The sequence below is a fragment of the Xanthomonas prunicola genome (assembly GCF_002846205.1).
GTDB lineage: Bacteria > Pseudomonadota > Gammaproteobacteria > Xanthomonadales > Xanthomonadaceae > Xanthomonas > Xanthomonas prunicola.
The window spans coordinates 167,113-223,319 of record NZ_PHKV01000002.1 but is presented as its reverse complement, the minus strand read 5'-3'; the positions used below and the strand labels follow the sequence as shown (position 1 = coordinate 223,319).

Genomic DNA, 56,207 nt, shown 5'->3' with positions numbered 1-56,207 from the left:
GGCTGCTTTCGGCGGAGATGTTTGCTCCCGGAATCAGGCCGCCAGTCTCCACCGTCGGCACCTGCGTGCTGCAGCTGCCCAACTTGGCCGGCCCGCTGTTCAAGGTCCATCCGATATCGGCAAACAGCGCCGGGGTCAGGTCGACGTTGACGTGCGCCTGCACTTCCGGTGTGTCGAACGGTTCCATCAATGCATTCGGCTGCAGATCGGTATCGAAATGCGAGAACGTCGAGCCGCCGGCCACCACGCTGGGCGAATACAGACGCGTGCGGCCTGCGCTGTCGGTGCCCTGCAGCAACTCCGGATCTTCGTACAGCGCCGCGACCACGGAGGCAGTCTTCAGGCGCGCGCCATCGGCCTGCGAGACCATGATCGCGGGGATGGTGATGTCGGTGATCGGCGGTGCCGCATTGCCCATCGTCTGCACACCCGCCGCGTTGTTGGCGACGATCACGCCCACTGCGCCGTTGAGCTGGGCATTCTTCACCTTGATCGCGAACGCGCAGGTGCCGCGGTCGATCAGCGCGACCTTGCCGGCGACATCGGCCGCATTGACGAACGGAGTTTCGCAGCCATCGCTGGCCGATGCAGCCGCCACGCCATCGTTGACCGTCACCACCGAGCGTGCCGGGAAATTGGCCGCCGTGGCCAGTGGCCCGAAGCTGGCAAAGCCCACTTCGAACTTACCCGCAGCGCTGGCCGGTGCGGTCACACGCAGCAGCGTGCGCGGATCCAGAATCAACGCCGCCTCGCGGTTCACGCGCGTCCCAGCCCATACCGTGCGGCCGGGCGTGCGCATTGCTTCGGCGCGCAGGGCGTTGGTCATGGTCGGGTCGTCGAAGCGCTTGTTCTGGACGTTGTCGTAGGCCTGCGAGGTGTAGACGTCGGTCAAACCGCTGCCCGAACCCAGCACGCCGGTGGTCTTGTTGAGGAAGCCCGCGGCGCCCAGGCCGTGGCCGATCTCGTGCATCACCACGTTGAGAAAGTTGATCTGACCTGCAGGCGTCTTGCCGTCCAGACCCAGGTACCAACCCGAACCGGCCAGGCAATCGTCCTTGCCCAGGTCGCCATTGAACTGCGAAAACACGTCGGCCGGATCGGACGGATCCGGCACCAGATCCTGCCCGGCGATCGCATCGCCCAGCGCGGACGGGTACAGCGTATCGGGCTTGGCGCCGGGGAAATTGTTGACGATCCAGTTCGGGCCGGCCTGGCCCAGCGTGCCGCCGGTGGCAGTACAGGTCAGTCGTGCGAACGAGGCATACACCTTGATCTCGACATTGCTCTGCAGCACCGCGCCCCACAGGTCCATGGCGTACTGGTACGCGATACGGCGTTGCTCACCGATCGAGCGCCCCGGATTGCCGCCCAGTGGCGCGGCAGCGGTCGGATCGTTCAGGCCGACCACGGTGCCGGCATCGCCATTGATCAGCGTGACATTGGCCGCCGCTGCATGCAGCGGTGCCAGTGCGGCGGCCACGGCCAGCGACAACAGCAACAAGGGCTTATTCATGCGGCAGCGCTCCGTGCTCGGCGTGGGCGGGTTGGGCGGTATCGGCGTCTTCGCTGTGTTCGATGACGATGCTTCCGTCGGCCTGGCGGGTTGCCGTCAACGAACTCATTTGGGTGGCCGGCAGCTTGCGCGCCACGGTGCCGTTGGGCAGGCGACGCTCGGTCGCGCGAGCGGCCGCTTCGGTCTGCGGAACCGACGTGCGTGCGGCGCTGCTGCGGGCTGCGGAGTTAGACGCGGCGGCCTGCTGATCCAGTGCCGCGCTCTCGGCGTCGGTCAGCGGGCGCAACTTGCCGGTGGTGGGATCGATACCGACCTTGGAGCTGCTGGTGGCTGTCTCCTGCGCTGCGGCGATCGCCGGCAGGCACACGACACACAACACACCGGACAGCATCCATCCGGGCTTGCGAAAGCTCATCATCGTTGGGGTTTCCTTGGGTCCAACAGGGAGAAAAAACGCCGTGCTGACACCGGCGCTCGGGAGAATCCTTCCATTTCAGTCTGTTCATGACTGAATCATGAATCCGTGACTCGTGTCAATCTTTTGACACATTGGACGACGAATGCGAAATGGCGGCCTGAAAAAGTCATTGACGGGATCGTGGACTGGGGATTTCTTGGGCGCGGCACTCCTGAGGCGTCCGGAACCCGTCAGATTCCGGCCACGGCCACGGCCACGGCCACGGTGCGTCGCTGGGTGCGTGCGTTGCTGTCCCAGCCAAGCTGCCGAGTTCTTCAGATGGCCGATGTCCCGGCAGTAACCGGCCGCACTCCTTCTCTCGCGCCGGGAGAAGAGGCCCCGAAGGAGTGGATGAGGGCATGAGCGCAGCTTCCGGTGGCGTGCCCACCCGCTGGTTTCCCTGGTGTCGTCATCCAACCTGCGACTGCGCGTAGGCGGTTAGCGCTCGGCATCCGGAGATGCCACTCGTACACTTGCCGCGCTCAGCGCCGCCAGACACCAGTTGCCGGCGGCGCCTTACACATCCGCCAACCCTGCACCAGGCCACCATGCACGCCGTCATCTACCACAACCCCGGCTGCGGGACGTCCCGCAACACCCTTGCGCTGATTCGCCATACCGGCGTCGAACCGCAGATCGTCGACTACCTGCAGCACCCACCAAGCCGCGAGACCCTGCAGTCGCTTATCGCCGCTGCCGGCATCACGGTCCGCGAGGCCATCCGCCAGAAGGGCACGCCATATCTGGACCTGGGACTTGACGATCCCGCCCTGGACGACACTGCACTGTTGAGCGCAATGCTCGCGCACCCAATCCTGATCAACCGCCCATTCGTACGGACCCCGCTCGGCACGCGCTTGTGCCGTCCTTCCGAATTGGTACTCGACCTGTTGCCGCCAGCCACGCACGGCTTCGTCAAGGAAGACGGCGAGCGTTTGCTCGACGAAACCGGGCAACGCATCCGCCGCTGACATGTTCAATTGGCGCGCGCAGCCGGCCTTGCGTCGTCACGCTGGCTGCAACGTTGCCGATTGGACGCAGTGCGCCCATCCATACAGTCATGAGCTGCTGCACACGCGCTGCTGCATGCGCAACACGCTCTGAGAGCGGCTGACGAGGCGGACTGTACTCACCGCCAAACGATGCGGCCGTTGCTCGGAGTCGGCATGCGCGAGTGTCGGCATCTGCCACGCTAAACTGCAGTTTTCCTGCGCGCCGTTCACACCCGGCTGACGATTGCTCGCTACGTGTTGTCAGCCACTCTAAACTCCATGTCACGATCTTCAGGAGCACAGGCATGATTCGCGAAATTATCCGCATGGGCGACAAACGCTTGCTGCGTGTGGCGCCACCGGTCACCAACCTGGGCAGCGCCGAGTTGCACGCGTTGGTCTCCGATATGTTCGAGACCATGGACGCTGCGCGTGGCGTCGGTCTGGCAGCGCCGCAGATCGCGGTGGATCTGCAATTGATGGTGTTCGGTTTCGAAGCCAGCGAGCGCTATCCCGAAGCACCCGCAGTACCGCGCACGGCTCTGGCCAATGCACAGATCGAACCGCTATCGGAAGAGATGGAAAATGGTTGGGAAGGCTGCCTGTCGATCCCTGGCCTGCGCGCAGTGATTCCACGCTATCGCTACATTCGTTACCGCGGCGTTGCACCCGATGGCAGCCCGATCGAGCATGAGGCCGAAGGCTTCCACGCACGGGTGGTGCAACACGAATACGATCACCTGGTCGGTCGCCTGTATCCCTCGCGCATCGAAAACTTCGACACATTCGGTTTCGATGACGTGTTGTCGTACGACCTGTAATGCATCTCGTGAGCCATACATTGCAGTCTGGCTGCTGCAATGTCCTGCGGCTCTCTCTGCGCCTGGCGAAGCAATTCCTGTAAGGCGGCTACGTGCGCCCGCAAACAGGAGACGCGGTACCCCTCGTTCTTCAGGAAAGCCAGTAGAAAATTTCGTGGCGCGGTGAGGGTGTTGCGCCCTTGATGCCCCGGATCATTGCGCTTACCTGCAGTGCGTTACATCCCATGATTTAGATGCGCATATACCGTCTGTCGATGCTGGACGAATGCATGTCCAGCGCGCCTCCCGGCATGCAGCGGGCATGTGCGCAGGGAGTGCGCATGCAGGAACCATTCGCTACGGGTTCGCCTCGAGATACATCGAGACAGGCGCCGCTCGGGACGATAGGCCCATCGCCCGGCGCCCAGTCGCCGACTACAAAATAAAAAAAAAGGCGCCTTTCGGCGCCTTTTTTTAACTGCGACTACTTACTTCAGCGCCTTGAAGCGCAGGCGCTTGGGACCTGCGTCATCGCCCATGCGGCGGCGCTTGTCTTCTTCGTACTCGCGGTAGTTGCCCTGGAAGAACTCCACGTGCGAGTCGCCTTCGAAGGCGAGGATGTGCGTGGCGATACGGTCCAGGAACCAGCGGTCATGCGAAATCACGAAGGTGTTGCCCGGGAATTCCAGCAACGCATCTTCCAGCGCACGCAGCGTTTCGATGTCCAGGTCGTTGGACGGTTCGTCGAGCAGCAGCACGTTACCGCCCTGCAGCAGGGTCTTGGCCATGTGCAGACGACCGCGCTCACCACCGGACAGCGAACCCACCATTTTCTGCTGGTCCTGGCCCTTGAAGTTGAAGCGGCCGATGTAGGCGCGCGACTGGATCTCGATGCCGTTGATGTTGAGGATGTCCAGGCCGCCAGCGATTTCCTGGAAGACGTTGTGGTTGCCTTCCAACGCGTCGCGGCTCTGGTCCACATAGGACAGCTGCACGGTGGGGCCGACCACGATCTCGCCGGAGTCCGGCTTTTCCTGGCCGGTGATCATCTTGAAGAGCGTCGACTTACCGGCACCGTTGGGGCCGATGATGCCGACGATGGCGCCGGGCGGCACGATCATCGACAGGTTGTCGATCAACAGACGGTCGCCGAACTTCTTGGACACGTTCTTGAACTCCATCACCGCGTTACCCAGGCGCTCGCCCGGCGGGATGAAGATCTCGTTGGTTTCGTTGCGCTTCTGATAATCGACCGACTGCAGCTCTTCCAGGCGCGCCAGACGCGCCTTGCCCTTGGTGCGGCCACCCTTGGCGTTCTGCCGCGACCATTCCAGTTCCTTCTGGATCGCCTTCTGGCGTGACTTTTCCTGGTTGTCTTCCTGCTTGAGGCGCTCGTCCTTCTGGGTCAGCCAGTCGGTGTAGTTACCCTTCCACGGAATGCCGCGGCCGCGGTCCAGTTCCAGGATCCACTCGGCAGCGTTGTCGAGGAAGTAGCGATCATGCGTGACTGCCACCACGGTGCCGGTGTAGCGCGCCAGGAACTGTTCCAGCCATTCCACCGATTCGGCGTCCAGGTGGTTGGTCGGTTCGTCGAGCAGCAGCATGTCCGGCTTCTGCAGCAGCAGGCGGCACAGCGCGACGCGACGCTTTTCGCCACCGGAGAGCTTGCCGACAATCGCCTCCCACGGCGGCAGGCGCAGTGCATCGGCGGCCACATCCAGCTGGTTTTCCAGCGTATGTGCATCGCCGGCGGCCAGGATCGCTTCCAGGCGTTCCTGTTCTTTAGCCAGCGCGTCGAAATCGGCGCCTTCTTCGGCATAGGCCAGATACACCGCATCCAGCGCGGCCTGGGCCTGCAGTACGTCGCCCACACCTTCTTCCACCGCTTCGCGCACGGTGTGCTCGGGGTTGAGCTGCGGTTCCTGTGCCAGGTAGCCGACCTTGATGCCGGCCTGCGGGCGGGCTTCGCCCTCGAAGTCGGTGTCCACACCGGCCATGATCTTCAGCACCGTGGACTTGCCCGCTCCGTTCAGGCCCAGCAGGCCGATCTTGGCGCCTGGGAAGAAGCTCAGCGAGATGTCCTTGATGATCTGCCGCTTGGGCGGGACCACCTTGCTGACGCGGTTCATGGTGTAAATGTATTGCGACATGGGTGCTCCGGGGACGCAGGCAGCCCGCCGGCCAAGGCCGGGGGCGGCGGAAAAGGGATTGCGTCAATTATACGGGCAAGTGACTTGGCCCGCGGCGGCACGTCAGCAGCTAAACGGCACCTTACTTCCTACCTGAATAGGCTTTTTCGTAATCGATTCCAGCAAGAATGCATTAAGGCGGCCAGCCTCTTAATGAAATTACGACACCGCGAACAGGAACTGTCATGAACCGCAAACGCATCGTTACCGTTGTGCTTTCCTCCATCCTGGCGCTGGGTGCCTTTGCACCGGCTGCGTTTGCCGGGGATTGGGACCGCGACCACGATCGCCGCGACCATGGCCGGGATCATCGCCGCGACTGGCGCGACGATGGCCGTGACGATCGCCGCGAGTGGCGTCAGGACCGTCGCTACTACAGCAACGGCTACCGTGAGGGCTATCGCGACGCCCGTTATCAAGACCGTCGTTACGACCGCAATCGGGTCTATGTGTATGACCGCCCTGCGTACTATCGCGCCGGCCCGCCGCCGCGTCCGTACTGGGCCCGTGGCCAGCGGTATCACGGGCCGGTCTATGTGGTGAACGATTACGACCGCTACGACCTGCGTCGCCCGCCATACGGCTACCGCTGGCAGCGCGACGACCGCGGCAATCTGCTGTTGGTCGCCATCGCTACCGGCATCATTGCCGACCTGGTGCTCAACAACTAAGTCGGCACTGCCGCCAGGTCGTACCTGGCCGCTACCGGGCAACCAAGCCGGTCATCACACAAAGGCGCACCTTCGGGTGCGCCTTTCTCATGCGCGCAATGCGGGCGTACATGCCACGCCGGCTACGCGATTGGTCACCCGTGCGGCAAGGGGCTTACAATCGGCGACCCTACTGGCAATAGCTGCCCCGGAGCTTCGAATGTTCTCGCGCGATGTCCGACTGGAAACCTACGACCCCGAACTGGCCAAGGCCATCGCTGCTGAAGCCAGCCGCCAGGAGGATCACGTCGAGCTGATCGCCAGCGAGAACTACTGCAGCCCGCTGGTGATGGAAGCCCAGGGCAGCCAGCTGACCAACAAGTACGCCGAAGGCTATCCGGGCAAGCGCTACTACGGTGGCTGCGAGTTCGTCGATATTGCCGAACAGCTTGCGATCGAGCGCATCAAGCAGGTATTTGATGCCGACTACGCGAATGTGCAGCCGCACAGCGGTTCGCAGGCCAATCAGGCGGTGTATCTGGCGCTGCTGCAGCCGGGCGACACCATTCTGGGCATGAGCCTGGCGCACGGCGGTCACCTGACCCACGGCGCCAAGGTCAACGTCTCCGGCAAGCTGTTCAACGCAGTGCAGTACGGCGTCAACGAGCAGGGCCTGATCGATTACGACGAAGTGCAGCGCCTGGCGACCGAGCACAAGCCGAAAATGGTGGTGGCCGGTTTCTCGGCGTACTCGCAGAAGATCGACTGGGCCCGCTTCCGCGCCATTGCCGACAGCGTCGGTGCGTATCTGTTCGTGGACATGGCGCACGTGGCCGGCCTGGTCGCCGCCGGTGTGTACCCCAGCCCGCTGGAGCATGCGCACGTGGTCACCTCGACCACGCACAAGACCCTGCGCGGCCCGCGCGGCGGCATCATCGTCGCCAAGGGTGCCAGCGAAGAGCTGCAGAAGAAGCTGCAGTCGATCGTGTTCCCCGGCATCCAGGGCGGCCCGCTGATGCACGTGATCGCCGCCAAGGCGGTCGCGTTCAAGGAGGCGCTGGAGCCGGCGTTCAAGACCTACCAGCAACAAGTGGTCAAAAATGCTCAGGCGATGGCCAACACGCTGATCGCGCGCGGTTACAAGATCGTCTCCGGGGGCACCGAAAACCATCTGATGCTGGTGGACATGATCGGCCGTGACGTCTCCGGCAAGGATGCAGAAGCCGCGCTGGGCAAGGCGCACATCACTGTCAACAAGAACGCGGTACCCAACGATCCGCGATCGCCGTTCGTCACCTCGGGCCTGCGCCTGGGCACCCCGGCGATCACCACGCGTGGTTACAAGGAGCAAGACAGTATCGATCTGGCCAACTGGATCGCCGACGTGCTCGATGCCCCAACCGACGAAGCCGTGCTGGCGAAGGTACGCGACGCAGTGACCACGCAGTGCAAGCGTTATCCGGTCTACGGCTGAGCGTCGCAACCTCATGGAGTTGATCGCACGCAGGTTGGGCGCAACGTCGAAGTACGACCGCCTTGCCTGTGTGCGTACCGACGGTTCGCGCTGCGCAGTGGATCTGCCGCGGCAGGGCATCCTGCCGCATGACCTTATCCATCTGTGGGTGGAAAGCCGGCTTGGCCTGAGCGACGGCTTTATCGGCCTGGTCGCCAAGGGAGCGGATATCGACTTCGCCGGCAAGGAGCTGCACCGGCATGTAGATCCGGCGCTGCAGATGCAAGCCGGGCAGGCCGAGTCTGTGGTCGAGGCACTGCAATCGCAGTTGTGGTCCGGGCAGTTCGACGCGGCCATGTTCCATTACGGGCTGTCCCAGGCGTGCAGCATGCGTGGCGTGATGCCACCGGAGCTTGAAGGCATCGCGCCGGAAGAGGACCTGTTCGTACCGCTCACACGGTTGGGTGCTGCCTGGAATGCGATGGCAGCCGGGATGGAATGGCGGCTCGCGTTTCCCTGGCAGCCCGGAATGTTGGAAGGACACCCCTAATGCATTGCCCCTTCTGCCAGCACAACGACACCCGTGTGATCGATTCGCGTGTGTCCGAAGACGGCACGACGATTCGTCGACGCCGTGAGTGCGAGGCGTGCGGCGAGCGTTTCAGTACCCTGGAAACGATCGAATTGAAGTTGCCCACCGTGGTGAAGAGCGATGGTGGGCGCGAAGCGTTCGATGCACGCAAGCTGCGCACCAGTTTCGACCGCGCGCTGCAGAAGCGGCCGGTGGCCGAGGAACAAATCGAAGCGGCGGTCCGCGCGGTAGTGCATCAGCTGCGCATGTCCGGCGAACGCGAAGTGGGCTCGCTGCGGGTGGGCGAATACGTGATGGTGGAGCTGCGCAAGCTCGATCATGTGGGCTATGTGCGCTTTGCCTCGGTGTATCGCAGCTTCCAGGACGTGGCCGACTTTCGCGAAGAAATCGAAAAGCTCGAACGCGAACTGCCGGTCGGCAGCGAACAATTGCCGTTGCTGGAAGCGGCACTGGAACGCGCCGGCAAACCCGGCAAGCGGTGAGCGCCATGCGCATCGCCTGCGTGGCGGAAACGCCGGATTATCTGCCTGCGATTGCACAGGCGCATCTGCAGGCCTTCGGCACGCTGCTGCCGGAATGGAACTTCGATGAGGCGCTGAGCGAATTGCGTAGCCATACGCGCGATGGCGTCATCCCGACGACCTGGGTGGCGCTGGATCAGACCCAGTGGCTGGGCTCGGTGAGCCTGCTCGAAAACGACGACGCGCGCATTCGGCAATGGTCGCCCTGGTTGGCGTCGTTGTACGTGCAGCCGCAGGCGCGCGGGCAGGGGATCGGCGAGGCGCTGGTGGCGCACTGCGTGCAGGCCGCCGCGTGCCTGGGCGTGCCGTTGCTGTACCTGTATTGCCAGCTGGCATTGGTGCCGTTTTATCAGCGGTTGGGGTGGCAGATGCATACCGAATTCTTGCTGGGCCCGATGCAAATCGTGGTGATGTGCATCGCGCCGGGAGCAGTCACGCAATGAGTGAGATCGCGGCGGCCGCGAGTGCCGACGACCACCGCTGGATGGCGCAGGCGTTGCGTTTGGCCGAGCGCGGCGCCTACACCACCCGTCCCAATCCGATGGTGGGCTGCGTGATCGTGCGCGATGGCGTGTGCGTGGGCGAAGGCTTTCATCAACGTGCGGGTGGCCCGCATGCCGAAGTGTTCGCGCTGCGTGCGGCCGGTGAGTTGGCGCGCGGCGGCACTGCGTATGTGACCTTGGAGCCATGCGCGCATTACGGGCGTACGCCACCGTGTGCGTTGGCGTTGATCGATGCAGGCGTAAAGCGTGTGGTCGCAGCGATGGCCGACCCGTTTCCGCAGGTCAATGGCGGTGGTTTTGCGCTATTGCGCGACGCTGGAATTGAGGTGCTGAGCGGGGTGATGCACGCCCAGGCGCGCACGCTCAATCAGGGATTTCTATCGCGCGTGGAGCGCGGCCGGCCGTGGCTAAGGCTCAAGCTCGGCGCCAGTCTGGACGGGCGCACCGCGTTGGCCAGCGGCGAATCTAAATGGATTACCGGTGCCGATGCACGTGCAGACGTACAGCGCTGGCGTGCGCGGGCCGGCGCGATTTTGACCGGTGCTGGCACGGTGTTGGCCGACGATCCGTCGATGACGGTGCGGCTGGGCGATGACACGCCCTTCGTGCTGCCGTTGCGGGTCGTACTGGATGCGCGCTTGCGCACCTTGGAGTGCGGGAACATTCGTCAGGGCGATGCGCCGACGCTTTACCTGCATGGCAATGCGGTGCAAGCGCCATCGCTGCAGAATGCCGAGTTCGTCGGGATACCATTGCGGGAAGGGCGTTTCGATCCGGGAGCGGTGCTGGCGCTGCTGGCCGAGCGCGGGATCAACGAGGTACATGCAGAAGCCGGCGCAACGCTGAGCGGCGCGCTACTGCACGCCGGCCTGGTCGACGAACTGCTGGTCTACATGGCACCGGTGCTGCTGGGCGATACCGCCAGACCGCTACTGGCCGGGCTTGGCATCGACACCATGGCGCAACGTCGCACCCTGCATCTGGCCGATGTGCGCCAGCTTGGCCAGGATTTGCGCCTGCGCTATCTGCCTGGGGTCGTCGAATGAATGCTGGCTCTGGCGCAGGATAACGTTGCAGGATGCTGTTTCCTGTAGTGCACGTGTTCTGCAAGCGTTGAAGCGTTGGGGTAGCGTTGCCGGATGCGTGGCCTGCTTGGGACAGGCCAGGTCCGAAGGAGGCTAGCGATGCAGGCGACGGTTGAACACACTGCCGACCAACATGTGCTCTCAGGCCTGCTCGGACGAAACTCACCTTTCTTCATGCATCGGATTTCTCACTATGACCACGGTCACTGCACAAGCCTGGCAGTTTGCGGAAGGGCAGGTCTGGGAGTACCGCAACAGGGCCGAGGAGCCGGGTTCGACGCTGCTGATCAACAGGATCGAGGTCGAACCGAACATTGGCGAGGTGTTCCATATCAGCGTCCGCGACGTGCGGGTAAAGAACGCGCGTGCTCCCGATGCCGTCTCGACGGAGTTGCCGCATTTTCCTGTGTCCAGAACGACACTCGAAAGCTCCGTGACCACGCTGGTGGGACATGCCCCGGCGAATCCGGAGTATCTTGAGGGCTACACAACATGGCGTGCGGCCTTTGAAGACGGCGACGCTGGCGTCTTCACACTCCCAGTGCGTGAGATCGTCGATGTCATCGAAACCACGATCAATCAATAGCAGGATGCGGTGTCGTAGGAGGATCGAATGCGTTCTCCGGTTTCTGGACGTTGCTTGGCGCGAATGGCAGCAAGCGTGCGTGCGATGTTGCACGCTCTAGAAACGCGGCTTCCACCGCCCATTCTACTGATGGTGCTTGCAGCAGTGGTGTGGCGATTGCCGGGGGCTTTTTCCTCGCGGGTCTGCATTCCATTGGTGTGCCGTGCCTCGTGCTTGGCCTTGCGATCAATGCGTGGTCGAAAGTCATGTTTCGGTCTGCGCGTACCACGGTCAATCCACTGCACCCGGAGCGATCCTCTGCCTTGGTGACATCCGGGCTGTATCGGTATTCGCGTAACCCGATGTATCTGGGCTATGCCCTGGCATTGCTGGGCTGGGTCATATGCCGCGGGCAGCCGCTTGGCCTGCTCGCAGTGGCGCTGTTTATCGGCTACGTCACGGTGTTTCAGATACTGCCCGAGGAACGCTGGCTGTCGGCACGCTTCCAGGCCGACTATGCGCTGTACAGCGCAGCGGTGCGTCGCTGGCTCTGAATCCGCGTCACGCACGTCGATCACTGGTGCGCTTGACCTGGCGCCCTGCGATTTTGCCGTGTGTTCCTGTCGGCATTGGACATGGCAGGTGCGGCCGCCGCTGGAGTGTCGTGGAGCGCTTCAGCCGCAGACCTGATGTGTGGAGTTTCGCCTGCGCGCATGGCCCACGCTGCGAACGGTGCGCAAACGGAGTCTCGATCTGACGGTAGGGTATCGGTGCCCAGTTGCCTGGTTGAAGCGTTTTGCGGTCAGGTCGGGCTGATCGCGCCAGCGGTGGCCGGACATAAAAAAGGCTCCGCAAGCGGAGCCTTTCTTGTCGCTGCAGCGTGCCGATCAGAAGCTCGCGCGCACGCCGACGCGGTACTGATTAGCGTTGTCGATGAATTGGGCTTCGCCAACCAGGCCCCAGGTCTGGGTGAAGTTCACCTGGCCACCCAGGGTGCCAACGAACTCGCCCTTGTCCACGTCGCTGCCGTCGATGTAGCCGGCCTTGACCCATGCTTCGGTACGCGGCGAGGGCTTGCCGCGCAGGCCCAGATTGGCCCAACCCAGGGTAGTGGAGTCGGAGCTGCTGCCCAGCGAACGGCCGCGCTGGCGCAGGTCTGCATCGACCTTGGTGCGCAGCGCGCTGATGTCGGCGATGAACTCCACGCGCTCGGTCATTTCCTGGCGGTAGCCGATGCCCACGTTGGCCTGCGTCAGGGTGCCGTCGATCGTGAAGCCGCTGCCGAGGTTGTAGTCCTTGGTGGCGCGCTGGTAGCCGGCGAAGACATAGACCGGTTGGGCGATCTGCCAGGAACCGCGCAGATAGCCGCCGTTGATGCCCTCGTTGTCGTCATTGACGTTGAAGTCGGTACGGTTCCAACCGCCTTCGACGTAGTTGTAGCTCAGACCTTCAGCAGAGGCGGCAACCGGTGCTGCAGCCAGCAGGGCGGCCAGAATCAGGGTGTTACGCATTGGATGGTTCTCTCCGAATTGATGTCCGTGTCTCCGCCCCGTTGCGAGGTGGAAAAGAACGACGTCTCCCGTCGCGGCGCGAAATTTAACAGATATTTCACACGGATTGCTATGGGGAATTTCCCGACACGACACAGCGTCCTGTCAGCCTTAGCTAACGCTCAGCCATGGCGCCTGGACGCGCTGTTAAACTTCATCGGCCGGTTCGCCGGCACTTACGAACGTCTTCAGGGCGGGGTGCGATTCCCCACCGGCGGTAGGCATGCGTACGCATGTGAGCCCGCGAGCGCTTCGTCGTGATGGTTGGCACTGCAGGTGCCGGGCATCGCGCGAAGGTCAGCAGATCCGGTCCGATACCGGAGCCGACGGTATAGTCCGGATGAAAGAAGACGGCCAACGCGCAGCCCTTGCGGCTGCGCGCGCGCCTGTTTGCTTTGCCTTGCGGCGTTTTTCGCTCAACTTCTGCGAGAAACGACTATGTCTTTGCATCACCTGTCGCGTTGCATCGCGACCCTCCACTGCGCCAAGCCACCCCGAGCGTTGCTGCACAAGGGGGCGCACTGATGTTCACCGGAATCATTGAAGGCGTGGGCCGTCTGGCGGCGCGCCAGCCGCAGGGCGGCGATGTGCGGTTTACCTTTGCCGTCGGCAACTTGCCGTTCGAGGCGGTGCAGCTCGGCGAAAGCATTGCCGTCAACGGTGTCTGCCTGACCGTGATTGCGTTCGATGCAGCTAGCTTCCAGGCCGATGCCTCCACCGAAACCCTGTCGCTGACCACATTGGGCGCCTTGTCCGAAGGCGCGGCGATCAATCTGGAACGTGCGATGCGCCCGACCGATCGCCTCGGCGGGCATCTGGTCAGTGGCCACGTCGATGGCCTGGGTCAGGTGCAATCGGTGCACGACGATGCGCGTGCGCAGCGTTGGCGGTTTGCCGCACCGCCGTCGGTGTTGCGCTATGTCGCCAAGAAGGGCTCGATCTGTGTGGACGGCGTCAGCCTCACCGTCAATGAAGTAGATCAAGACGGTTTCGAGGTTGCGTTGATTCCGCATACCGTGACCAACACCGCGTTTGCGCAGACGGCAGTGGGTGCGGCGGTGAATCTAGAAATCGATCTGGTGGCGCGCTATGTCGAACGCCTGCTCGGCACGCGGGGTGCGGCATGAATTTCGCGCCCGTTCCCGAGCTGATCGAAGAGTTGCGTGCCGGCCGCATGGTGGTGATCGTCGACGACGAAGACCGCGAAAACGAAGGCGATCTGATCATGGCCGCCGAGTTGGTCAAGCCGTCGGACATCAATTTCATGGTGACCCACGCGCGTGGGCTGGTGTGCCTGTCGTTGACCCGCGAGCGCTGTGCCCAGCTCGGTCTTGCGCCGATGGTGCGCAACAACACCGCGCAGTTCCAGACCAACTTCACCGTCAGCATCGAGGCGGCCGAAGGCGTGACCACCGGCATTTCCGCTTACGACCGCGCGCATACCGTGCGCACTGCGGTGCGGCCGGATGCCAAACCGCAGGATCTGAGCCAGCCGGGGCATATTTTCCCGCTGATTTCGCAGCCCGGTGGCGTGCTGACCCGTGCGGGTCACACCGAAGCGGCCAGCGATCTGCCGATGCTGGCCGGGCTGGAACCGGCCGGCGTGCTGGTGGAAGTGCTCAACCCGGACGGCAGCATGGCGCGCCGCCCGCAGTTGGAAGTGTTCGCGCGCGAGCACGGGCTGAAGATGGGCTCGATCGCCGATCTGATCGCGTATCGGCTGGCCAACGAGCACACCGTCGAGCGCGTGGACGAGCGCGATATCACCACCGAGTTCGGCCCGTTCACGCTGGTGACCTACCGCGACCGCATCGCGCACGACCTGCATTTTGCATTGGTGCGCGGCAGCGCCGATCCGCACACACCCACCCTGGTGCGTGTGCAGGTGGAAAATCCGCTGGCCGATTTGCTGCACTGGCAGCGCGATGATTTCGGCGTGGCGGCCACCGATGCCTTGCGTGCAATTGCCGCCGAAGGACAGGGCGTCATGGTGGTGCTGTCGGCCCCGCGCGACAGCGAATCGCTGTTGGCACGGCTGCGTCAGCAGCCCGAGACGGCCGCCAACGCCAAGGACGTGAGTCAGTGGCGGCGGAATGGCGCCGGCGCGCAGATCCTGGCCGAACTCGGCCTGGGCAAGCTGCGCGTGCTGGGGACCCCGCGGCGTCAGGTGGGGTTGGCCGGGTTCGGGCTGGAGGTGGTGGAGTATCTGGAATGCCACGCCGGCGAAGGCATGCGTTCGGTGCCGCCGTCTGCCGTGCCCTGAAATGGCTGTGAGCCGTTACCGCAGTCACCTGCCCCGTGCCGATGGTTGTGCCCCGGTGCCGGTGCTGACGCGTGGCTGATCGCGCGCAGCCGTCTGCGGTTGCGGCTTACGTGCCGCAACCGCAATAGCCGGACCGAGACCACCGGTTCCAGGCGCAGGCGGTGTCCGCTGGTGGTGCAGTGGACTGACGCTCTTGCACGTTGGCGTTCAAGCGCATGGCCGGGTCTGCTTTGGTGGACCCGGCGTGCACGCGTCGGCCGGGCCTGGCCCCGGCAGCTGTTAAACTTCCTGCCCCCTCGAGTTGCCGACCCGCATGACCCACTACGAAGGCGATCTTCGCCCCACCACCGCGCGCTTTGCGATCATCGCCAGCCGCTGGAATGCCCGTATCACCGACGTGCTGGTTGCCGGCGCGCGCCAGAGCCTGGCCGGCAACGGCATCGGCGAGGACGCCATCGACGTGATCCGTGTGCCCGGCGCCTGGGAAATTCCGATCGCCGCCAACCGGGTGGCGCAGTCCGGCCAGCACGGCGCGATCATTGCGCTGGGCTGCGTGATCCGTGGCGATACCCGCCATTACGAACACGTGGCCGACCTGTGCGCCGAAGGCTTGATGAGCGTGCAGCTGCAGACCGGCGTGCCGGTGCTCAACGGCGTGCTGGCGGTCGAACGCGTGGAAGATGCCGAAGCACGTGCCGGTGGCAGCCATGGCAATAAGGGCGAGGAATGCGCGCTTGCCGCGCTGGAACTGGTGAATTTGATGGAGTTGTTGCCATGAGCAAGCCCGGTGGGCACCCGCGCCACGGCCGTCGCGACGGCATCGACCCGGTGCTGCGTTCGCGCGCACGTCGGCGTGCCTTGCAGGCGGTGTATGCCTGGCAGATCTCGGGCGGCTTTGCCAAGCAGGTGATCGGCCAGTTCGCTCACGAGCAGGCGCACGAAGTGGCCGACCTGGCGTACTTCGAAAGTCTGGTGGAAGGCGTGCTCACCCATCGCGCCGAACTGGATACCGCGTTGACGCCGTATCTGGATCGCGGCGTGGAAGAGGTCGATGCGATCGAACGCGCAGTGCTGCGTTTGGCCGCCTATGAATTGCTGTACCGCCAGGACGTGCCGTACCGCGTGGTGATCAACGAAGCGATCGAAACCGCCAAGCGCTTCGGCTCCGAACACGGGCACACCTATGTCAACGGCGTGCTGGATCGCGCTGCGGTGGAGTGGCGCAAGGTCGAGTCGGGCGCCAGCGGCGCTAGCGGCGCCTGAGGCGCCGCGGGATTGGAGAGTCGGGAATGGGGAATCGTAAGAGCACCATCTCCGATATCTCCTGAGCGCTTTTGCGATTCCCGATTCCCTTCTCCCGATTCCCGCCCACATGCCCGAATTCGATCTAATTGCCCGCTTGCGCGCGCGCATCGCGGCGCGTGCCGATGTGCCGTTGGGCATTGGCGACGATGCGGCGTTGCTGCAGCCGCCGGCCGGTGAGCAGTTGGCGATCACCGCCGATACGCTCAATGCCGGCGTGCATTTTCCGCACGAGACGCGCGCCGACGATCTGGGCTGGAAGACGCTGGCAGTCAATCTCTCCGATCTGGCAGCCATGGGCGCGCAACCGCGTTGGTGCACCTTGTCGTTGTCGCTGCCGCACGACGATGCGGCGTGGGTGGATGGATTCGCCGACGGCTTCTTCGCGCTGGCCGATGCACACGACATTGTGCTGGTCGGTGGCGACACCACGCGCGGGCCGCTCTCGTGCGCGGTGACGGCAATCGGTAGCGTGCCGCCGGGTGCAGCGTTGCGGCGCGACGGCGCGCGCGTTGGCGATGACGTGTGGGTCACCGGTGCGCCAGGTGAGGCTGCCGCCGCGTTGGTGCTGTGGCAGGCCGGCCAGCTGGATGTGACCTGCGCGGCGGCCGACCCGTTGCACGAGCAGTGGCGTCGCCGCTTGCTGCGTCCGCAACCACGCGTACAGGCCGGGCTGCGTTTGCGCGGGCTTGCGCACGCCTGCGTGGACATCTCCGACGGGCTGTTGGCCGATCTGGGGCATCTGTGCGAGCGCAGCGGCGTGGGCGCGCAACTGGCGCTTGCCGCATTGCCGGCGATGCCGCGCAGTGCCGGGATCAGTGCGTTGCAGTGCCTTGGCTGGCAACTCGGCGGTGGCGACGACTACGAGCTGTGCTTCACCGCCGCGCCGCAGCATCGCGATGCCGTGGTGCAGGCAATGGAATTTGCGCAGCTGGCCGCAACGCGCATCGGCCAGATCGTCGCCACGCCCGGCGTGGTGGTGCACGACGCCGACGGCAACCCCTGGCAACCGCCGCAGCGCGGCTACCAGCACTTCGTTGGCTGAGTCGCTCGCGCTCAGGAATCCCTAGAGCATCGAGTCTCGACGGTTCTGGCATTCCCGAATCCCGAATCCCGGCTCTTGAGCCATACCGTACCGTCTGGTACGTTCGCAGCGTTCTCCCCCGAACAACGGATGCATGGCAGTTGCCGCTGGGCCACCCCGGCCTGGCTTTGCATGGGAGACAGCAGCATGAGCAAACGTTGGATCGGGAGCATCGCCGCACTGGCGTTGTTGATGGCATCGGCGTCGGCGGTGGCGGGCGCCTTCAGCAAGACCTATGAACGCATCCCCGGCTGGGACGGTGCGCAGATGGGCGCACTGGTGCTGGTGCCGCAGGGGCAGGGGGCCGGGCCATTTCCGCTGATTGTGATGCCGGCCAGTTGGGCGTTGCCGAATCTGGAATATCTGGGCCGTGCGACTGAGCTGGCCAGCGACGGCTACGTGGTGGTCAGCTATACCTCGCGCGGGTTCTGGGATTCGGCCGGGCAGATCGATATCGCCGGGCCAGACACGGTGGAAGACGTCAGCGCGGTGATCGACTGGGCGTTGGCGCACACGCCGGCCAATCCGAATGCGATCGGTGCCTCGGGCATTTCGTACGGTGCGGGCATCAGCCTGCTGGCGGCCGAGCGCGACCCGCGCATCAAGGCGGTGGCCGCGCTCAGCGGTTGGGCCGATCTGGAGGCATCGCTGTATTCCAATCGCACGGTCAGCCAGCAGGGCGTCGGGCTGTTGGTGGGCGCCGGTGCATTGACCGGGCGGGCCGGCCCGGATCTGACGCAGATCGGCGCACGCGTGGCGCAAGGCGATTACGACGGCGCGGTGCAGGGCTTCCTGCCGCAAGCCGCGTCGCGCAGCCCTGCCACCGATGTGGCCGCGCTCAACGCGCGCGGTACCGCCGTGTTGCTGGGCAATGCGTTCAACGATGGCTTGTTCCCGCCGAACCAGACCATCGCGTTCTTCAACCAGTTACGTGGCCCGAAACAACTGCTGCTGAGCCAGGGCGATCACGCCACCGCGGAGCTGCCCGGCGCGCTGGGGTTACCCAACGAGATTTATACCGCGACCACGCGCTGGTTCGACCGCCATCTCAAGCAATCACCCAATGGAGTGGATGCAGAAGCGCCGGTGCGGCTATCGCCACGTGCGGGGCAATGGTTGGACTATCCGGACTGGGCATCGGTACAACAGGCCAACACGCAGCTTGGCCTGTCCGCACCAGTAGGCGCGCTGAGCCCGACCGGTGGATTGACCGGCGCAACGTCGAGCGGGTGGCAGTCGCGCATCGCCACCGACGTGCCGACCCTGGCCGATTCCGGCGTGGTGCTGGTCAGCGGATTGCTGCAGGGCATCGGCGTGCCGGTGAGCACCTCCATTCCGCTGGTCAATCGCGCCGGCGCCGCAGTCTGGGTCGGCGCGCCATCGAGCAGTGCGCGGCGCCTGGCCGGTAGCCCGTCGCTGCGCGTGACCGTGGTGCCCAGTCAATCGAAGGTGAGTCTGTTTGCGTATCTGTACCGCATGGATAGCTTGGGCGTGGCGCAACTGATCACGCACGCGCCGTACTCGCTGCGCAATGCCACACCCGGACGCGCGGTCACCCTGGACTGGCCGCTGCAGGCGGCAGCAACCGAGATTCCGGCAGGGCAGCGGCTGGTACTGGTGATCGACACCCGCGATGCGCGCTACACCGATGCCAGCGATGGCGGTGGCACCGTGACATTCACCTCGCCAGTGGCAGCGCCCTCCGTGTTGAACGTGCCGCTGCGGTAGGGCAGCACGCCGTATCTGCATCGTCCCAGATCGTCCGCCGCGGTACTAGCGAACAGCGGCGGGTGGCGTGCCATCCGCCGAACCCGCATCTGCACCGGTCACGTCGCGTTCGCGCAGGCGAACGCGATTTCTGGCCGTGCGCGCGGACACGAGATCGCTTTCGGGAAAGTACGCACGAAACCTAACTCGATGCCGCTGCTGCGGCACACCGCAGGAGACCCCCGATGCCGATCAACCGAACCGGTCTGCCGCACGCTGTGGCGTCAACCAGCCAAACGCAGGAGACGTCACAGGCTTCGGCGAGCCAAGCAGTCCTCGATCCAGGCACAGTGCCAGCCCGGCGTGCCGAGACCTTCGATGGACTGTCTGCGCTGCCGAATGATCTACGCCGCGAGATTGTGCAGCGGTGTGGACCGCGCAGCCTCGTGCGTCTGAGTAGCGTCTCGCGGCAGATGGCGGAAGACACCAGGGATGTGCGAGCGTTCCTGACCGCGCGGCCGCGCTATGACCCGAGCTTGGAGTTCGGGGACGTCCATAGTGCAGAAAGCATGCGTGTCGCCCTGGACGAAGTGACGCATTTCCCCTACCCGGACGATGAGGATCGCAGCGAGCAGATATTGCGCGGATACGGAAGGCTTGCGGCGCGGATTCCATCATTGCCGCAGGCGCAGCGATTTGAGGCGTTTACCGCGCTGTTGAATCACGCCACCCGCTATTCTGGGAATATGGCATTTCGCGTGGTGGCGCGCTTGACGGATGACCTGGGATGCTTGCCCGAGGACCTGCGCGCGCTCGCCTTCCATGCAATCTTGCCCAGTTTGATTGCCACGCGCCGGCAAGCGCTGCAGGCTGCTGCCGGAGCAGCGCACGTTGGCCATATGGGGGCAGTAGCAGAGGCTGATGCAGGGGGCGTGCAAGGTGATGGTGAACCAGGGGCGCAAGGCGCTGTGGCTCCGGCCCAGGGTGGCGCTGCCGGAGGCATCGGCGGAGCGCTTCCGTTTAATTTGCTGGCATCGGCGATCAGGCAACTGCCCGAGGAGGCAGTCAACCTAGCGATAACCGAGGCTGCCGCGCTCCAGACCGGCCCCCGCCTGCTGGCGGAGGTGACCTTACGCCTGCATCTTGTCGGATTGGAGCCGATCCATCGATTCCAGCAAGCGTATGCGCAGCTTGCTGAGCGCCTCGCGCGTTCCGGCGATGGAGCCGAAGCCTTGATCCACTTGGTGGCCTTGTTGAACAGACTGCCCAATCCGGGATTGCGCCAGGCTGCCTTCAGGGAATTGACGCGGGCCGTGCACGCATTGGACAGCACAGAGAGTGGCGCTGCGGTGCTGAGGCGGTTGGCTGGGGCGTTGCCGCACCAGCCTGCCGCGGTGCGTTATCTGTGCAGCCTGGATGTGCTTGCAGCGGCAGTGAGCCTCTTCCCGAGCGAGCAGATACCGGTCATTGCCGCCGTCCGTGCGCAGGCTGCTGCGATCCCGAACCAGGCCGCTGAACTCATCGCCAGATGCGATGACGCGATCGCCACGGCCAGCATGATGCTTGCGACTGTGTCGCGCAGGTATATGGACATGTGAGCACTGTTTGATTGCGTGTGGTCTGGTCACACAGCGGACGCGCATGCCTGGAGCCCCCCCTTTCCGGCGCGACTCTTGAGCAGATGGAACTTCGCAGCGTCGCTGCCATCTGCGTGCCGCCAGCCAGCGCAGCCAGGGAAGCCAACCGTCGGAACGCGCGGCGGGCCATCTGGTCGAGGCGCAGGGCTGGCCTGCGCATTTTATGCGGACTTTACGTCGCGCCGGCGGCAGATCCATAGCGACTTTACGCAGCCCAGGCAGAGACTGCGCAGGTTGGCGGAGCGGTTCCGCCGTGGACGATCCCGATGCATTCCTTCCCTTGTCTGCTCCATCGGCGCTGTGCGCCCGGTGCGGCAGCGCTTTGTCATGTTGGCACGCACGTGCTGCCTACGCCGCGACGCATCGCATCCATCGCGCCATCGTGCGCACGTCTCGGGGAGTAGCTGACATGCCTGCCTGGTTGTCCCTGTTGTGCGGCGTGGCCGTACTCGTTGCCGCTGCGTACCTGCTGTACGTGGTGCTGCGGCCCGAAGACTTCTGATCCGAGTGCGCTCCAATGACTGAAACTTTTCTTGTGTACGCGCTGGCCATCGTGCTGGCGTGGCCTTTGGGCCGTTATATGGCTGCGGTGATGCGCGGCGCACCGATGCGTGGCGACGCGCTGTTCGGCTGGATCGAACGGCCGTTGTACGCATTGCTCGGCACGCGCCCGCAGCAGGGCATGTCGTGGCGCGGGTACAGCGTGGCATTTCTGCTCAGCAACCTGGTGGTTGGCTTGCTGACCTGGGGGGTGTTCATGACCCAGGCATGGCTGCCGTTCAACCCGGACGCCATCCCGAACATGCGCTGGGATACCGCGCTGCACACCATGGTGTCGTTCGTCACCAATACCAATCAGCAGCATTACTCCGGCCAGGCGCAGTTGTCGTATCTGTCGCAGATGACCGGCATCGTTGGCCTGCAGGTGGTGACGCCGATGATGGGCCTGGCGTTGGCGGTTGCGACGCTGCGTGCGTTGTTCGGCGGGCGCGCGGCCAAACAGGCGTCAGTCGCTAGCCCTGTTTCGGACACGACGGCCGTGGCGGAGATGTCGGAGCCGGAACTGTCGCGTCAGGGACGCCAACACACGGGGGCCGGCCTGGAAGCGCTGCCTGAAGCAGACGTCGGCAATTACTGGGCGGATGTGATCCGCTCCAGCGTGCGCGTGCTGTTGCCGCTGTGCCTGTTGTGGACCGTTTTGCTCGGCTGGCAGGGTGTACCGTCGACATTCCAGGGCGCGGCGACCGCTGTACCGTTGGATAGCAGCGCCGGCATGGCCAAGCAGACCATTCCAGTGGGCCCGGTTGCGGCGATGGTGGCGGTCAAACAGCTCGGCACCAACGGTGGTGGCTGGTATGGCCCCAATAGCTCGGTCGCGCTGGAAAACCCCACGCCGTTGAGCAATTTTCTGGAAACCTTGGCCATCGTGTTGCTGCCGATGAGCGTGGTGTTCATGGTCGGCTATCTGACCGGGCGCAAGCGACTCACTGCGTTGGTCTTCGGCACCATGCTGACGATGTCGGCCGCGTCCACCGCGTTGCTGCTGTGGTCCGAAGCGCATTCGGCCAGCGCGAACTCGCCAGCGCTGATGGAAGGCAAGGAAGTGCGCATCGGTGCGGATGCCTCTGCGCTGTGGGCGGCGTTGACCACGCAGACCTCCAATGGTTCGGTCAACGCGATGCACGACTCCTTGGCACCGTTGAGCGGCCTGGTCACGCTGGTGGACATGCTGATCAACGCCATCTGGGGCGGTATTGGCTGCGGCCTGCAGCAGTTCGTGGTGTATCTGTTGCTGAGCGTGTTCCTGGCCGGCTTGATGACCGGACGCACGCCGGAGTTGTTCGGCCGCAAGATCGAATCGCGCGAAGTGCAGTTGCTGGCGCTGTTGATCCTGCTGCAGCCGCTGGTGGTGCTGGGCTTCACCGCGGTGGCGCTGGCCGTGCCGGCATTCACTGCCAATTCCAATCCCGGCTTCCACGGCATCAGCCAGGTGTTCTACGAGTACACCTCCGCATTTGCCAATAACGGCTCGGGTTTCGAAGGTCTGGGCGATGCCACGTACTGGTGGAATCTAAGCTGCTCTGTGGTGCTGGTGCTGGGACGATATCCGGCGTTGGTCCTGCCGTTGATGGTGGCCGCGCGCATGGCGGTGAAGCGGCGTGCGCCGGAGTCGGCCGGTAGCCTGCAGGTCGAAACGCCCACCTTTGCGCTGACCCTGATGGCGATCGTGCTGGTGCTGACCGTGCTGCAGTTCATGCCGGCACTGGTGCTGGGTCCTATCGCTGAACACCTCGCCCTGGCGGCGTCCTGAGAGTTTTGAGCAATGTCTACGATCGATACGACTGAAAAACGCGAGCGCGGTGACGCAGCGTTGTTCGATGCCGCCGTGCTGGTTGCGGCGATGCGTGCTGCCTTCCTCAAGTTGGCGCCGCGGCATCTGCTGCGCAGCCCGGTGATGGCGGTGGTGATGGGCGGCACGCTGCTGGCGGCGGTGATCACCGCCAGCGGCTATGGCAATGCCGGCTTCGGCTGGGCGGTGACGGCGATTCTGTTCGTCACCGTGTTGTTCGGCAATTTTGCCGAAGCCATTGCTGAAGCGCGTGGCCGCGGTCAGGCCGCCTCGTTGCGGCGGGCGCGCAAGGATCTGGTGGCACGCCGGGTGGAAACCGCACTCGGTGGCCGCGAAACCCGCGTGCCGGCGGCAGAGCTGCGCCCGGGCGATTACGTGATGGTGTCCGAAGGCGAATTTGTACCAGCCGATGGCGAGATCGTGCGTGGTGTTGCCACCATCAACGAAGCTGCGGTGACCGGCGAGTCGGCACCGGTGTTGCGCGAGGCCGGCACCGATCGCAGCGGCGTCATCGGTGGCACGCGCGTGCTTTCCGACGAGATCGTGTTCAAGGTCACCGCCGAGCCGGGGCATAGCTTCCTCGATCGCATGATCGCGTTGGTGGAAGGCGCCAATCGGCAGAAGACGCCGAACGAAATCGCGCTGACGCTGCTGCTGGCCGCGATGACGCTGACGTTCCTGATCGTGGTGGCGTCGTTGCCGGCGATTGCGGGCTTTGTCGGCGTCACGCTGGATCCGCTGCTGCTGATCGCGTTGCTGGTGTGTCTGATCCCGACCACCATCGGTGGGCTGTTGCCGGCGATCGGTATTGCCGGCATGAACCGCGCGCTGTCGGCCAATGTGCTGGCCAAATCCGGCAAGGCAGTGGAAGTGGCCGGTGACGTGGATGTGCTGCTGCTCGACAAGACCGGCACCATTACCTACGGCGACCGCCAGGCCACCGCGTTCCATCCGCTGGCCGGCGTCGACCGCGCGCAACTGCGTGATGCGGCCATGCTCGCTTCGCTGGCCGACCCGACGCCGGAAGGTAAATCCATCGTCAAGCTGGCGCGGCAGCAAGGTGCGGTGGCAGTGGAGGCCGAGGGTGCGCATTTCATCGCGTTCACCGCGCAGACGCGCATGTCCGGTGTCGATCTTGGCGGGCGCAGCATCCGCAAGGGCGCCGGCGATTCGATCGTGGCGTATGTGCAAGGCATGGGCGCCACGGTGTCGCCGGAATTGCAGGGCCGTATCGAAGAAGTCGCGCGTGGCGGTGCCACACCGTTGGTGGTGGCCGAAGGCCGCCATGTGCTTGGTGTGGTCGAGTTGAGCGACGTGGTCAAGCAGGGCATCAAAGAAAAGTTCGCGCAGTTGCGTGCGATGGGCATCAAGACGGTGATGATCACCGGCGACAACCCGCTCACCGCTGCCGCGATCGCTGCCGAAGCCGGCGTGGACGACTACATCGCCCAGGCACGGCCGGAAGACAAGCTAGCGCGCATCCGTGCCGAGCAGACCGGTGGGCGGCTGGTGGCGATGGTCGGCGACGGCACCAACGACGCCCCGGCGCTCGCGCAGGCCGACGTGGGCCTGGCGATGAACTCCGGCACGCAAGCCGCCAAGGAAGCCGGCAACATGGTGGATCTGGATTCGGATCCGGCCAAGCTGCTGGCGGTGGTGGAAGTGGGCAAGCAGCAGTTGATCACGCGCGGTGCGTTGACCACGTTCTCGCTGGCCAACGACGTTTCCAAATACTTCGCGATCCTGCCGGCGCTGTTTGCCGCCGCCATCCCGTCGATGGCAGCGCTCAACGTGATGCAGCTCTCCAGCCCGCGCCACGCGGTACTGGCGGCATTGATCTTCAATGCGTTGATCATCCCGGCATTGATTCCGCTGGCGTTGCGCGGCGTGCGTTTTCGCCCTTCCAGCGCCACCGCGTTGTTGCGCCGAAACATGCTGATCTACGGCGTGGGTGGCGTGTTGCTGCCGTTCGTTGCGATCAAAGTGATCGATCTGGTGCTGGTCGCCGTCTTCGGTGCCTGAGCCACGTGTGATGCACCTTTCTTCTTCCGGGAACATGTCCATGTCTTCTTCCTTGCCGTTACGCGACGACGGCGCCCTGCGCGGTTCGCTGATGCTCGCGGTATTTACCCTGTTCGGGTTGGGCCTGGCCTACTCGCTGGTCGCCACCGGCATCACCGGTGCGCTGTTCTCCGAGCAGGCCACCGGTTCGCTGTTGCGCGTCGATGCGCGCGTTGTCGGCTCGGCATTGGTTGCCCAGCCGTTTACCGATGCGCGCTATTTCCAGCCGCGTCCGTCGGCCGCCAAGTACGACCTCACCGCCGCTTCGGGCAGCAACCAGGCACGCTCCAATCCTGATTTGCTGGCCCGTATCGCTGCCGCGCGTGCGCAGGTGGCCAAACGCGACGGCATCGCCCCGGAGGCGGTACCGGGCGAGCTGCTGACGCAATCCGGCAGTGGCCTGGACCCGCATCTGAGCCCGGCCGGCGCACAGGTGCAGATCCGTCGTGTGGCCACCGCACGCGGCCTGTCCGAGCAACGCGTTGCTGGACTGGTGCAGGCTGCGACCGAAACGCCACAGTTCGGACTGCTTGGGCAGCCGCGGGTCAACGTGCTCGCCCTGAATCTGGCGCTGGATAAGGCCGGGACTGCGGAGTCGGGTAGCAAGCATGGCGCAACCCAATAGCACCAGGCCGGGCAGTCCGCTGTAGGCTTTGCCATCGACCCGTCCCGAATCTCGACTGCCTAATCCCGCCCGAATGTCCGACGCCCGCACCCAGCAAGCCGATGCCTTGATCGGCGAATTACAGCGCGAACACGGTGGGCGGTTGACGGTGTTCCTGGGTGCTGCGCCCGGGGTGGGCAAGACCTACGCCATGTTGTCGCGGGCGCGCGAGCGCCTGCGGCAGGGCATGGATGTGGTGGCCGGCGTGGTGGAAACGCACGGGCGCAGCGAAACCGCTGCGCTGCTGGAGGGCTTGCCACTGCTGCCGCGCGCCCGCGTGAGCTACCAGGGCCGCATGCTGGAAGAACTCGATCTGGATGCACTGCTGGCACGCAAACCCCGGCTGGCCCTGATCGACGAGCTGGCGCACCGCAACGTGCCCGGCAGCCGCCATGAGCGGCGCTGGCAAGACATCGTGGAGTTGCTCGATGCCGGCATCGACGTCTACACCACGGTCAACATCCAGCACCTGGAAAGCCTCAACGACATCGTGCTGCGCATCACCGGCGTGCGCGTGTCCGAAACCGTGCCCGATGCCGTCTTCGACCGCTTGCGCGACATCGTGCTGGTGGATCTGCCGCCACGCGAACTGATCGAGCGCCTGCAGCAGGGCAAGGTGTATCTGCCCGAGCAGGCCACGCAGGCATTGCAGGCGTTTTTCTCGCCCTCCAACCTCACGGCGTTGCGTGAGCTGGCCATGCAGACCGCTGCCGACCGCGTCGACAGCGATCTGCGCGATACCCAGGCCGCGCGTGGCTTACCCGGCACCGCCGCGTTGCGGCGCCGGGTGGTGGTGGCCATCGATGGCCGTGGCAGCTCGGATTATCTGGTGCGCGTGGCGCGTCGTTTGTCAGAGCGGCGCGATGCACCGTGGACCGTGGTCACCGTGCAGACCCGCACCGTGACCGATGCGGCCTGGCAGCTGGAGATCGACCGCGCGTTCGCGTTGACGCGTCGCCTCGGTGGCGACACCGCACTGCTGCACGGGACTAACGTCGCCGAGGCCTTGCTGGATTTCGCCTCACAAAACGGCATCTCCACCCTGGTGCTGGGGCGTACCCGCGAACGCCCGCTGGCACGCATGTTCAATCGCACGTTGACCCAGCAATTGCTGCAGCGTGGCGCGCATTACGAGCTGGTCATCGTCAGTTCCGCCGATGCGCGTGCACGTGCGCGTCAGCGCTGGCGTAACCCACGCCAATGGCTTCAGCGGTACGACCTGGTGTTCGCTGCGATTGCGGCAGCCGGTGCGGTGGGCGTGGCGTGGTTGCTGCAACGCTGGACCGACATCGACGACTTGTCGATGGTGTTCATCGTCGCGGTGGTGCTGGTGGCCTCGCGCACGCGCATGGCCGCTGCGGTGGTCGCCGCGCTGCTGAGTTTTGTCGCCTACAACTTCTTCTTCATCGAACCGCGTTTCACCTTGCAGATCAGCGCGCGCCAGGGCGTGGTGACGGTGTGCATGTTCCTGATCGCCGCGTTGGTCGCCGGCCGGCTGGCTTCGCGCTTGCGCAGTCAGGTCCTGGCATTGCGCGCGGCCAATGCGCACGCCAACGCCCTGCAGGCGCTGGCCCGCCAGCTCAGCACCGCTGCCGATCTGGGCCAGGTGCTGGAAGCCGGCCGTCGCGCGCTGGCCACCGCGCTGGATGCCGACGTCTGGCTACGCCTGGAGCAGCGCGAAAGCGATGCACCCACCAGCTTCGGTGCGCTCGATCGCAGCGCCGCCGATTGGACTCAGCGGCATGGCCAGCCCGCCGGCCGCTTCACCGATACCTTGGCCGGGGCGCAGTGGTGGTGCCTGCCGGTGCGCCATGAACGCGGCACATTGGGCGTGGCCGCGTTGCGCTTTCGTCAAGGCATGCAACGGCCCGGTCTGGAACAGCGCCGCTTGGCCGAAGCGATGGTGGAAGACATCGGCCAGGCGGCGCTGCGCACACGCCTGGTCGCCGATCTGGAAGGCGCACGCGTCAGTGGCGAAACCGAGCGCCTGCGCTCGGCATTGTTGTCGTCGGTCTCGCACGATCTGCGCTCGCCGCTGGCCTCGATGATCGGCTCGGCCAGCAGCCTGGCCAGTTACGGCGATGCGATGGACGCGCACGACCGCCACAGCCTGCTCGACACCATCCAGCTCGAAGGCGAGCGGCTGGATCGCTATATCCAGAATCTGCTCGACATGACCCGGCTTGGCCACACCGGGCTGACCTTGAACCGCGACTGGATCGGCGTGGACGAATTGATCGGCTCGGCCACCCGCCGCCTGCAGCGCTACCAGCCCGACGTGCGCCTGCAGCTGGACCTGGCCGCCGACCTGCCGGCGATTTGGGTGCACCCGGCCCTGGTCGAACAGGCCATCTTCAACGTGCTGGAGAATGCGGCGAAATTTTCGCCAGCCGATGCGGCGGTGACCGTGCAGGCGCAGCTGCGGACCGGTGCGCTGCAGATCGACATCGGCGACCAGGGTCCGGGCATTCCCAAAGACGAACGCGCGCGCATCTTCGACATGTTCTACAGCGTGGAACGCGGCGACCGTGGGCGCAATGGCACCGGGTTGGGCCTTGCCATCTGCCAGGGCATGATCGGGGCGCACGGCGGCAGCGTGGAGGCCTTGGCAGGCGCGCATGGTCACGGCACCAGGATTCGCATTACGCTGCCGTTGCTCGTTCCCGCCGCGCCACCTCGCCCTGATGCCGACTGACCTCACTGCCATCCCGCCCGCCCGTGTGCTGATCGTCGACGACGAGCCGCAGATCCGCCGTTTTCTCGACATCAGCCTGCGTGCACAGGGCTACCGCGTGCTGCAGGCCGGCACCGCCGAAGAGGGCCTGGCCGTGCTGGCCGGGCAGGGCGCCGAACTGGTGGTGCTGGACATCGGCCTGCCCGATCGCGACGGCCACGAAGTACTGCGCGAGATCCGTCAGTGGTCCAACGTGCCGGTGATCATGCTCACCGTGCGTGCCGGCGAAATCGAAAAGGTCGCCGCGCTCGATGCCGGTGCCAACGACTACGTCACCAAACCCTTCGGCGTGCAGGAATTGATGGCCCGCATCCGCTCGCTGCTGCGTCATGCCGGCGCCGGCAGCACGGTGGAAGAGAGCGTCTTCGACGACGGTCGCCTGCATATCCATCTGGGCCTGCGCGAAGTCACCCTCAACGGCGAAGCCGTGCCGCTGAGCCGCAAGGAATACGCCTTGCTCGCACTGCTGCTCAAGCATGCCGGCCGCGTGGTCACCCAACCGCAGCTGCTGCGCGAAGTGTGGGGCCCCACTCACGAAGAAGACACCCACTACCTGCGCATCCTGGTCGGCAAACTGCGCCAGAAACTGCAGGACGACGCCGCTAATCCGCATTACATCGTCACCGAACCGGGCGTGGGGTTGCGCTTTATCGGCGTGACGCGCTGAGCCCAGACCGTCGCTAGGCAGGCGGCAATACCTTGCCCGGATTCAAGATGCCATCCGGGTCCAGTGCGGCCTTGATCGCCCGCATGGCAGCCAGCGTCGGTGCGCTGAACGCCTGTGCCATGAAATCGCGTTTGGCCACGCCGATGCCGTGTTCGCCGGAGAGCGTGCCTTCCAACGCCAGCACCAGCGTAAACAGGCGTGGTAGCGCGGCATGCGCACGCGCGTCTTCGTCGGCATCGGCCGGGTCGTACATGATGTTGACGTGCAGGTTGCCGTTGCCGGCGTGGCCGAAGGCGACGATGGGCAGTGCGAACTCCACAGCGAGCGCTTCCACGCCGGACACCAGTTCGGGAATGCGCGACACCGGCACCACCACGTCTTCGTTGATCTTGCCCGGCTTGATGGTGCGCAAGGCCGGCGACAGGGCGCGGCGCGCGGCCCACAACTTATCGCGCGCGCTGCCATCGGCGGCCACGTCCAGGCTCAGCACGCCCTCGCCATCTGCGGCGTCGTGTAGGGCCTGCAATGCGTACGGCAAGGTGTCGTGATCGCCGTCGGCTTCGATCAACAACATGGCGCCGGCGTCGGGCACATCGCTGCCATTGCGGCGCAGGAGTGCAATCGCGCTGGCATCCATGAATTCCAGCATGGCCGGCGTGGTCGGTTGCGCCATCAGCCGCGACACCGCGGCCGCAGCGCTGGACGCATCGCGGTATAGCGCGCGCAGACCGGCCTGCGCGATCGCGCGCGGGGTCAGTTTCAAGGTTGCCTCGACGATGATCGCGAGGGTGCCTTCGCTGCCGACCAGCAGATGCGTGAGGTCGTAGCCGGTGGAATTTTTGGTGTATGCGCCGCCACAGCGGATCACGTCGCCGGTGCCGGTCACCGCAACCAGACCGAGCACGTTGTCGCGGGTCGCACCGTACTTCACCGCGCGCGGGCCGCCGGCATTGGTGGATAAATTACCGCCGATACTGCAGATCTCCGCGCTGGACGGATCCGGCGGCCAAAACAATCCATGCGGCTGCAGCGCCTGTTGCAGGTCGCCATTGAGCAGGCCGGGTTGCACCACCGCGCAGCGGTCTTCCGGTCGCAGCGCAATGAGGCGATTCATGCGCGCCATCGACACCACCACGCCGCCGGAAAACGGCACTGCCGCGCCGGTGGTACCGGTGCCGGCGCCGCGTGCCACGAGTGGCACGCCGTGCGCACGGCACGCCTGCATGATCGCCACGACGTCATCGGTGTCGCGCGGCAAGGCGACGGCAGCAGGCAGTGCCCAGCGGCGCGAATCGTCTTCGCCATAGCGGCGACGCGCATCGTCGCCGGTCAACCAGCCATCGGCACCGAGGCGCGCGGCCAGCAGTTCGGCAAGTGCGGTGGGAAGTCCATCGGTCATGACACGCGATCCTGTGGTGTCGCGCGCTGGATGCATTTCCACCCCAGCACGGCGACGGTGAGCGGCAACCAGACCCAGCGTAGCTCGGAGAGCAACGTGGTCAGGCCGCGCGCATTGAAGAAGCTGGTAGCGAACGGCGACACCCGAATCGGCCGCCAGGGTGCGAACCAACGCGTCTGGCTCCATGGCCAGCCCAGCGCAACGCCCAGGCCGCCGGAGGTCATCGCATCCAGCAGCGGATGCGATGCGGCGCAGACGAACAAAAACACGGCTGCCTGCATGGCATCCGCTCGCAACAAGCGATGTGCTGCAACGCCGAGCACCGCCATCAACGCAGCGAACACCAGCGAGTGGCTGGCGCCGCGATGGCCGAACCCATCTGCGTAGGGAATATGCAGCGCGAATGCCAGCACATCGGCATCCGGCAGCATCGCCGCCACGACGCCGGCGGCCAGCAGGCGCGGCGAGATGCGGCCGCGTTCACTGGCGCACCAGAGCGCCAATGGCACCGCAGCATGGGTCATGATGGTTGGCATCGGAACGTCGGTATGCGCGTCGGTGGCGGTCAGCAATCGTCGGCGCGGAACGCGTCGCGGATCCAGTTCAATAGCGGCGGTTCGCCGCTGGCATCGACCACATCGAAGCGGCAGGGCAGCGCCGCCAGTGCGGGGTGAGCGCCAAGGAACAGCTGCGCAGCCAGCACCAGCTTGCGGCGCTTGCGCCAGTCCACCGATGCCGCGCCGCCGCCGAAGCGATCGTCGCGACGGTAGCGCACTTCCACAAACACCAGCGATTGCCCATCGCGCATCACCAGATCGAGTTCGCCGCCGCGGTAGTTGGCATTGCCGACCACCAGCCGCAGCCCGGCCTGCTCCAGCAGTGCGCGTGCGGCCGCTTCGACCGCCGCACCGCGCTGCTGACGCGCCGCCGGCATGGCCTTAGCGGCCGTCGGCGATCGGCACCGGGCGGCCACCGTTGAAGGTGGACCAGGCCGGCGTGCGCAGCACATTGCCGAAGCCGTCCAGATGCAAGGTGCCGGTGGCGCCACGCAGGCCGCCATCGGTGCCGGTGGCGAGTTTTTCCAGGTACGCAGTGATCTTCCAGGCGTCGTAGCCGAACGCGAACAGGCGGGCGGCCGGGCCGCGCGCGCTGGGCAGGGTGCTGGCCACCTGGCTCACTGCCGGCAGGCCGGACACGCCCAGGGCGGTCCAGGTTTCGCTCGGGTAGACGATGCCATCCAGCGCCAGATCGTCTTCGACCTTGCCGGTGCCGGCCACCAACTGCGACGTGCCCACGCGCGATTTGCCGGCGAATCCGGCCAGTGCCAGCTGCGGCGCCAGCGCGCGCGCGGTGTTGCCGCGCACTGCCAGGAACACCGCATCGGCAGTGCCGTAGTTGCGCAGCTGCGCACCGATGTCGCCCGGCGCATCGGCCACGCTGAGACTGCCGGCGACGGTGCCGCCACGTTCGGTGAAACGGTCGCGGAAGGCCTTGATGGTGCGCTTGCCGTTGTCGTCGCTGGTGCCGACGATCAGCACATTGCGGCGTTCGCGCGAGAGCAGATATTCGGCGGCCATGATGCCGTCGTCTTCGGGCGCCAGCGAGAACCCGGCACTGCCGCTAGGCGGTGCCTTGTTGTCGGTGGGGCGGTTGAGCGCGAGCACCGGCACTGCCGGCTGGCCGCGCGCGAACAATGCGCTGACTTCGTCGCGCCCCAACGGGCCGACGACGTAATCCACCCCGGCGCTCACTGCCTTGTCGTAGGCGGCGTTGGCACCGGCGGCGGTGCCGGCGGTATCGAAGAACTGCACTTCCGGGCGGCGGCGGGTTTCAGCGTAGTAGCCGGCCAGCAGGCCATCGCGCACCGGCGCGGCGGCGGTGGCCAGGTTGCCGGTGATCGGCAACAGCACCCCCAGTTTCATCGGCGGACGGTAGCCGTCGCGCTCGGCCGGTGGGCGCTTGCTGGTGTCAAAGCCCCACTGCGCATCGCGCTCGAACGCGCGCGGCAGCCCCAGACCGCGACTGATCAGTGCGCGGCCGGCGAAGTTGTACAGCGGGTCGCCGGCCGGCAGTGCCGCGGTGCGGCCCTTGAGGGTGGCGTCGTCGAGGGCGGCGAGCAGGCGCACGATCGCGCGCTGGTTTTCGCTGCGCGCAGTGCCGGTCAGGCTGGCATCGGCGCGCGCGCGGTCGGCGGCGGCGCCGAACAGGTCGCCGGTGGCTTCCAGTGCGGCGGCACGTGCCACAAACCAACGCGTCTGCAGCGGCTGGGTCAGTCCCTGCGGGCTGTCGCCCAGGGCTTGCAATGCCTGCGCGCCCTGCTTGTCGATCACCGCCAACTCGCCGGTGAGCAGCCCGAAGCGGGCGCGCTCCTCGCCGCTCAGTTGGCGCGCGTTGACCTGCGCCAGCAATGTGCGGGCACGCGCATCGTCGCCGGCGTCATGCCAACCGAACGCGGCTGCAGCCAGCAACCGGCTGCGCTGCGCACCGCCGGCACTGGCGGCTTCGGCTTCCAGCTGCTGCGCGGCTTCGCGCGGCTTGCCCTGGTCCAGCAACGCCAGCGCCGCGCTCTGCGTCGGCGAGGCGGTCGGCGTGACGCTGCTGGTGGCGCAACCGGCGGCCAGCATCACCATCAGCGAAAGGGCGGAGATCCTTGCAACACGCTTGTTCATTTCAGATCCATTGGACAGGGGCCGCCGGGGCGGACCGTTAAAAACGCTACGATTCTACCCTTTGCCCCCGGAAAACCGCTGATGACGTCCCCTGGAACCCTGCACGTGGTCGCCACGCCGATCGGCAACCTGGCCGACCTGTCGCCGCGCGCGCAGGAGGTGTTGCGCGGCGTGGCCGCAATCTGCGCCGAAGACACCCGCCATACCCGCCAGTTGCTGAGTCATTTCGGCATCGACCGCCCGCTGCTTGCCCTGCACGACCATAACGAAGAGGCCATGTCCGAACGCATCGTGGCGCGCCTGCGCGAGGGCGAATCGCTGGCCATCGTCAGCGACGCCGGCACCCCGTTGGTCAGCGATCCGGGTTTCAAGCTGGTGCGTGCCGCCCGTGCCGCCGGCATCAAGGTCAGCCCGGTGCCAGGCGCCTGCGCAGCGATCGCCGCGCTCAGTGTCGCCGGCCTGCCGAGCGACCGCTTCGGCTTCGAAGGGTTTCTGCCGGCCAAGAGCGCGGCCCGCCGCGAGCGCCTGGCACGGCTGGCTGGCGAGACCCGCACCCTGGTGTTCTACGAATCCTCGCACCGTATTGTCGAATCGCTGGCCGACCTGCGCTTTGCCTTCGGCGACGAGCGCCCGGCAGTGATCGCCCGCGAGCTGACCAAGTTGTTCGAAACCGTACTCGACGGCAGCCTGGCCGAGCTGCAGGCCCAGGTCGAAGCCGACGACAACCAGCGCAAGGGCGAATTCGTGGTGATGGTGCAGGGCGCAGCCGACGCCGCCGAAGGCCAGCTCGCCGAAGGCCGCCGCGTCTACGCCAAGCTCGCCGAACACCTGCCGCCATCCACCGCCGCCAAGCTGGCTGCCGAGCTGACTGGTGCGCCGCGCAAGGCGTTGTATGGCGGTAATGGCTGATACAACGACTGCCGAGGAAAAGAAGAAGGCGCTGGAGTTGCGTCAGTTCAAGTGCGTCTTGACGAGCTGGCCGCATGCATTTCCGCCGCAGATCGGTGAGATAGAACAGCCCAAGGAGCCTGCAGCCGACATCCGTTTTCGCATTGCGGATGGCTCAACTTATGCCGTCGAGATCACCCAACTTCTGCGACCGGATGGAAAAGCGCGCGTTAAGGCGCGTGAAAAATTACTAGCGTCGCTGAAGCCGCGATTGGCGCAGCGTCTGCCTGGCGTACAGATCAGTCTTGGTTTTACCGATCAGCCGCTCCCCAAGCTTCCAGACGCAATTGAACAGGTCGAGCATCTGTTGCCCGAGAAGTCGAGACTGATCGAAGGCAATCAGGCCATCAGGAAAGGGCTCCCCGCATTCTTGACACATGTGCAACTTTGGTCAGCTACTCAAGCGGACGTGTTCGGAGGCGGCGTCTTTGAAGTGCCCGCACTCACCAAGTCGCAGGTGTCGACATGCATTCTGCAAAAGCACACGAAGATCGAGGGATATCGCGCGCATGCAGATGCCGTCGCGCTGCTGATTTATTGCCCGATGGCACCTTCGCACGCGCAGCTCGCGGTGCCAGCCGAGGCGGCGGGATGGTCGTTCGCGCATCAGTTCGAACGTGTTGTGCTGTACGCCGAAGACAGCGATGGGCGGGGCGTTGTCTGGCAATAGCGTATAGTTCGCCCCGGCGGAGTCGGCCAGACAGTCGCGTCACTCGCAAGAGTGCCGAGGAAAGTCCGGGCTCCATAGGGCAAGGTGCCAGGTAACGCCTGGGCGGCGCAAGCCGACGGAAAGTGCAACAGAAAGATACCGCCTACGTCCCTCGTCACCCCTCTGCCGCCACTGAAACGTGTCGGCGATGCTCAGCATCGCAGCCAAGCGCGTTCGGAGGCCGCAGAGGGGTGGCGAGGGGCCGGTAAGGGTGAAATGGTGCGGTAAGAGCGCACCGCGAGTCCGGTAACGGACCGGCACGGCAAACCCCACCTGGAGCAAGACCAAATAGGGATCCATTGGCGTGGCCCGCGCTGGATCCGGGTAGGTTGCTTGAGCGCTGCGGTGACGTAGCGCCTAGACGAATGACTGTCCACGACAGAACCCGGCTTATCGGCCGGCTCCGCCACCTTCTTTTCTGGCGTTCGCCTTTCTCGAAGGCTCCCATGCTTCGTACCGCCTTCGGCGATACAAAACGCGGGCCCCTCTCCGGGCATGCCAGACCCCCCGCAGTCGCCGCCGCGCCCCTTGACTCAAGGGGGCTTGCACCTGGCCTTGCTGGAGCGTCGGTTTGCAGAGATATCTTCCTTCCACCGCTTGCGGGGGAAGGTGCCCGAAGGGCGGATGGGGGCAGTGCGGAGATGCGTGGCGGATTCCCCCTCATCCGGCGCTGCGCGCCACCTTTCTCCCGCAGGCGGGAGAAGGAGAGCGAGGCGGTCTGCATTCTCCCGCTTGGGGGATAAGGGGGATCGTCCCGGAATCCTGGAGTTCCGGAGGGATGTGCCTTCCACCGCTTGCGGGGGAAGGTGCCCGAAGGGCGGATGGGGGCAGTGCGGAGATGCGTGGCGGATTCCCCCTCATCCGGCGCTGCGCGCCACCTTTCTCCCGCAGGCGGGAGAAGGAGAGCGAGGCGGTCTGCATTCTCCCGCTTGGGGGATAAGGGGGATCGTCCCGGAATCCTGGAGTTCCGGAGGGATGTGCCTTCCACCGCTTGCGGGGGAAGGTGCCCGAAGGGCGGATGGGGGCAGTGCGGAGATGCGTGGCGGATTCCCCCTCATCCGGCGCTGCGCGCCACCTTTCTCCCGCAGGCGGGAGAAGGAGAGCGAGGCGGTCTGCATTCTCCCGCTTGGGGGATAAGGGGGATCGTCCCGGAATCCTGGAGTTCCGGAGGGATGTGCCTTCCACCGCTTGCGGGGGAAGGTGCCCGAAGGGCGGATGGGGGCAGTGCGGAGATGCGTGGCGGATTCCCCCTCATCCGGCGCTGCGCGCCACCTTTCTCCCGCAGGCGGGAGAAGGAGAGCGAGGCGGTCTGCATTCTCCCGCTTGGGGGATAAGGGGGATCGTCCCGGAATCCTGGAGTTCCGGAGGGATGTGCCTTCCACCGCTTGCGGGGGAAGGTGCCCGAAGGGCGGATGGGGGCAGCGCGGGGATGTGTGGCGGATTCCCTCATCCGGTGCTGCGCGCCACCTTCTCCCCCAGGCGGGAGAAGGAGAGCGAGGCAGTCTGCATCCTCTCCGCTTGCGGGATAAGGGGCATCGTCCCGGAACCCTGGAGTTCCGGAGAGATGTGCCTTCCACCGCCTGCGGGGGAAGGTGCCCGAAGGGCGGATGGGGGCAGCGCGGGGATGCGTGGCGGATTCCCTCATCCGGCGCTGCGCGCCACCTTCTCCCGCAGGCGGGAGTAAGGAGAGCGAGGCGGTCTGCATCCTCCCCGCTTACGGGGATCAATGCGCGGGCCTGGCCCGGTGTCTCTGGCCTCGTCGTCCCGCCACGCAGTTCCGGTCTTCCTAAATGTCCAGCCGTGTCTCGCCCTGGAAGATCCCGTTCGGTCCGAAGCGGCGTTCGTGGATGAAGCCGCTGCCCCGGTGGTCCACCGCGACGATGGTGCTGGCGCGGGTTCCATAGCTGGCGCCGGTGATGAAGGCGGCCGAGAGCAGGCGTTCGGTGGCCTGGTCCACGCCGGTGTCAGGCAGGGCGTCGTCGGGAGCGACGGTCGGGCTGGCCAAGGCGGTCCACAGGGGGTGCAGCTCTTCGGCGCCTGCGGCGCACCACTCGTGCAGGGCCGCAGTCAGCGCAGCGGTCTTGGGCCAGGGCGCGTCCAGTGGGCCGTTGGACATGCCGTGGATGCCGGGAGCCAGAGCGCGGGCCAGTGGCGGGTGATTGCTGAGGTGCTCGCACCGCTCGGCATCGCACAGCAGCAGATTGAACGGTGGGAACGCGTGTGCAGCTGGGGCCAGTTCCCGGGCATAGGCGGCAGCGTCGGAACTGCCGGATAGATAGTCGGCGATCAGATGTCCGCGCGAGCGCCCAGACATGGTGGCCAGCGGGTCGCGCACGTTGGTGACCACGGCCGCACGGCCGTCGCTGCCCAGTCCGACCCAACTCCCGCCCGAGCGCAGGTCGCGCCCGGCCAGCACGGTATCGGCCGGTGCCGTCCAGGGCGCCAACGCGGCGGTGGGGCGGTCGTGGAATTCATCGCGGTTGCCCGCCAACAGCAGGCGCCAGCGCGGGTGGGTTTTCCAGGCTAGGGCGACCAGGCACATGCCGCCAATTGTCACTTGTTTGCGCAGTTGAGAGATGCAGCTGGCGCAATGTGAAGTGAGATAGCGGTCGAGTTTACACGGCCTTCACGCCCCTGAATTTCCGTTCAATCTCAAAATCTGAGACGAAACAGCAACTTGTGGATAACCTTTGAACAAGTCTCTAAAGAGTGCTGCAACTCATTGATGCGACTGGCGATTTGTGGCCCTCAAAGTTGTTGACAACCTTTGACGCGCTGCTAAGGTGGGCAACGGAGGGAAAACCAGGTGTTTTGTGGTTTTTCGTGGTTCAATGATCCCCCAGCGGGTATTCGAGGTTGCATTCGGTGTTTCAGGGCGAGACTGCCATCACGGTGGACGACAAGGGGCGTATGGCGGTGCCAACCGCATACCGCGACCTCGTCACGCGTGTCAGCGGCAACCGCCTGGTACTCACCTACAACCCGTTTGAAGCCGGATGCCTGTGGCTGTACGCGGAAAAGGAGTGGGAGCGGGTGCGCGACGATGTGATGTCCAAGCCCAATACCCAGCGCGTGATCCGCACGCTGCAGCAAAAACTGGTGGGTTCTTCGGCCGTGCTCGAGCTGGACGCCAATGGCCGTCTGAGCATCCCGGCCAGCCATCGCAATGCGGTTGGCATCGAGAAAAAAGCCGTGCTGCTGGGCATGGGCGACAAATTCGAACTCTGGAGCGAGCAGGCACATCGCGCACTGATCCAACAGACATTGTCTGACGGGGATCTGGGCGATGAATTGCTCGATCTCAGGTTGTGAGCCGGGGTGCCCGGATGCGCGGTGAAGCGCAGCCCGGTCACCCGGTGTCGCAGCCGCCGGCGGCCCATGTGCCGGTGCTGTACACGCAGGTTCTGGATGGCCTGCAAGTGACCGAAAACGGAATCTATCTCGATGGCACGTTCGGGCGTGGCGGACACGCACGCGGCGTGCTGGAACACCTTGGCCCGGGAGGTCAGCTGCTGGTGATGGACAAGGACCCCGAAGCGATCGCAGTGGCCGAACAGAGCTTCGGTGGCGATGCGCGCGTGTCCATCCATCGCGGCAGTTTTGCCGGGCTCGGTCAGGTGGTTGCCGCTGCCACGGTCGACGGCATCCTGCTGGATCTGGGCGTGTCTTCGCCGCAGTTGGACGTGGCCGGGCGCGGTTTCAGTTTCGGCAAGGACGGTCCGCTGGACATGCGCATGGACCCGGACAGCGGCCAGAGCGCGGCCCAGTGGCTGGCGCAGGCCAGCGACCGCGAGATCGCCGATGTGCTGTGGACCTATGGCGAAGAGCGCCAGAGCCGCCGCATCGCGCGCGCCATCGTGGCGCGCCGCGCCGAACAGCCGTTGCTGCGCACCGCGCAACTGGCCGAGCTGATTGCCTCGGTGATGCCGCGCGGCGACAGCAAGACCCACCCGGCCACACGCAGCTTTCAGGCGATCCGCATCTATATCAACCGCGAACTCGACGACCTGGAAGCCGGCCTGGATGCGGCGCTGGCCGCGCTCAAGCCCGGCGGCCGGCTGGCCGTGATCAGCTTCCACTCGCTGGAAGACCGCATCGTTAAACAATTCATGGCCCGCTACGCCAAGGCGCCGCCGAGCAATCGCCGCCTGCCCGAAGCGCAACCGTTCGTGCCGACGCTGCAGCTGGTGAGCGGTGCGATCAAGGCCGACGACGCAGAACTGAACGTCAACCCACGCGCCCGCAGCGCGGTGTTGCGGGTGGCCGAAAAGCTGGGAATGGGGAATGGGGAATCGGGAATTGGCAAAGGCAACAGTGCCGCTGCTTTCCGATTCCCGAATCCCGATTCCCGATTCCCGGCGTCTCAAGGAGACGCCGCATGAGCCGCCTGCTGCTCATCGTGCTGCTTGCCTGCAGCATCGCCTCGGCGATCGGGGTCGTGTACATGCGCCACATGCATCGCAAGCTGTTCGTGCAGTTGTCCAAGCTCGAGCACACGCGCGATGAATTGAATATCGAATTCGGCCGGCTGCAGCTGGAACAGGCCACCTGGGCAGAAAGCAACCGGGTCGATCAGGTCGCGCGTGCGCGCATCGGGATGAAGTTCCCGGAGACCAACGACATCGTGGTGGTGCGCCCATGACAAAGCAGCAGGCCAGCCGCTTTGCACAGCGGAGCTGCCCGCAGGGTGGCGCACACGGTTATGCGCCCATGACAAAACGGCAGGACAGCCGTTTTGCACGGCGCAGCCGCTCGCAGGGTGGCGCATATGCAGGTGCGCCCATGACAAAACGGCAGGACAGCCGTTTTGCACGGCGCAGCCGCCCGCAGGGTGGCGCACACGGAGGTGCGCCATGAAAGCCGGCCGCAACCGCCCCCGCAGCAACTTCAACCTCCGCGGTCGTCTGACCCTGGTCGGCATCGCGCTGGGCCTGTGCTCGGTGACGCTGATCGGCCGTGCGGCGTTCGTGCAGCTGGTCAACCGCGATTTCTACCAGCGCCAGGGCGAGGCGCGCTACCTGCGCGAACTGCCGATCGCCACCTCGCGCGGCATGATTACCGACCGCAACGGCGAGCCGCTGGCGGTGTCCACGCCGGTGGAATCGATCTGGGTCAATCCGCAGGAACTGTTGCGCAACCCGGACCGCATCCCCGAGCTGGCCAAGGCGCTCGGCCAGCCGCTGGACGAGTTGAACGCCAAGCTGGCGCAGAAGGCCGGCAAGGAATTCATGTACCTGCAGCGCCGGATCAATCCGGACAAGGCGCATGCGATTGTCGATCTGAAGATTCCCGGCGTGTTCTCGCAGCGCGAGTTTCGCCGTTTCTATCCGCAAGGCGAGGCGATGGCCCATGTGCTGGGCTTCACCAACATCGACGACCGCGGCCAGGAAGGGCTGGAGCTGGCGTTCGACGAATGGCTGCGCGGCAAGCCCGGTTCCAAGAAGGTGGTGCGCGATGCGCGCGGCGCGATCGTGGAGAGCGTGGACCTGGTGCGTCCGGCGCAGCCGGGCAAGGACCTGACGCTGAGCATCGACCGCCGCATCCAGTTCCTGGCTTACAAGGAGCTGCGCAACGCACTGGTCGAAAACAACGCGGCCGGCGGTTCGATGGTGGTGATGGACGTGGCCACCGGCGAAGTGCTGGCGATGGTCAACCTGCCTACCTACAACCCCAACGCGGTCACCGGCATCAACCCGTCGGCGCGCCGCAACCGTGCGGTCACCGATCTGGTCGAGCCGGGTTCGACGATGAAGCCGCTGACCGTGGCCACCGCGCTGACTGCCGGCGTGGTGACCAAGGACACCATCATCGATACCAACCCCGGCTACATGTCGGTGGGGCGCTTCACCATTCGCGATGTGCCGCGCAACAACGGCGTGCTCAACGTCACCGGCGTGATCACCCGCAGCTCGAACATCGGTGCTGCCAAGATCGCCGCCAAGGTGCCGGACCAGACCTTCTATCAGTCGATCCGCAACTTCGGTTACGGCAGCGCGCCGCATAGTGGGTTTCCCGGTGAATCGGCCGGTGTGGTGCTGCAGCCGGCGCGCTGGAGCGGCCCGTCCAAGACCACGATGTCCTACGGCTACGGCCTGTCGGTGACGCCGCTGCAGATTGCGCAGGCGTACGCCACGCTCGGCAACGGCGGCAAGCTCACGCCGCCGACCTTCGTGCGCGGCCAGCACAACGAAACCCGTCAGGTGATCACGCCGGAAGTGGCGCGCCAGGTCATCGACATGATGGAAACCGTGGTCACCCAGGGCGGCGCCAAGGGTGCAGCGATTCTGGGATACCACGTGGCTGGCAAGACCGGTACCGCGCGCAAGAATGGCGCCAATGGCTACGAGCGCGGGCATTACAACGCGTTGTTTGCCGGCCTGGTGCCTGCCACGCGGCCGCGCTTTGCTACCGTCATCGTGATCAACGATCCGCAGGGCAAGGTGTATTACGGCGGCCTGGTGTCGGCCCCGGTCTTCCACAAAGTGATGGAAGGCGCGCTGCGCTTGATGGACGTGCCGCCGGACGACATCCAGTCGTGGCTGGCCGCGCAGGCCGCCGGCAAGACCGGTCAGCCCATGGTCAAGCCGCAACCGGCCGATCTGGATCCGGCGCTCGTGCCGGACCCGGTGGACGAAGTGTCTGCCGGCATTCCGACCGCAGTGGCACCTGCGCCGGCCAACGCGCCAGCGCAGCCTGCGCCGTTGCAGGAGAGCCGCCAGTGAGCCGCTCTATGGCACTTTCGCAGTTGCTGCCGGACGTGGCGCTACCGCAAGACGCGCAGGTCTCCGGTCTGGTGATGGATAGCCGTACGGTGGCCCCAGGCGATGCATTCGTCGCGATCGCCGGCTTCGGTGCGCATGGTCTGGGCTTTGTCGAACAGGCGCGCGCCAATGGCGCAACGGCGGTGTTGTTCGAGCCGCCGGCTCCGGACGGTATGCCGGTCCCGGCCGATGCGATTGCCGTGCCCGGTTTGCGCGCGCGCCTTGGCGTGATGGCCGATCAATTTCATGGCCGGCCGTCGCATGCAATGCGCATGGTCGGCGTCACCGGTACCAACGGCAAGACCTCCACCGTGCAGTTACTGGCGCAGGCATTGACGCTGCTCGGTACGCCCACCGGCACGCTCGGCACCTTGGGCGTCGGTCTGTATGGCGCGGCCGTGCCAACCGGATTCACCACGCCGCTGGTGCTGCCCACGCATGCGCTGCTGGCGCAGTTGCGCGATGAGGGCGCGCAGGCGGTAGCGATGGAAGTCAGCTCGCACGCGCTCGATCAGGGCCGCGTGGATGCGGTGCATTTCGACGTCGCGGTGTTCACGAATCTCACCCGCGATCATCTCGATTACCACGGCGACATGGCGCAATACGGCGCCGCGAAGGCCAAGTTGTTCACCCGTGCTGGCTTGAAATCGGCCGTGGTGAATCTGGACGATGCCTTCGGCCGCACGCTGTTCGCTTCGCTCGATCCCGCGCTGCATGCCGTCGGCGTGAGCTCGCGCGCACATGCCGACGCCCGTGTGAGCGCGCAGGCACTGCAGCTGGACCATAACGGCATCAACTTCGCACTGAATATCCAAGGCGAAGTGCATCCGGTGCACTCGCCTCTGCTGGGCCGCTTCAACGTGGACAACCTGCTGGCCGTGGCCGGCGCGTTGTGGGCGCTGGACATCGTACCTGCTCAAATCGCCACCGTGCTTGGCCAGTTGCAGCCGATCCATGGCCGCATGAACCGCCTCGGCGGCGCGCATGGCGCACCGCTGGTGGTGGTCGATTACGCGCACACGCCCGATGCGCTGGAGCAGGCATTGAGCAGTCTGCGTTCGCATGCGCAGGACCGGCTGATCTGCGTGTTCGGTTGCGGTGGTGAACGCGACAGCGGCAAGCGCCCACAGATGGCAGCAATTGCAGAACTCAATGCCGACGTCGCCATCGTCACCGACGACAATCCGCGTGGCGAAGATGGCGACGTCATCGTGGCCGATATCCTGCGCGGCTTTGCGCGCCCGGATGCCGCCATCGTGCAGCGCGACCGCGCTGTCGCGATCCATCAGGCCATCGGCATGGCCAGCGCGTCCGACATCGTGTTGATTGCCGGCAAGGGCCACGAGCCATATCAGGAAGTTGCCGGCGTGCGGCATGCCTTCGACGACGCCATCGTGGCGGCGCAGGCGCTGCTGCCCCGCACCGTGTTGGGAGTGCGCCCATGAAGCTCATTCCACTGTCATTGATTGCGCATTGGGCCGGTGGCGAGCTGCATGGCGACGACGCCATGATCGATGCGGTCGGCAACGACACCCGCACGCTCGCCAATGGCAGTCTGTATATCGCGCTGCGGGGCGAGCGCTTCGATGGGCATGACTTTGCCGCCGACGCAGTCGCGCGCGGTGCCAGCGGATTGCTGGTGGATCGCCTGCTGCCGGCGCTGAGCGTGCCGCAGGTGGTCGTGGAAAATACCGAGCTGGCATTGGCGCGGATTGCGGCCGGCATGCAGCGCGACCGCGCCACCCGGGTGATTGCCTTGACCGGTTCCAATGGCAAGACCAGCGTCAAGGCGCTGCTGCTGTCGATCCTGCAGGAAGCCGGGCGCGTGGATGGCACCACCGTGTACGCCACGCCGGGCAACCGCAACAACGAGATCGGTTTGCCGCTGGCCGTGATTGCCGCGCCCGATGATGCCGACGTTGCGATCTACGAAATGGGCGCCGGCAAGCCGGGCGATATCGCCTATCTCACCGATATCGCGCAGCCGCATGTCGCGCTGGTCAACAACATCGCGCCCGCCCATCTGGAACGTCTGGGTAGCCTGCTCGGCGTTGCACAGACCAAAGGCGCCATCTACGCCGCGTTGCCCGCCGATGGCGTGGCCGTGATCAATGCCGATGACGCTTTTGGTCTGTGGTTCGAGCAGCAGTTGCAGGCGCAGCCGGTGCAGGGGCGTTGCATCTTGCGCTACGGCTTGCAGATCAGTGCCGATATCACTGCGCGTCAGCTGCAACTGCAGGCTGGCGCTGCGCAGTTCACCTTGGTGACCCCGCAGGGTGAGGCGCAGATTGCGCTGCCATTGCCGGGCCGCCACAACGTGCTCAACGCCCTGGCGGCAACCGGTCTGGCACTCGGTGCCGGCATCGCCTTGCCGGTGATCGCTGCCGGTTTGGCGCAGGCGCATCCGGTGGCTGGCCGGCAAATCGCACAGACCTTGCCGGGCGGCGCGGTGCTGATCGACGACAGCTACAACGCCAACCCCGGCTCGCTGGATGCGGCCATCGACGCTTTGGCCGGCGCACCGGGCGAAGGCTGGCTGGTACTCGGCGACATGCGCGAACTCGGCGCCGAAGGCGTCGCACTGCATGCCGCCGCCGGACGTCGCGCACGCGCCGCCAAGCTGCAGCGGCTGTACGCGCTGGGCGAGCTCAGCGCCGCCGCGGCACAGGCATTTGGCGAGGGTGGCCGCGTGTTCGCCACACATGCCGGGCTGATCGACGCCTTGCAGGCGGATCTGGTCGATGCCGCCAGCCGGGAAACACGAACACAGCAACACGCATCAGGAAATACGCAGGAACATGCAGTGATTCACCAACAGCAATCGCCGTCCACGGTCGCCCCGGCGGGTGCCGCCTCCATCACGATCCTGGTGAAGGGCTCACGCGGTAGCGCGATGGACCGCGTCGTCACCGCGCTGCTCGCATCGGCGGAGGGCGCATCCCATGCTGCTTGAGTTGGCCCGTTGGCTGCAGCAACTGGAGAGCCTGTTCGGGCTGTTCAACTACCTGACCTTCCGCGGCATCCTGGCGGCGCTGACGTCGTTGTTCCTGTCGTTGTGGATGGGCCCTGCGGTGATTCGCAAGCTGGCCCAGTTCAAGGGCGGCCAGCCGATCCGTCAGGACGGCCCGCAGACGCATTTTTCCAAGGCCGGCACGCCGACCATGGGCGGCTCGCTGATCCTGCTGACCGTGACCTTGTCGGTGCTGCTGTGGGGCGATCTGCGCAACCGTTATGTGTGGCTGGTGCTGGCGGTGATGCTCTGCTTCGGTGCGATCGGCTGGTACGACGACTGGATCAAGATCGTGCGGCGCGATCCCAACGGTCTGAAGTCGCGCTGGAAGTATCTGTTGCAGTCGATCTTCGGCCTGGCCGCCGGTCTGTTCCTGTACTACACCGCCGACGTACCGGCGGCGATCACGTTCTACATTCCGATGTTCAAGTCGATCGCGCTGCCGCTGGCGGGCGTGAGCTTCGTGGTGATCGCCTATTTCTGGATCGTCGGCTTCTCCAACGCGGTGAATCTCACCGACGGCCTGGATGGCCTGGCGATCATGCCCACCGTGCTGGTGGCGTGCGCACTGGGCGTGTTCGCGTATGCCTCGGGCAACGTGGTGTTTGCCGAATACCTGAAAATCCCGCTGATTCCGGGCGCCGGCGAGCTGATCATCATCTGCTCGGCGATCGCCGGGGCAGGCTTGGGCTTTCTGTGGTTCAACACCTATCCGGCGATGGTGTTCATGGGCGACATCGGCGCGCTGTCGCTGGGCGCGGTGCTGGGCACCATCGCGGTGATCGTGCGCCAGGAAATGGTGCTGGTGATCATGGGCGGCGTGTTCGTGATCGAAACGCTGTCGGTGATGATCCAGGTCGCCAGCTTCAAGCTGACCGGCAAGCGCGTGTTCCGCATGGCGCCGATCCATCACCACTTCGAACTCAAGGGTTGGCCGGAGCCGCGCGTGATCGTGCGCTTCTGGATCATTTCGGTGGTGCTGGTGCTGATCGGCCTTGCCACGTTGAAGGTGCGCTGATGAACGACATGTCCCGCCAGGCCACACGACTGGACGCCATCGGCGGCCGCTACGACCCGTGGCTGCTCGGGGCCGCGGCCACGCTCGCCTCGCTGGGCGTGGTGATGGTGGCTTCCAGTTCGATCGAGCTGGAAGCCAGCCCCTTCTATTACCTGACCCGCCACCTGCTGTTCCTGGGTGTCGGCATCGGGCTGGCGTTCTGGGCGATGCGCACCGAGCTCAAGACCATCGAGCAGCACAACCAGATGCTGCTGCTGGCCTGTTTCCTGCTGCTCATCGTGGTGTTCGTGCCTGGCCTGGGCAGCACCGTCAATGGCGCCAGGCGCTGGATCAACCTGGGCGTGTCGCGGTTCCAGGTCGTCGAAGCGGTCAAGGTGCTCTACATCATCTGGCTGGCCAGTTACCTGGTGCGCTTTCGCGACGAGGTCAATGCGACCTGGCAGGCGATGCTCAAGCCGGTGTTAGTGGTCGGCTTTCTGGTGGCGCTGCTGTTGCTGCAGCCGGACTTCGGCTCGTCGATGCTGCTGTTGAGCGTCACTGCCTGCATGCTGGTGCTCGGTGGCGCCCCGATCGGACGCATCATCCTGCCGATCCTGCTGCTGCTGCCGGCACTGGTGGCGCTGGTGATCTTCGAGCCGTACCGCATGCGGCGCGTCACCTCCTTCATGGATCCGTGGGTTGATCAGCTCGGCTCGGGGTACCAGCTGTCCAATGCGCTCATGGCCATCGGCCGTGGCGAGTGGATCGGGGTGGGCCTGGGTGCCTCGGTGCAGAAGCTCAATTACCTGCCGGAAGCGCATACCGACTTCATTTTCTCGGTGATCGCCGAGGAGCTCGGCTTCATCGGCGTCTGCGGTGTCGTGTCCCTGTATGCGCTGCTGGTCGGCCGTGCGTTCTGGGTGGGCATGCGCTGCGTGGAAATGAAGCGTCATTTCTCCGGCTACGTGGCTTTCGGCATTGGGTTGTGGGTGGCGATGCAGAGCTTCGTGTCGATCGGCGTGAACCTGGGGATTCTGCCGACCAAGGGCCTGACCCTGCCGCTGATTTCCTCCGGCGGTTCGTCGGTGCTGATGACCTGCATGGCGATGGGCCTGCTGCTGCGCGTGTCCTACGAAATGGATCGTGCCGAGCGCCTGCGCAGCAAGTTGTCGCCGCAGGGTGCGGGTACTGCACCGTCCGAGCCGGCCGAGCCGGTGGTCGAATCCGTGCCGCCGGCGTATGCAGCTGGGCGCAAGCCGCAGCGCGAGACCGCTGCAGCACCGTCGCCGGTGGCAGCGGCGACAGCTGCAGCGCCTTCGGTGGCACCGGCGTCGGCGATCCTGCGCGGCACCAGCCGCATGCAGCCGCGTGTGGAACCGACCTTCGGGAGGATCGCGTGAGCGTTTCTGCAAACGCCTCGCAAACGCCCGCGCATCCATCTGCGCGGATTCGGCCCGTGATGATTCTGGCTGGCGGCACCGGGGGGCATATCTTCCCGGGGCTGGCCGTGGCCAAGGTGCTGCGTGCGAGGGGCGTACCGGTGACCTGGCTGGGTGCCGATGGCGCCATGGAAACCCGCCTGGTACCGCAGCACGATATTCCAATCGATACGCTGGCAATCAGCGGTTTGCGTGGCAAGGGCATCATCAAGTTGCTTGGTGCACCGGTGCGGGTGATGCGCGCAGTGCGCGCCGCCGGCTTCGTGCTGCGCAAGCGCCAGCCGCGTGCGGTGATCAGTTTTGGCGGCTTTGCTGCCGGCCCGGGTGGCCTGGCTGCGCGCTTGCTCGGTGCGCCGTTGCTGGTGCACGAACAGAATCGCGCACCTGGCATGACGAATAAGGTGTTGTCGCGTTTCGCGCGCCGCGTGCTGACCGGCTTTCCGGGCAGCTTCGCTGGCGAAGAAGCGGTGGGCAACCCGGTGCGCGCGGAAATCGCTGCACTGCCTGTGCCGGCGGACCGGTTGGTCGGCCGCACTGGCCCGGTACGCGTGCTGGTGCTGGGCGGCAGCCAGGGCGCGCGCGTGTTGAATCAGGCAGTGCCGACAGCATTGGCCGCACTCGGTCATCCGGATGTCGCGGTGCGCCATCAGTGCGGCGAAAAGCTGCGTGCCGAAGCCGAGGCGGCGTACGCACAGGCCAGCGTCAACGCCAGCATCGAACCCTTCATCGCCGACATGGCCGCTGCTTACGCCTGGGCCGACCTGGTCGTGTGCCGCGCCGGCGCCTCCACCCTGGCGGAGCTGTGCGCTGCCGGTATTGGCAGCGTGCTGGTGCCCTTTGCCGCCGCCGTCGACGATCACCAGACCCGCAATGCCGAATACCTGGTCGGCGCTGACGCCGCCGTACTGCTCAAGCAGAACGATACGTTGGCCGTGCGCCTGCAGCAGGTCTTGCAGACCTTGCTCACCGACCCGGCCCGTCGCCTGTCGATGGCCAACGCCGCACGCACCCTGGCCAAACCGGACGCCGCCGAGCGCATTGCCGACATCATTCTGCAAGAAGCCGGGAATGGTGAGTCGGGAATGGGGAATAGGCAGAGCTCAGATCAACCGCAGGAATACACCTCAATGCACGCAGACAAGCGCACCGACCAGGCGTCCGTCGCCGTTGGCGCTTCGCTTCATACGATTCCCGATTCCCGATTCCCGATTCGCACCTCCACCGGAGGTGCCGCGTGATCCGCCGTCTGCAGGACAGCGGCGATCTGGTGCGCGCGTTTCCGCGCGTGCATTTCGTCGGCATCGGCGGCACCGGCATGAGCGGCATTGCCGAGGTGATGCTGACGCTGGGCTATGAAGTCTCCGGCTCCGATAACTCGGACAACGCGGCCACGCGTCGCTTGGCCAAGCTGGGTGCGCGCGTGATGCGCGGCCATTCGGCGGCCAACGTGTTGGGCACCGATTGTGTCGTGGTGTCCAGCGCCATTCGCGACGACAACCCCGAGCTGATGGAAGCGCGCAGCCAGCGCATTCCGATCATGCCGCGTGCGGCGATGCTGGCCGAGCTGATGCGCTTCCGTCGCGGCATCGCGGTGGCCGGCACGCATGGCAAGACCACCACCACCAGCCTGGCTGCAGCGGTGCTGAGCGAAGGCGGGTTGGACCCGACGTTCGTCATCGGCGGTCAGCTGCTGGCCGCCGGCGCCAACGCCAAACTCGGTGGTGGCCAGTGGCTTGTCGCCGAAGCCGACGAAAGCGATGGCAGCTTCCTGCGCCTGAATCCGTTGATGGCGGTCATCACCAACATCGATTCGGATCACCTGGAGAACTACGGCAACGATTTTGCGCGTATCCAGGCCGCATTCGCCGAATTCCTGCAGCGGCTGCCGTTCTATGGCCTGGCGCTGCTGTGCATCGACGACCCGGAAGTGGCCGCACTGGCCGGCAAGACGCCGCGCCACGTGATGAGTTACGGCATGAGCGAAAACGCCGACGTGCGCGCCGAAGATGTGGTGCAGGACGGCCCGCGCATGCGCTTCACGCTGCGTCTGCCGGAAGGCACCACCACGCCGGTGACGTTGGCGCTGCCGGGCCGGCATAACGTGCTCAATGCGCTGGCTGCCGCGGCGATCGGCTGGCAGCTCGGCGTGGAGCCGCAGACCATTGCCCGCGCGCTGGAAAACTTCGCCGGCATCGGCCGTCGTTTCAACGATCTGGGCGAAGTCACCACCAGCACCGGCGCACGTGTGCGCGTGGTCGACGATTACGGTCATCACCCGCGCGAGCTCGAAGCCGTGTTCGCTGCGGCGCGTGGCGGCTGGCCGGACAAGCGTCTGGTCGTCGCCTTCCAGCCGCACCGCTATAGCCGCACCCGTGATCAGTTCGACGCCTTCGCCGCGGTGCTCAGCACCGTCGATGCGCTGGTATTGAGCGAGGTCTACCCGGCCGGCGAAGCGCCAATTCCGGGTGCCGATTCACGTGCACTGGCCCGCGCCATCCGTGCGCGTGGCCGCAGCGAGCCGGTGGTCGTCGGCCAGATTGCCGGTCTTGCCGAAGTGTTGCCGGACGTCCTGCAGGACGGCGACTTGCTGCTGATGATGGGCGCCGGCGATATCGGTTACGTGGCTCAGCACATCATCAACAACGGGTTCGTCGGAGAGCCGGCATGAGCGCGGTCATCGCCAATGCCCGCACCAGCGATCCGGCCGCCTTTGGTCGTGTCGCCGTGCTGCTCGGCGGCACCTCGTCCGAGCGCGACGTGTCGTTGAATTCCGGCAGCAACGTGCTGGACGCGCTGCGCGCGCGCGGCGTGGATGCACAGCCGGTCGATGGCATTCCAGCGTTGGCCAAGGCATTGGTCGCACAGCAGTTCGATCGCGTGTTCAACGTACTGCACGGCCATAACGGCGGCGGCGAAGACGGCATCGTGCAGGGTCTGATGGAAGCCTTCGGCGTGCCGTACACCGGCTCGAATGTGCTTGGCTCGGCGCTGAGCATGGACAAGATCCGCACCAAGCAGGTGTGGCTGTCGTTGGGCCTATCGACGCCGCGTTACGCGCGGTTGGCCGCTGGCGCGAGCGCCGAGGACATTCACGCCGCTGCTCAACAGCTCGGTTTGCCGGTCATCGTCAAGCCGGCAAACGAAGGTTCCAGCGTCGGCGTCAGCCGCGTGTTCGATCAGGCGCAGCTCGAAGAAGCAGTGACCCTGGCTGCCCGTTACGACGGCGCGCTGTTGATGGAGCAATTGATCGAAGGCGACGAACTCACGGTGGCCGTTCTGGGCGAGACCGCGCTGCCGTCGATCCGCATCGTGCCCAAGGGCCAGTGGTACGACTACAACGCCAAGTACATCGCCGAAGACACGCAGTACCTGTGCCCGGGCTTGGAAGGCGAGGCAGAAGCGCAGATCCGCCAGCTTGCGCTTGACGCCTTCCGTGCCGCCGGCTGCCGTGGCTGGGGTCGCGTGGACGTGATGCGCGATGGCCGCAGCGGCCAGCTGTATTTGCTCGAAGTCAACACCGCTCCCGGCATGACCAGCCACTCGCTGGTGCCCAAGGCTGCACGCCAGCTCGGCATCGATTTCGAAACGCTGGTCTGGCGGGTGCTGGAGCAGACGCTGTGATGACGGGAATCGGGAATCGGGAATCGGGAAGCGCAAAAGCGGCAGCAGCCAGTGCGCTGCTGTTGACGATTGCCTATTGCCGATTCCCCATTCCCGCGCGCGGAGCGCGCGCATGAACGCCACCCTGCGCATTATGGCCTGGTTGCTCGCGCTGGCGTTGGTCGCGCTGCCGGTGGTGGCTGTGCTCAATGGCTGGGTCGGTGCCGAGCGCTGGCCGCTGGCGAAGTTGCGTGTGTCCGGCGACTTCAAGCGAGTGCCGGCCGAAGAATTGCGTGCGGTGGTGTTGCCATATGCGCGCGCAGGCTTTTTCGCGGTGAAGTTGCAGCAGGCGCAGGACGCCATCGCGCGTTTGCCGTGGGTGGAGAGTGCGCAGGTGCGCAAGCGCTGGCCGGACGTGCTGGAAGTGCACGTGACCGAGCACAAGCCGTTCGCGCGTTGGGGCACCGACCGCATGCTGTCCGAGCAGGGCCGGCTGTTTCGTACGCCGCCGCTGTTGAAGGACTTCAAATTGCCGCAACTGGGTGGGCCCGATAGCAAGACCCAGGATGTGGTGGCGCTGTACAACGAATCGCGCACCTTGTTTGCCCCGACCGGATTGGATGTGGAGCGTCTTGAAATGGACGCCCGCGGCAGCTGGTCGCTGGGCCTGAGCAATGGCGTGCAGATCGTGGTCGGCCGCGACGATGCACGCGCGCGACTGCAGCGCTTCGCGCGTGTGCTGCCGCAGCTGGCCGACCCGCAGCGCCCGATCGCCCGCGCCGATCTGCGCTACACCAACGGATTTACCGTAGAGCGCGCTCCCGGTGAGACGCCGCACGACAGCAAGAAACCCAAGAGCGCCACGCCGGTCACGCCCGCCGCGCCGCCTGCGGACGTGCATCCCGTCGCCACCCGTGTTCCGCAACGCCTGATCGATCGTCTGGCCTGCGCGCTTCCGTCATTTACTCTTCAACGCAGTCTGCATACATGAACCGCAAAGGCGACAAATCCCTCATCGTTGGACTGGACATCGGCACCTCCAAGGTCGTTGCGCTGGTCGGCGAATACTCGCCCGGCAATCCGATCGAAGTGATCGGCATCGGTTCGCATGAATCGCGTGGTCTCAAGCGCGGCGTGGTGGTGGACATCGAATCCACCGTGCAGTCGATCCAGCGCGCGGTGGAAGAAGCCGAGCTGATGGCCGGCTGCGAAATCCGCTCGGTGTACGCATCGATTTCCGGCAACCATGTGCAGTGCAAGAACTCGCCCGGCATCGTGCCGATCCGCGACGGCGAAGTGACCTGGAGCGATCTGGAGCGCGTGCTCGACGCCGCCAAGGCCGTGGCCATTCCTGCCGATCAGCGCATCCTGCATGCGATCCCGCGCGAGTACGTGCTGGACGATTCGCAGGAAGGCATCCGTAATCCGGTCGGCATGACCGGCGTACGCCTGGAGGTGCACGCGCATCTGGTGGTGTGCGCGCAGTCGGCGGCCGCCAACATCACCAAGTGCGTGCAGAAGTGCGGCCTGCAGGTCGACGATCTGGTGCTGTCGTCGCTGGCGTCCAGCGTGGCGGTATTGACCGCCGACGAGCGCGAACTGGGCGTGGTGCTGGTGGATATCGGCGCCGGCACCACCGATCTGGCGGTGTACGTGCAGGGCGCGATCTGCCACACCGCCTCGTTGCCGATCGCTGGCGACCACGTCACCAACGACATTGCGCACATGCTGCGCACGCCCACGCCGGAAGCCGAGCAGATCAAGGTCCGCTACGCCTGCGCGTTGGCGCAGCTGGCCACCGCCGAAGAAAGCATCCAGGTGCCGTCGGTGGGCGACCGCCCGCCGCGCCGCATGCCGCGTCATGCACTCGCGCAGGCAGTGCAGGGCCGTTACGAAGAAATCTTCGAGATGGTGCAGGCCGAACTGCGCCGTTCGGGCTTCGAAGAAATGGTGCGCGCCGGCATGGTGCTCACCGGTGGCGCGTCGAAGATGGAAGGCGTGGTGGAACTGGCCGAAGAAATGCTGCAGATGCCGGTGCGTGTGGGCATTCCGCAGCACGTCACTGGCTTGGGCGAAGTCGTGGGCAACCCGGTGCACGCCTCCGGCGTGGGCCTGTTGCTGATGGGTAGCCAGATCGAACATCCGCGTCGCCCGTCGATCCCGACCGGGCGCGCAGGAAGCTTGTTCAAGAAATTGAAGAACTGGTATCGCGGCGAATTCTGAGGAATCGGGATTCGAGAATCGGTTGAAGCAAAGGCAAAGCGGTTGCGACAGGTTTGAGTGGAGAGCGGTGAGAGCGGGCAGGGCGTAGTTTTTTTGTGGTTCCGCCGAGGAAGCAGTGGTTGGCGTGGAGGTGATTCGCTGTTGCGATTCCCCATTCCCGACTCCCGATTCCCGGCATTCAAACAACAACATTCGCCGACATGCGGGTGTTGGGCTGGCGAACGGAGCAATCCGATTCCCCATTCCCGATTCCCCATTCACGGCATCTAAAGAGGACACTGACATGGCACATTTCGAACTGATTGAAAAAATGGCTCCCAACGCGGTCATCAAGGTGGTTGGCGTCGGCGGTGGCGGTGGCAATGCCGTCGCACACATGGTCAACACCAACGTCGATGGCGTGGAATTCATCACCGCCAACACCGACTCGCAGGCGATCAAGAACTGCGGCGCCAAGCTGCAACTGCAGCTCGGCACCAACGTCACCAAGGGCCTGGGCGCGGGCGCCAATCCGGAAGTCGGCCGCCAGGCCGCGCTGGAAGACCGCGAGCGCATCATGGACGCGCTGCAGGGTGCGGACATGGTGTTCATCACCGCCGGCATGGGCGGCGGCACCGGCACCGGCGCAGCCCCCGTGGTGGCGCAGCTGGCCAAGGAAATGGGCATCCTGACCGTGGCTGTGGTCACCAAGCCGTTCCCGTTCGAAGGCCGCCGCCGCATGCAGGTCGCGCTGAAGGGCATCGAGGAACTGAGCCAGCATTGCGACTCGTTGATCACCATTCCCAATGAAAAGCTGATCACCGTGCTGGGCCGCAACGCCACCATGATTCAGGCGTTCCGCGCTGCCAACGACGTGCTGCAGGGCGCCGTGCAGGGCATCGCCGATCTGATCGTGCGTCCGGGTCTGATCAACGTCGACTTCGCCGACGTGCGCACCGTGATGTCGGAAATGGGCCTGGCCATGATGGGCACCGGTTCGGCACGCGGCGACGATCGCGCGCAGGCCGCTGCCGAAGCCGCCATCCAGAATCCGCTGCTGGACGACGTCAACCTGGCCGGTGCCAACGGCATCCTGGTCAACATCACCGCCGGCCCGGACTTCACCATGTCCGAGTTCGACGAGATCGGCCGCACCATCGAAGCCTTCGCGTCCGAAGATGCCACCGTGGTGGTCGGTACCGTGCTCGACCCGGACATGCAGGACGAAGTGCGCGTGACCGTGGTGGCCACCGGCCTGAACCGTGCGGTTGCCCGCCAGAGCCAGCGTCCGGATCAGCGCGCGCCGATCAAGCTGGTGCGTAACGCCACCACCGGCCAGCCGGAATTCGGCGACTTCGACACCACCAGCGGCGATGCGGTGTCCAAGGCCGTTGGCGGCAGCATGGGCCTGGGCCTGCGCCGTCCGAGCAGCGACTCGGTCGGCAGCAGCAGCGGCAACCACAGCAGCGGCGGTTCTTCGGCGCCCGCGGCTGACCTGCCCAACGATTACCTGGATATCCCGGCGTTCCTGCGCCGCCAGGCCGACTAAGGAGCGTCGGCGGCGTCGCTACGGTGACGCAGCCCGTCCTGCCCCGGAGTCCGCTTCGGGTTGCACCGCCATGTCATGTCATTCCTGCCGGATCGGTGCCGATCCGGCAGCTTTTGTGAGCGTGACCGGGTGATTACAGTTCCCGTCACGCGCGACTTGTTAAAATTCGGATAATCTCAGCGGATTAGACAGCCGGTTCAGCGTCTGTCTGCATTGTTCAGCCAGACTTCGCATATGACCCAGCAACGTACTCTCAAAAACACCATTCGCGCCACCGGCGTCGGCCTGCACAGCGGCGACAAGGTGTATATGACGCTAAGACCGGCCCCGGTCGATCACGGCGTGGTGTTCCGACGTGTGGATCTGGAACCGATCGTCGAAGTCCCTGCCGATGCCGAGCTGGTCACCGAGACCACGCTGTGCACTGGCCTGACCTGCAACGGTGCCAAGATCCAGACCGTCGAACATCTGATGTCCGCATTGGCGGGCTTGGGTATCGACAATGTCATCGTCGAACTGTCCTCGGCCGAGTTGCCGATCATGGATGGGTCCTCCGGCCCGTTCGTGTTCCTGCTGCAGTCGGCAGGCATCGTCGAACAGAGCAAGCCCAAGCGCTTCATCCGGATCAAGCAGGCGGTGGAAGTGCGCGAGGGCGACAAGGTGGCGCGCTTTGAGCCGTACGAAGGCTACAAGCTGGGCTTCACCATCGAATTCAATCACCCGATGATCCCGGCCAAGCAATCGCGCCAGGAAATCGAGTTCTCCACCTCGGCGTACGTCAAGGAAATCTCGCGTGCGCGCACCTTCGGTTTCATGCGCGACCTTGAGTACATGCGCGAGCGCAATCTGGGCCTGGGCGGGTCGATGGACAACGCCATCGTGCTGGACGAGTTCCGCGTCCTCAACGAAGACGGCCTGCGCTACACCAACGAATTCGTACGGCACAAGATTCTGGATGCCATCGGCGACCTGTATCTGGCCGGCGGCGCCATCCTGGGTGCTTACGAAGGCTTCAAATCTGGCCACGCGCTCAACAACAAACTAGTGCGTGCGCTGTTGGCCGACCAGGCCGCCTGGGAATGGGTCAGCTTCCCGGAAGGCACCGAGCAACCGCCGGTCACCTACGCCAGCCCTGTCTACGCGTAGTGTCAGGGAATGCCCTAGTTGGCGCATGAAGTGTGAACTCTATCGTATTTCGGGTCCACTATTAACATTTATTTAAGGTTTCTCTAACTCCTGCGGGCCACATGCCCGCTAGGATGCGTCGGGTCGTGCGCGGTCTTCGCAACTCTTTCACGCACTGGCGGCCGCTCTGGATGAGCGGTGAGGACTTACCGCTTGGTCGGTAAGACGTCCTGCAAGGAAGCCAATGCGTCGCGCAAACCTTTGTGCGTCGCCTCGGACACGGGTTTGGGACGGTCGCGGTTCTGCTGCGTTGGGGAATGCAGCGGCACGGTTGCGGTCTTGACGGTCACTGCAGTGGCCTCCAGTCCGACGGATCGGGCAGCATCCAGGATTTGGGTTTCGGCAAGCCGCACCTTGGCATGCCAGACCGGCGAATCCACCAGAAAAACGAGCTGTTCGC

Annotated in this window: 50 protein-coding genes, 2 other RNA genes and 1 riboswitch (2 of these 53 only partly in view); of the genes, 42 read left to right on the top strand and 10 right to left on the bottom strand. The window is 65.3% G+C overall.

The window, feature by feature from the left end:
• A protein-coding gene (locus XpruCFBP8353_RS07535; protein ID WP_101362680.1) for a PA domain-containing protein crosses the window boundary here: on the bottom strand, nt 1–1,513 show its 5' portion. Its footprint begins 143 nt before the window's first position; the window shows 1,513 of its 1,656 coding nt (coding positions 1–1,513); its start codon is at nt 1,511–1,513; its stop codon lies beyond the left edge, outside the window.
• Nucleotides 1,506–1,931 carry a post-PEP-CTERM-1 domain-containing protein gene (locus XpruCFBP8353_RS07530; protein WP_101362679.1) on the bottom strand — a complete coding sequence of 142 codons (426 nt, stop codon included), beginning with the start codon at nt 1,929–1,931 and terminating at the stop codon, nt 1,506–1,508. Before XpruCFBP8353_RS07530 ends, XpruCFBP8353_RS07535 begins: the two co-directional genes overlap by 8 nt.
• Before the next feature lie 587 nt (nt 1,932–2,518).
• On the opposite strand from XpruCFBP8353_RS07530, the gene arsC reads away from it, so the two are divergent.
• The 3 genes from arsC to def all read left to right on the top strand — a co-directional run bounded on the left by arsC (nt 2,519) and on the right by def (nt 3,783).
• Nucleotides 2,519–2,941 (top strand): arsenate reductase (glutaredoxin), encoded by a 423-nt coding sequence (gene arsC, locus XpruCFBP8353_RS07525; protein ID WP_101362678.1) that lies wholly within the window; start codon nt 2,519–2,521, stop codon nt 2,939–2,941.
• Between the two features lie 211 nt (nt 2,942–3,152).
• Nucleotides 3,153–3,229, top strand: a non-coding RNA gene (locus XpruCFBP8353_RS07520) — sX9 sRNA.
• A 38-nt stretch (nt 3,230–3,267) separates the two neighbouring features.
• Entirely contained in the window at nt 3,268–3,783 is a 516-nt protein-coding gene (def, locus tag XpruCFBP8353_RS07515) for a peptide deformylase (RefSeq protein ID WP_101362677.1), read from the top strand.
• A 467-nt stretch (nt 3,784–4,250) separates the two neighbouring features.
• Here the strand turns inward: def and ettA are convergent, their stop codons facing one another.
• On the bottom strand, nt 4,251–5,912 hold the full coding sequence (ettA, locus tag XpruCFBP8353_RS07510; protein ID WP_010367724.1) for an energy-dependent translational throttle protein EttA: 1,662 nt from the start codon (nt 5,910–5,912) through the stop codon (nt 4,251–4,253).
• A gap of 224 nt (nt 5,913–6,136) precedes the next feature.
• On the opposite strand from ettA, the gene XpruCFBP8353_RS07505 reads away from it, so the two are divergent.
• The 8 genes from XpruCFBP8353_RS07505 to XpruCFBP8353_RS24235 all read left to right on the top strand — a co-directional run bounded on the left by XpruCFBP8353_RS07505 (nt 6,137) and on the right by XpruCFBP8353_RS24235 (nt 11,874).
• Nucleotides 6,137–6,622, top strand: a complete 486-nt coding sequence (locus XpruCFBP8353_RS07505) for an RcnB family protein (RefSeq protein WP_101362676.1) — start codon at nt 6,137–6,139, stop codon at nt 6,620–6,622.
• Between the two features lie 199 nt (nt 6,623–6,821).
• Nucleotides 6,822–8,075 carry a serine hydroxymethyltransferase gene (gene glyA, locus XpruCFBP8353_RS07500; protein WP_101362675.1) on the top strand — a complete coding sequence of 418 codons (1,254 nt, stop codon included), beginning with the start codon at nt 6,822–6,824 and terminating at the stop codon, nt 8,073–8,075.
• Between the two features lie 13 nt (nt 8,076–8,088).
• The gene (locus tag XpruCFBP8353_RS07495; protein WP_101362674.1) at nt 8,089–8,604 is read left to right on the top strand and encodes a hypothetical protein; all 516 of its coding nucleotides are present in this window, start codon (nt 8,089–8,091) and stop codon (nt 8,602–8,604) included.
• Complete coding sequence (gene nrdR / locus XpruCFBP8353_RS07490; RefSeq protein ID WP_003490311.1) at nt 8,604–9,128, top strand: transcriptional regulator NrdR; 525 nt, start codon at nt 8,604–8,606, stop codon at nt 9,126–9,128. The genes XpruCFBP8353_RS07495 and nrdR overlap by 1 nt, the downstream gene beginning before the upstream one ends.
• The gene (locus XpruCFBP8353_RS07485; RefSeq protein ID WP_101362673.1) at nt 9,125–9,610 is read left to right on the top strand and encodes a GNAT family N-acetyltransferase; all 486 of its coding nucleotides are present in this window, start codon (nt 9,125–9,127) and stop codon (nt 9,608–9,610) included. The genes nrdR and XpruCFBP8353_RS07485 overlap by 4 nt, the downstream gene beginning before the upstream one ends.
• Nucleotides 9,607–10,716, top strand: a complete 1,110-nt coding sequence (gene ribD / locus XpruCFBP8353_RS07480) for a bifunctional diaminohydroxyphosphoribosylaminopyrimidine deaminase/5-amino-6-(5-phosphoribosylamino)uracil reductase RibD (protein WP_101362672.1) — start codon at nt 9,607–9,609, stop codon at nt 10,714–10,716. Before XpruCFBP8353_RS07485 ends, ribD begins: the two co-directional genes overlap by 4 nt.
• Before the next feature lie 232 nt (nt 10,717–10,948).
• On the top strand, nt 10,949–11,341 hold the full coding sequence (locus XpruCFBP8353_RS07475; protein WP_243391065.1) for a hypothetical protein: 393 nt from the start codon (nt 10,949–10,951) through the stop codon (nt 11,339–11,341).
• Nucleotides 11,342–11,586: 245 nt separating this feature from the next.
• Nucleotides 11,587–11,874, top strand: a complete 288-nt coding sequence (locus tag XpruCFBP8353_RS24235) for a methyltransferase family protein (RefSeq protein WP_243391064.1) — start codon at nt 11,587–11,589, stop codon at nt 11,872–11,874.
• A 333-nt stretch (nt 11,875–12,207) separates the two neighbouring features.
• On the opposite strand, the gene XpruCFBP8353_RS07465 is transcribed toward XpruCFBP8353_RS24235, so the two are convergent.
• On the bottom strand, nt 12,208–12,831 hold the full coding sequence (locus XpruCFBP8353_RS07465) for an outer membrane beta-barrel protein (RefSeq protein WP_101362670.1): 624 nt from the start codon (nt 12,829–12,831) through the stop codon (nt 12,208–12,210).
• A 219-nt stretch (nt 12,832–13,050) separates the two neighbouring features.
• A riboswitch (FMN riboswitch) is annotated at nt 13,051–13,226 on the top strand.
• 168 nt (nt 13,227–13,394) lie between these two features.
• Here XpruCFBP8353_RS07465 and XpruCFBP8353_RS07460 point away from each other — a divergent pair.
• The 13 genes from XpruCFBP8353_RS07460 (at nt 13,395) to XpruCFBP8353_RS07395 (ending at nt 29,339) form a co-directional block, all read left to right on the top strand.
• On the top strand, nt 13,395–13,997 hold the full coding sequence (locus XpruCFBP8353_RS07460; protein ID WP_101362669.1) for a riboflavin synthase: 603 nt from the start codon (nt 13,395–13,397) through the stop codon (nt 13,995–13,997).
• The gene (gene ribB, locus XpruCFBP8353_RS07455) at nt 13,994–15,133 is read left to right on the top strand and encodes a 3,4-dihydroxy-2-butanone-4-phosphate synthase (RefSeq protein WP_101362668.1); all 1,140 of its coding nucleotides are present in this window, start codon (nt 13,994–13,996) and stop codon (nt 15,131–15,133) included. The genes XpruCFBP8353_RS07460 and ribB overlap by 4 nt, the downstream gene beginning before the upstream one ends.
• A gap of 313 nt (nt 15,134–15,446) precedes the next feature.
• Entirely contained in the window at nt 15,447–15,911 is a 465-nt protein-coding gene (gene ribH / locus XpruCFBP8353_RS07450) for a 6,7-dimethyl-8-ribityllumazine synthase (RefSeq protein WP_003490334.1), read from the top strand.
• Nucleotides 15,908–16,396 carry a transcription antitermination factor NusB gene (gene nusB, locus XpruCFBP8353_RS07445; protein ID WP_101362667.1) on the top strand — a complete coding sequence of 163 codons (489 nt, stop codon included), beginning with the start codon at nt 15,908–15,910 and terminating at the stop codon, nt 16,394–16,396. The genes ribH and nusB overlap by 4 nt, the downstream gene beginning before the upstream one ends.
• Nucleotides 16,397–16,505: 109 nt before the next feature.
• Complete coding sequence (gene thiL, locus XpruCFBP8353_RS07440) at nt 16,506–17,480, top strand: thiamine-phosphate kinase (protein ID WP_101362666.1); 975 nt, start codon at nt 16,506–16,508, stop codon at nt 17,478–17,480.
• 186 nt (nt 17,481–17,666) lie between these two features.
• Entirely contained in the window at nt 17,667–19,247 is a 1,581-nt protein-coding gene (locus XpruCFBP8353_RS07430) for a CocE/NonD family hydrolase (protein WP_101362665.1), read from the top strand.
• Between the two features lie 224 nt (nt 19,248–19,471).
• Nucleotides 19,472–20,824 (top strand): type III secretion system effector F-box protein XopI, encoded by a 1,353-nt coding sequence (xopI, locus tag XpruCFBP8353_RS07425; protein ID WP_101362664.1) that lies wholly within the window; start codon nt 19,472–19,474, stop codon nt 20,822–20,824.
• Nucleotides 20,825–21,272: 448 nt separating this feature from the next.
• The gene (locus tag XpruCFBP8353_RS07420) at nt 21,273–21,365 is read left to right on the top strand and encodes a potassium-transporting ATPase subunit F (RefSeq protein ID WP_006452907.1); all 93 of its coding nucleotides are present in this window, start codon (nt 21,273–21,275) and stop codon (nt 21,363–21,365) included.
• A 15-nt stretch (nt 21,366–21,380) separates the two neighbouring features.
• Nucleotides 21,381–23,174 carry a potassium-transporting ATPase subunit KdpA gene (kdpA, locus tag XpruCFBP8353_RS07415; protein WP_101362663.1) on the top strand — a complete coding sequence of 598 codons (1,794 nt, stop codon included), beginning with the start codon at nt 21,381–21,383 and terminating at the stop codon, nt 23,172–23,174.
• 12 nt (nt 23,175–23,186) lie between these two features.
• Nucleotides 23,187–25,235: a potassium-transporting ATPase subunit KdpB gene (gene kdpB / locus XpruCFBP8353_RS07410; RefSeq protein ID WP_101362662.1), complete on the top strand. Its 2,049-nt coding sequence runs from the start codon at nt 23,187–23,189 to the stop codon at nt 25,233–25,235.
• Nucleotides 25,236–25,275: 40 nt separating this feature from the next.
• Nucleotides 25,276–25,899, top strand: coding sequence for a potassium-transporting ATPase subunit KdpC (gene kdpC, locus XpruCFBP8353_RS07405; protein WP_101362661.1), 624 nt, complete (start codon nt 25,276–25,278; stop codon nt 25,897–25,899).
• A 73-nt stretch (nt 25,900–25,972) separates the two neighbouring features.
• A complete protein-coding gene (locus XpruCFBP8353_RS07400) occupies nt 25,973–28,633 on the top strand; it encodes a sensor histidine kinase (RefSeq protein WP_101362660.1) in 2,661 nt (886 codons plus the stop codon).
• A complete protein-coding gene (locus XpruCFBP8353_RS07395) occupies nt 28,623–29,339 on the top strand; it encodes a response regulator (protein WP_101362659.1) in 717 nt (238 codons plus the stop codon). The genes XpruCFBP8353_RS07400 and XpruCFBP8353_RS07395 overlap by 11 nt, the downstream gene beginning before the upstream one ends.
• 13 nt (nt 29,340–29,352) lie before the next feature.
• On the opposite strand, the gene XpruCFBP8353_RS07390 is transcribed toward XpruCFBP8353_RS07395, so the two are convergent.
• From XpruCFBP8353_RS07390 to XpruCFBP8353_RS07375, 4 genes are read right to left on the bottom strand one after another with little or no spacing between them, the layout of a single operon-like run.
• Entirely contained in the window at nt 29,353–30,738 is a 1,386-nt protein-coding gene (locus XpruCFBP8353_RS07390) for an FAD-binding oxidoreductase (RefSeq protein WP_101362658.1), read from the bottom strand.
• Nucleotides 30,735–31,274, bottom strand: a complete 540-nt coding sequence (locus XpruCFBP8353_RS07385; RefSeq protein ID WP_101363070.1) for a metal-dependent hydrolase — start codon at nt 31,272–31,274, stop codon at nt 30,735–30,737. Before XpruCFBP8353_RS07385 ends, XpruCFBP8353_RS07390 begins: the two co-directional genes overlap by 4 nt.
• Before the next feature lie 29 nt (nt 31,275–31,303).
• Nucleotides 31,304–31,672, bottom strand: a complete 369-nt coding sequence (locus XpruCFBP8353_RS07380) for a YraN family protein (protein ID WP_101362657.1) — start codon at nt 31,670–31,672, stop codon at nt 31,304–31,306.
• A 4-nt stretch (nt 31,673–31,676) separates the two neighbouring features.
• On the bottom strand, nt 31,677–33,407 hold the full coding sequence (locus XpruCFBP8353_RS07375) for a penicillin-binding protein activator (protein ID WP_101362656.1): 1,731 nt from the start codon (nt 33,405–33,407) through the stop codon (nt 31,677–31,679).
• Nucleotides 33,408–33,488: 81 nt separating this feature from the next.
• Here XpruCFBP8353_RS07375 and rsmI point away from each other — a divergent pair, with 81 nt between their 5' ends.
• From rsmI to rnpB, 3 genes are all read left to right on the top strand, one after another.
• A complete protein-coding gene (gene rsmI, locus XpruCFBP8353_RS07370) occupies nt 33,489–34,316 on the top strand; it encodes a 16S rRNA (cytidine(1402)-2'-O)-methyltransferase (protein WP_101362655.1) in 828 nt (275 codons plus the stop codon).
• Between the two features lie 472 nt (nt 34,317–34,788).
• Nucleotides 34,789–35,025, top strand: a complete 237-nt coding sequence (locus tag XpruCFBP8353_RS24075) for a hypothetical protein (RefSeq protein ID WP_207759616.1) — start codon at nt 34,789–34,791, stop codon at nt 35,023–35,025.
• 18 nt (nt 35,026–35,043) lie between these two features.
• Nucleotides 35,044–35,473, top strand: an RNA gene (gene rnpB, locus XpruCFBP8353_RS07360) — RNase P RNA component class A.
• A gap of 1,377 nt (nt 35,474–36,850) precedes the next feature.
• Here rnpB and XpruCFBP8353_RS07355 read toward each other — a convergent pair.
• Entirely contained in the window at nt 36,851–37,606 is a 756-nt protein-coding gene (locus XpruCFBP8353_RS07355; protein WP_101362654.1) for an NRDE family protein, read from the bottom strand.
• A 314-nt stretch (nt 37,607–37,920) separates the two neighbouring features.
• On the opposite strand from XpruCFBP8353_RS07355, the gene mraZ reads away from it, so the two are divergent.
• The 15 genes from mraZ (at nt 37,921) to lpxC (ending at nt 55,768) form a co-directional block, all read left to right on the top strand.
• A complete protein-coding gene (gene mraZ, locus XpruCFBP8353_RS07350) occupies nt 37,921–38,376 on the top strand; it encodes a division/cell wall cluster transcriptional repressor MraZ (protein ID WP_011260238.1) in 456 nt (151 codons plus the stop codon).
• A 14-nt stretch (nt 38,377–38,390) separates the two neighbouring features.
• A complete protein-coding gene (gene rsmH, locus XpruCFBP8353_RS07345; RefSeq protein ID WP_162301003.1) occupies nt 38,391–39,446 on the top strand; it encodes a 16S rRNA (cytosine(1402)-N(4))-methyltransferase RsmH in 1,056 nt (351 codons plus the stop codon).
• A complete protein-coding gene (ftsL, locus tag XpruCFBP8353_RS07340; RefSeq protein ID WP_005991913.1) occupies nt 39,443–39,706 on the top strand; it encodes a cell division protein FtsL in 264 nt (87 codons plus the stop codon). Before rsmH ends, ftsL begins: the two co-directional genes overlap by 4 nt.
• Before the next feature lie 211 nt (nt 39,707–39,917).
• Nucleotides 39,918–41,786 carry a peptidoglycan D,D-transpeptidase FtsI family protein gene (locus XpruCFBP8353_RS07330; RefSeq protein ID WP_101362652.1) on the top strand — a complete coding sequence of 623 codons (1,869 nt, stop codon included), beginning with the start codon at nt 39,918–39,920 and terminating at the stop codon, nt 41,784–41,786.
• Nucleotides 41,787–41,794: 8 nt separating this feature from the next.
• Entirely contained in the window at nt 41,795–43,270 is a 1,476-nt protein-coding gene (locus XpruCFBP8353_RS07325) for a UDP-N-acetylmuramoyl-L-alanyl-D-glutamate--2,6-diaminopimelate ligase (RefSeq protein ID WP_162301002.1), read from the top strand.
• A complete protein-coding gene (locus XpruCFBP8353_RS07320; RefSeq protein WP_101362650.1) occupies nt 43,267–44,778 on the top strand; it encodes a UDP-N-acetylmuramoyl-tripeptide--D-alanyl-D-alanine ligase in 1,512 nt (503 codons plus the stop codon). Before XpruCFBP8353_RS07325 ends, XpruCFBP8353_RS07320 begins: the two co-directional genes overlap by 4 nt.
• Nucleotides 44,768–45,853 carry a phospho-N-acetylmuramoyl-pentapeptide-transferase gene (mraY, locus tag XpruCFBP8353_RS07315; protein ID WP_005991584.1) on the top strand — a complete coding sequence of 362 codons (1,086 nt, stop codon included), beginning with the start codon at nt 44,768–44,770 and terminating at the stop codon, nt 45,851–45,853. The genes XpruCFBP8353_RS07320 and mraY overlap by 11 nt, the downstream gene beginning before the upstream one ends.
• Nucleotides 45,853–47,232, top strand: a complete 1,380-nt coding sequence (gene ftsW, locus XpruCFBP8353_RS07310) for a putative lipid II flippase FtsW (RefSeq protein WP_101362649.1) — start codon at nt 45,853–45,855, stop codon at nt 47,230–47,232. The genes mraY and ftsW overlap by 1 nt, the downstream gene beginning before the upstream one ends.
• Nucleotides 47,229–48,509, top strand: coding sequence for an undecaprenyldiphospho-muramoylpentapeptide beta-N-acetylglucosaminyltransferase (murG, locus tag XpruCFBP8353_RS07305; protein WP_101362648.1), 1,281 nt, complete (start codon nt 47,229–47,231; stop codon nt 48,507–48,509). Before ftsW ends, murG begins: the two co-directional genes overlap by 4 nt.
• Nucleotides 48,506–49,939 (top strand): UDP-N-acetylmuramate--L-alanine ligase, encoded by a 1,434-nt coding sequence (gene murC, locus XpruCFBP8353_RS07300; protein ID WP_101362647.1) that lies wholly within the window; start codon nt 48,506–48,508, stop codon nt 49,937–49,939. The genes murG and murC overlap by 4 nt, the downstream gene beginning before the upstream one ends.
• The gene (locus XpruCFBP8353_RS07295; protein WP_101362646.1) at nt 49,936–50,892 is read left to right on the top strand and encodes a D-alanine--D-alanine ligase; all 957 of its coding nucleotides are present in this window, start codon (nt 49,936–49,938) and stop codon (nt 50,890–50,892) included. The genes murC and XpruCFBP8353_RS07295 overlap by 4 nt, the downstream gene beginning before the upstream one ends.
• A 112-nt stretch (nt 50,893–51,004) precedes the next feature.
• Nucleotides 51,005–51,862, top strand: a complete 858-nt coding sequence (locus tag XpruCFBP8353_RS07290; RefSeq protein WP_101362645.1) for a cell division protein FtsQ/DivIB — start codon at nt 51,005–51,007, stop codon at nt 51,860–51,862.
• Entirely contained in the window at nt 51,859–53,094 is a 1,236-nt protein-coding gene (gene ftsA, locus XpruCFBP8353_RS07285; RefSeq protein WP_003485272.1) for a cell division protein FtsA, read from the top strand. Before XpruCFBP8353_RS07290 ends, ftsA begins: the two co-directional genes overlap by 4 nt.
• 283 nt (nt 53,095–53,377) lie before the next feature.
• Complete coding sequence (gene ftsZ / locus XpruCFBP8353_RS07280; protein WP_101362644.1) at nt 53,378–54,622, top strand: cell division protein FtsZ; 1,245 nt, start codon at nt 53,378–53,380, stop codon at nt 54,620–54,622.
• 234 nt (nt 54,623–54,856) lie between these two features.
• The gene (gene lpxC / locus XpruCFBP8353_RS07275; RefSeq protein WP_101362643.1) at nt 54,857–55,768 is read left to right on the top strand and encodes a UDP-3-O-acyl-N-acetylglucosamine deacetylase; all 912 of its coding nucleotides are present in this window, start codon (nt 54,857–54,859) and stop codon (nt 55,766–55,768) included.
• Nucleotides 55,769–55,953: 185 nt separating this feature from the next.
• Here lpxC and XpruCFBP8353_RS07270 read toward each other — a convergent pair whose 3' ends face one another.
• On the bottom strand, nt 55,954–56,207 hold the 3' portion of the coding sequence (locus XpruCFBP8353_RS07270) for a DUF721 domain-containing protein (protein ID WP_101362642.1). Its footprint extends 193 nt past the window's final position; the window shows 254 of its 447 coding nt (coding positions 194–447); its start codon lies off the right edge, out of view — the gene reads right to left on this strand; its stop codon occupies nt 55,954–55,956.

Bases quoted from the DNA above. Each gene is read 5' to 3' on its own strand.
- rsmI (WP_101362655.1), top strand. From the start codon at position 33,489: ATGACGTCCCCTGGAACCCTGCACGTGGTCGCCACGCCGATCGGCAAC.
- XpruCFBP8353_RS07375 (WP_101362656.1), bottom strand. From the start codon at position 33,407: ATGAACAAGCGTGTTGCAAGGATCTCCGCCCTTTCGCTGATGGTGATG.
- XpruCFBP8353_RS07465 (WP_101362670.1), bottom strand. From the start codon at position 12,831: ATGCGTAACACCCTGATTCTGGCCGCCCTGCTGGCTGCAGCACCGGTT.
- nrdR (WP_003490311.1), top strand. From the start codon at position 8,604: ATGCATTGCCCCTTCTGCCAGCACAACGACACCCGTGTGATCGATTCG.
- mraY (WP_005991584.1), top strand. From the start codon at position 44,768: ATGCTGCTTGAGTTGGCCCGTTGGCTGCAGCAACTGGAGAGCCTGTTC.
- ftsA (WP_003485272.1), top strand. From the start codon at position 51,859: ATGAACCGCAAAGGCGACAAATCCCTCATCGTTGGACTGGACATCGGC.
- ettA (WP_010367724.1), bottom strand. From the start codon at position 5,912: ATGTCGCAATACATTTACACCATGAACCGCGTCAGCAAGGTGGTCCCG.
- ftsZ (WP_101362644.1), top strand. From the start codon at position 53,378: ATGGCACATTTCGAACTGATTGAAAAAATGGCTCCCAACGCGGTCATC.
- kdpA (WP_101362663.1), top strand. From the start codon at position 21,381: ATGACTGAAACTTTTCTTGTGTACGCGCTGGCCATCGTGCTGGCGTGG.
- kdpC (WP_101362661.1), top strand. From the start codon at position 25,276: ATGTCTTCTTCCTTGCCGTTACGCGACGACGGCGCCCTGCGCGGTTCG.
- XpruCFBP8353_RS07495 (WP_101362674.1), top strand. From the start codon at position 8,089: ATGGAGTTGATCGCACGCAGGTTGGGCGCAACGTCGAAGTACGACCGC.
- XpruCFBP8353_RS07295 (WP_101362646.1), top strand. From the start codon at position 49,936: ATGAGCGCGGTCATCGCCAATGCCCGCACCAGCGATCCGGCCGCCTTT.
- XpruCFBP8353_RS07430 (WP_101362665.1), top strand. From the start codon at position 17,667: ATGAGCAAACGTTGGATCGGGAGCATCGCCGCACTGGCGTTGTTGATG.
- glyA (WP_101362675.1), top strand. From the start codon at position 6,822: ATGTTCTCGCGCGATGTCCGACTGGAAACCTACGACCCCGAACTGGCC.
- XpruCFBP8353_RS07420 (WP_006452907.1), top strand. From the start codon at position 21,273: ATGCCTGCCTGGTTGTCCCTGTTGTGCGGCGTGGCCGTACTCGTTGCC.
- XpruCFBP8353_RS07355 (WP_101362654.1), bottom strand. From the start codon at position 37,606: ATGTGCCTGGTCGCCCTAGCCTGGAAAACCCACCCGCGCTGGCGCCTG.
- lpxC (WP_101362643.1), top strand. From the start codon at position 54,857: ATGACCCAGCAACGTACTCTCAAAAACACCATTCGCGCCACCGGCGTC.
- XpruCFBP8353_RS07325 (WP_162301002.1), top strand. From the start codon at position 41,795: ATGGCACTTTCGCAGTTGCTGCCGGACGTGGCGCTACCGCAAGACGCG.
- rsmH (WP_162301003.1), top strand. From the start codon at position 38,391: ATGCGCGGTGAAGCGCAGCCCGGTCACCCGGTGTCGCAGCCGCCGGCG.
- ribD (WP_101362672.1), top strand. From the start codon at position 9,607: ATGAGTGAGATCGCGGCGGCCGCGAGTGCCGACGACCACCGCTGGATG.
- XpruCFBP8353_RS07390 (WP_101362658.1), bottom strand. From the start codon at position 30,738: ATGACCGATGGACTTCCCACCGCACTTGCCGAACTGCTGGCCGCGCGC.
- thiL (WP_101362666.1), top strand. From the start codon at position 16,506: ATGCCCGAATTCGATCTAATTGCCCGCTTGCGCGCGCGCATCGCGGCG.
- XpruCFBP8353_RS07385 (WP_101363070.1), bottom strand. From the start codon at position 31,274: ATGCCAACCATCATGACCCATGCTGCGGTGCCATTGGCGCTCTGGTGC.
- XpruCFBP8353_RS07395 (WP_101362659.1), top strand. From the start codon at position 28,623: ATGCCGACTGACCTCACTGCCATCCCGCCCGCCCGTGTGCTGATCGTC.
- XpruCFBP8353_RS07530 (WP_101362679.1), bottom strand. From the start codon at position 1,931: ATGATGAGCTTTCGCAAGCCCGGATGGATGCTGTCCGGTGTGTTGTGT.
- arsC (WP_101362678.1), top strand. From the start codon at position 2,519: ATGCACGCCGTCATCTACCACAACCCCGGCTGCGGGACGTCCCGCAAC.
- XpruCFBP8353_RS07505 (WP_101362676.1), top strand. From the start codon at position 6,137: ATGAACCGCAAACGCATCGTTACCGTTGTGCTTTCCTCCATCCTGGCG.
- XpruCFBP8353_RS24235 (WP_243391064.1), top strand. From the start codon at position 11,587: ATGTTTCGGTCTGCGCGTACCACGGTCAATCCACTGCACCCGGAGCGA.
- XpruCFBP8353_RS07460 (WP_101362669.1), top strand. From the start codon at position 13,395: ATGTTCACCGGAATCATTGAAGGCGTGGGCCGTCTGGCGGCGCGCCAG.
- XpruCFBP8353_RS07290 (WP_101362645.1), top strand. From the start codon at position 51,005: ATGAACGCCACCCTGCGCATTATGGCCTGGTTGCTCGCGCTGGCGTTG.
- kdpB (WP_101362662.1), top strand. From the start codon at position 23,187: ATGTCTACGATCGATACGACTGAAAAACGCGAGCGCGGTGACGCAGCG.
- XpruCFBP8353_RS07400 (WP_101362660.1), top strand. From the start codon at position 25,973: ATGTCCGACGCCCGCACCCAGCAAGCCGATGCCTTGATCGGCGAATTA.
- XpruCFBP8353_RS07330 (WP_101362652.1), top strand. From the start codon at position 39,918: ATGAAAGCCGGCCGCAACCGCCCCCGCAGCAACTTCAACCTCCGCGGT.
- XpruCFBP8353_RS07475 (WP_243391065.1), top strand. From the start codon at position 10,949: ATGACCACGGTCACTGCACAAGCCTGGCAGTTTGCGGAAGGGCAGGTC.
- xopI (WP_101362664.1), top strand. From the start codon at position 19,472: ATGCCGATCAACCGAACCGGTCTGCCGCACGCTGTGGCGTCAACCAGC.
- XpruCFBP8353_RS07380 (WP_101362657.1), bottom strand. From the start codon at position 31,672: ATGCCGGCGGCGCGTCAGCAGCGCGGTGCGGCGGTCGAAGCGGCCGCA.
- def (WP_101362677.1), top strand. From the start codon at position 3,268: ATGATTCGCGAAATTATCCGCATGGGCGACAAACGCTTGCTGCGTGTG.
- ribB (WP_101362668.1), top strand. From the start codon at position 13,994: ATGAATTTCGCGCCCGTTCCCGAGCTGATCGAAGAGTTGCGTGCCGGC.
- ribH (WP_003490334.1), top strand. From the start codon at position 15,447: ATGACCCACTACGAAGGCGATCTTCGCCCCACCACCGCGCGCTTTGCG.
- ftsW (WP_101362649.1), top strand. From the start codon at position 45,853: ATGAACGACATGTCCCGCCAGGCCACACGACTGGACGCCATCGGCGGC.
- ftsL (WP_005991913.1), top strand. From the start codon at position 39,443: ATGAGCCGCCTGCTGCTCATCGTGCTGCTTGCCTGCAGCATCGCCTCG.
- nusB (WP_101362667.1), top strand. From the start codon at position 15,908: ATGAGCAAGCCCGGTGGGCACCCGCGCCACGGCCGTCGCGACGGCATC.
- XpruCFBP8353_RS07320 (WP_101362650.1), top strand. From the start codon at position 43,267: ATGAAGCTCATTCCACTGTCATTGATTGCGCATTGGGCCGGTGGCGAG.